Origin of the sequence: Algibacter sp. (assembly GCF_039977455.1) — a bacterium.
GTDB lineage: Bacteria > Bacteroidota > Bacteroidia > Flavobacteriales > Flavobacteriaceae > Algibacter_B.
This window is the reverse complement of record NZ_JBDWDG010000007.1, coordinates 57672-115342: the sequence shown is the minus strand read 5'-3', so window position 1 is coordinate 115342 and position 57671 is coordinate 57672. Positions and strand designations below refer to the sequence as shown.

The window sequence follows — 57671 nt, the reverse complement described above, 5'->3', positions numbered from 1 at the left end:
TTTCTCACACAAACACCTAATTCATTATATAATTACTAAAACATTTGGTAATATTCAATATTTTATCTAATATTATATCTATTCCCTAAGTCTTTTTTATTCATAGCATAAATAAAAAGACTTGTATGTTAAAATTGAATCCAAATTTTCATGATCAGCTAAACAATTTTTGTTTAAGTAATCCTCAACCCTGCTTTATATGAAGCAGCCAATTAAAATATTAATTGTTGAGGATGAAATGATAATTGGAGCAAACATATCATTACAACTTTCTACAATTGGTTACGAGGTAACCGGAATTTTTTCCAAGGGTGAAGAGGCTTTAGCGCTTTTACCCCAAAGCATACCAGATATTATTTTACTAGATATAAACTTAAAAGGTGAACTTTCAGGTATTGAAACAGCTCAAATAATTCAACAAAATTATAACATTCCTATTATTTATGTAACAGCTAATGCAGATGATGCACATTTTAACGAAGCAAAAACCACCAAACCTTATGCTTTTATTTCTAAACCTTTCAAAAAAATAGATTTGCAACGGGTTATTGAATTAACCGTTAAAAGAATCCAATCGGAAAAAGAGGAAGATGTAGCAACAGATAAAGAGAAAGCATCTTCATTTATTTTAAGCGACTGTATTTTTGTTCGGCATCAAGAAAAAATGGTGAGGGTTAATATAACAGACATATTTTATATTGAAGCCGAAAGAAACTATTGCCGCATTTACTGTAAAGGCAAGGAATATTTATTAGCAACAACCCTAAAAGACATGGATGAAAAACTACCCAACCAACATTTTATAAGGGTTCATAGGTCCTTTATTGTAAACCTATCAAACATTGATGAAATTGCCACTAGCCATATTGTTATTTCAAAAAAGGCAATTCCAATAAGTTCCGAATCAAAAAAACTGTTGCTTCAACGTATCCAAAAAGTATAACCTGTATCTTCTCTCCGTCATGAAAACCTTGTTATTTTTATTTATTATTTTAAATAATTTAGCATACAGTCAGGACGCTAAAATTAATCAACTTCAGCAAAAATTAAATTTAGAAAAGCAATCCTTAAAAAAGCTAGAGATCATTAATAAAATGGTTGATATCGCTTTTAACCAAGACATGGCTCAAGCTTTAAAATTCTCAAAATTAGGTGTAGAATTATCCGAAAAGGTAAACAACGAAAATTGGCTTCCAAAATTTTATGAAATGCAAGGTAGAATGCATGCTAACTTATTACAATTAGATTCTGCCACTATCTTTTTCAAAAAGGCGCTTAAAGGCTATGAAGCTGTCGGTTATAAAAGAGGAAAAGCCACTACTCTATTTAAATTGGCTTGGGTAGATAAAAAAATTGGCCATTTAGATGATGCTTTACAAAAAGACCTATCTGGGTTAAAAATAATGGAGTTGTTAAACGACAAAAAGGGCATTTGTGATGGTTTAACACGAGTTTCTGAAGACTTAACACGCCAACACCGATTAACAGAAGCTTTAGATTATGCCGAAAAAGCCATAAATATTGCAGAAAAAAATAATTTAACCTCAGAGAAATTCAATGTCAATTTTAATGCAGCAAATGTTGCCATGGCAAAAAACAATTATGCCCAATCCCTTGAATATTACAAAAAAGGTTTAAGCATTGCACAACAGCAAAACTTGGGCTTACCTACCCAAGCAGATGTTACTAATGGCATAGGAAATGCCTATAAAAGATTGGGGAAATACCAAGACGCTATAAAAAGTTATAACGCATGCTTGACCTTGGCACAAAAAGCAAACTACCCTAATGCGATTAACACAGTTATTGCAAATTTAGGAGAGGTTAATATGCTTTTGGGTCATTATGATGATGCTTTAGTATACCAATTACAAACTGTTAGATTACAAGAAAACAATAAAGACTATTCAAATTTAATAGAAAACTACAACCATGTAAGTACCATATATTATAAGTTAGGAAACTACAAATCTGCGCTAGATTATAAACAAAAAGCATTCACTCTAAAAGACAGTATAGCCTCTATGGAAAGTGATGCAAAAATGTCTGAGCTTTTAACCCAATACGAAACCAAAAAGAAAGAAGAAACCATTGCGTATCAAGAAAGTAAAATTTCTCAACAAAGGCTAATTCAATCTTTAAGTTTTGGTTTTGTTGCTCTTTTACTTGGCCTACTCGCTTTTGGGTTTATAAGTTACCGCAACCGTAGTAGAACTAATATATTATTAGCTGCTAAAAATGCTAAAATCGAACTATTGTTAAAAGAAGTGCATCATAGAGTAAAAAACAATTTAGAGGTGGTTTCTAGTTTATTATCCTTACAATCTGCTCAAATAAAAGACCTTAACACCAAAGAAGCTATGTTAGAAAGTCAAAACCGTGTTAATTCCATAGGTATTGTACACCAAAAATTATATCAAGGTAAAAAGTTAGGTGCTATTGAAATGAAAGATTACTTTTTAAATTTAAGCGAAAGTATTTTAAATAGTTTAGGTGCAGAAAAAAAAGTAACCCTAGACCTAGCTATGAATCAACTAGATTTAGATATAGATACAGCTATTCCGCTAGGTTTAATAATTAATGAGTTGCTAACCAATACTGTTAAATATGCCTTTCCTCAGAACGAACAGGGTACCATTACTATTAAATTAGAAAAGCCACACGATAATATACTACACTTGGAAGTTTCAGACAATGGTACTGGAAAATCTGGGATTACCCATGGTACAGGCTTTGGCTCTCTATTAGTTTCTTTGTTAACGCGACAATTAAATGGAATAATGAAAGAGGAAAACCAAAACGGTACAACCTTTATTTTCGATTTTCAACTGAATCATTCTTCATAGAAAAACTTATTTCATTAATATATTATTCATCAAACACTTACCCTCGATAAATAATCCCTATCCTTTGGACATTTTTACCCCCTATTCGTCCTATATCACTTTTAATCAACTAATTATATTTCTAAATTAGGTACAACTTATAATTAATGGGTTAGTCACATTTTTTTAAGCTACCAATCTAAACTACACCTACAATAACAATATTGAAATAAATCAATATCCATTATTGTAGGTTTTTTAAATAACACAAAAGATGAAAAAAGCAGGTATAATAGGCGGTTCTGGTTTTATAGGAAGCTACATCACCAATACATTTTTAAACCATGGCTATCAGGTGAAAGTTTCTACCACTGATATTTCGAGGAAAGACAAATATGAGCACTTAATGACTCTTAAAAATGCTGAAAATCTTTATATCAGTGAACTAGATGTTACCGATAAGAAAACTTTAAAAGATTTTGTAAGCGATTGTGATATTGTTGTTCATGGTGGAACCCCATTTATTTTGGATGTTCAAGACCCAAAAATACAATTGTTCGACCCCACAATTAAAGGCACCGAGAATTTTTTGCAGGTTATCAATAAAACACCAAGCATTGAAAAAGTAGTATTTATAGCTTCGGTAGCAGGTTGGAACACCAATTTTCCATTTCCACCTGGTGGAAAAAGTTTCACAGATGCTGTTGATGAAAATGACACTAGGTTTACTAGCACTGAAAGCCATCCGTATGCCCAAGCAAAATTTCTTGCCAACCAAACTGTTCAACAATTTATTGCCGATAATCCAAAAACACATTTCGAAATCAGTTCGGTTTCACCTGTGGCAGTCATGGGAAAATCACTATCAAAAAGAGAAGATTCTACCTCGAGTGGTTTACAATTCTTGATAAAAAACAACATGGCACCAAACGATTTTATGAAAGCGCTTTACAAAAACGATGTTCCTTTTGCTATAGTTGATGTAGAAGATGTTGCTAATGCCATATACAAACTAGCAACAACACATGGTTTACATGGTAAAGACTACCTATTAAGCAGTGAAACCTACAAAATATCTGATATGCAGGCCATGCTTAACCAATGTGAGCCTAAAGAAGAACCTAGCATTGTTTATAAAAACGATTTAGCCAAAACCGATTTAAACATGGAATTTAAACCCGTAAAACTCACTTTACAACAATACTCCAATTAATCTTTAATTGAAACCTATTAAAAATTTAACTTAAAAACCAAAGAAAATGAAAACAACAACTTTATTAACAGTACTAGCTTTTGTATGTATTACCAGCGTTTTTGCGCAAAAAAAAACAAATGGCACGGTTTATATTGATCACCCAGCAATTAAAACGGTTGAAGCCATGACCAAGGCTTTTGTAAGCGGAGATTCTACAAAAGTTGCAAGCTTTTTAACCGATGATTTTAAATCCTATAACGGTGTAAGCACAACTACAAAACAAAAGGGGCAAGACAAGGCTTCATTTGCTGGAGCCTCAAAAAGTTGGCTTAATGCACTAGATTATTATTCTATAACTACAACAAAGGGCGCTTACCCGGATGCTATTGAATATAAAAAAGACAATAAAGACGATGAGGTGTGGGTACAGACTTGGGAAGATATTAAAGGAGTACACAAAAAAACAGGCGTAAAAGTTAATATGCCAATCCACAGACTTTTTGTTGTAAACAAAAACAACAAAATAAAAACCATTATTAATTATAATAACGAAAGTATTTTTGATGAAGTTGGAGCTAGTTTTGTTAACAGAACAAACGGCACCATTTACAATCACCATGATAATATCAATACCGTTCGTAAGGCCATGTATGCATATGAGAATTTAGATCTAGACAAATGTCTAAGCTATTATAGCGATGATGCTAGATTTAGAAGTATTCACAACGATTTCGGAACATTTAATACGAAAGAAGAAATAAAACCAATGTGGCAGAAATTTTTAGATGAATTTGAAATAGTTAGTATAGACATGATTGGTTACCCTGATTATTTAGAATATGAAATGGGCAACGGCCGTGAAGTTATGTCATGGTGGAATTATCATTTAATCCGTAAGTCGGATAAAAAAGAACTTGCTATCCCTATGCATTTTAGCAATAGTTTTGATAAAGAAGGAAAAATAGTTGACGAAATAATTTATTATAGTGAAGTACTTTTAAATGCTAAATAACCAACTTAAATAAACCAAAAGGCAGCTTTTTAAAATAGCTGCCTTTATTTTTTATTCAATCTTTTAGGTTAAAAACTCTAATTATTCTTTAATAAATTGTCGAGATAAAGTTCCTTTATTAGTGCGTATAGTGGCAATATAAAGACCTGATTGAAATTGTGAAACAGATATTGAGTTTAAATTGCTTTTATGGACCACTCTTCCACTTATATCAGTCAATATAATCGATTTTACAATCACATCATTATTAAACTTGAAGTTTAAATTATTTTGAACCGGATTAGGAAATAAAGAAACATCTTCTTTAGAGATTTTATTCTCTGAAACGTTTAAATTACTAGATAATAAAACTTCTTTTAATTCTGATGATTGATTACCTACAACAGAAGTAATGTCAAATTTTGAATACCTAAACACCAAATTAGTATTAGTGGCATCATAATAATAAAACGATGTTTGCAGCATATTCCCCACGGGAAAACCGCCAACAGTTAATGTTACACTTTGATCAATTTTTAACCTAGTCACTTCTCCGCTAAATGCTCCTGTTCCAACATCATTTATTGATAAATTGCCATAAGCATCAACTACTGTTGTTAAGGTTCCAGAAAACGCACCAGATTCGCCACCGTAACTAAAAGTGCCAGAAACATTATCTCCTCCATTTCCCGTTTCCAAAGGAAATGTGCCTAATAAACCATTATCTGAATAATTTAAACTTAAACCCGAAGATTCTAATCCTGTTAAAGACAACTCGTTAGTTTCATTTTTAATATAAACTTTAGATTCACCTGGAGGATCTACAGAAGCATTAGTCATTAAAACTGAAGTTGTACCAGGAAAAGCCATTTCAGTAGTGCTACCAACTGCTACAGATTCAACACTATCTTGAGTTGTTGCTCCTGTAGGTGTTACAGTAAAATTCCAACTCGTGGAACCCGAAGAGGTTTGGTCAATGGTACCTGATACTATTGAATAATTGGAATCCAAAGCACTTTCATAATTTTCTATAGGTGTTTGCGAATAACTATAAAAAGTTATAAATGTGACTATTACAAGTAATTTTAGTTTCATAGTTAATATTTTATCAATAAAATTAGTAAAAACTACTTACCGCATGACGAGAAAATATGTCATTACAAAGATTAAAAATTACAATCACGCATAATTAACCTTTAATTACATAATTTTAAAAACCTCTAATCTAATATTTTGCATCCATATAAGGCTATGAATATTAAAACTAAGCGCATTGAATCTATAGATATTTTAAGAGGTCTAGTTATGATTATTATGGCTTTAGACCATGTTAGAGACTATTTTCATTATGGCTCTTTTTTTAGCGACCCAATGAACTTAGATACAACAACACCTTTTTTATTCTTTACACGATTTATTACACATTATTGCGCCCCTGTTTTTATTTTTCTGGCTGGCACTTCCGCATTTTTATATGGAAGTAAAAAAACTAAAAATCAGTTATTCAAGTTTTTATTAACACGAGGCATTTGGTTAGTTATTTTAGCCTTAATAGTAAATAATTTTTTATGGAAGTTTGATATTACCTATAGCTTTGTTATCCTGCAAGTTATTTGGGCTATTGGCCTATGCATGATGTTATTAGCCTTCACTATTTACTTGCCTTTTAAAGCTGTTCTAGCATTAGGAATTACACTAATAGCAGGGCATAATTTATTAGACGGCATCACTTTTCAAGACACTAGCTTTACATCTGTTTTATGGTATATTTTACACCAGCAACAGTTTTTAGTAATTAACAATACTCTAGTTGCCTTTGCATATCCTATTACCCCATGGTTCGGACTAATGACCTTAGGCTATTGCTTAGGAATACTATACAAACCTGACTATAAACCAAAACTTAGAAAAAAATATCTAGTAGGTATTGGACTCTCATCAATTGTTTTGTTTTTCCTTATTAGAGGTGTAAATGTTTATGGGGATTTAGTGCCATGGGTTGTACAAGATACACCAACTAAAACCGTATTAGCATTTTTTAAAGTAACAAAATACCCACCGTCCTTGGTATATCTTTTAATAACTATCGGACCTGCTTTAATATTTCTAAATGTAATAGAAAACACTAAAAATAAAATAACTGATTTCTTTTTGGTTTTTGGTCGTGTACCGCTATTTTACTATTTCATGCATATTTTGGTTATACACGTACTTGCAATAGTAGGTATATTACTTTTTGGAGGAAATTGGCAAGACATGATTTTAACAAAAGAGGTATTCCAGAATGCGAAACTAATAAATTATGGTTATTCGCTCTTCGTAGTTTATATGGTTTGGATTTTTGTTATTACTCTACTTTATTATCCTTCTAAAAATTATATGATATATAAGGCTAATAATAAACACAAATGGTGGTTGAGCTATTTATAATTTAAAAATTAAGGATGAATCGAAAACAAGAAGGGTTAAAAAGAGGAGTTGGCGTATTAGGGCTATCTGCAAACATAATTAACATTATTGTTGGATCTGGTATTTTTGTATTACCTGCCGTTGTGGCAAGTTATATGGGAGCTTCTAGCATAATAGCCTACTTATTTTGCGGTTTATTAATGGCTATGATTATGCTTTGTTTTGCAGAAGTTGGAAGTAAAGTCACAAATACAGGCGGACCTTATACATACATAGAAACAGCATTTGGTGATTATGCAGGATTTATTGCTGGCATTTTTGCCATTGGAAGCAACTTATTTGCCGATGCTGCTGTTTCAAATGCATTAGTAAATATTATAGGATCTGCTTACCCCATATTTGCAGAGGGTTGGCCACGTTTCTTGTTTTTATTTATTCTTTTTTATGGCATGGTGTTTATTAATGTTATTGGTTTAAAACAAGGTATTGGCCTAGTAAAATTTAATACCATGATTAAACTTATACCTCTACTTCTTCTAATCATAATTGGTTTTAAGGATGTTTCTTTTAGCAATTTATATATTGAAAACATGCCGAGTATGAAAACACTAGGCGAAACATCTCTTATTTTATTTTTTGCATTTCAAGGTTGTGAAACAGGTATTATTGTTGGTGGCGAGGTTATTAACCCTAAACAAACCATACCGAGAGGTATTTTAATCAGTTTATCTGTTGTTGTAATTCTTTATGTTTTAATACAAACCGTTTCTCAAGGTGTTTTAGGCGCCGACTTACCCAATTTTAAAGCAGCTCCTCTTGCAGAAACCGCTAAGGTAGTTATGGGCTCCTTTGGCTACACCCTTTTAATTATTGGAGCGGTGGTTTCTATGTTTGGTTATATGAGTGGCACAATCCTTAATAGCCCTAGAATAGTTTATGCTCTTTCTAGAGACAACGTTATTCCTTTAAAGGCTTTATCGAAAATCCATAAATCTTTCGCTACGCCTTATATAGCTATTATTGCTTATGCCACTATTGGTTTTATTTTAGCCATTTCGGGGAGTTTTGAACAATTAGCGGTCATTGCGAGCAGCTCCATGTTATTGCTTTATTTAGGAGTTGCTTTAACCGTAATTAAATTACGTAAATCTCAAAAAGACCTGGATGATGGATTTAAAATCCCTGGTGGTTTCCTCGTTCCTGTATTAGCCATAGGAATTATTATTTACTTTTTATCAAACCTTGGAAAAAACGAAATAATAGTCACCGCTCTATTTATAGTCCTATTATCTATAGTATTTTTATTAATAAAGTCTCAGCAAAAGCGAAAGGCCTAAATATCATTTTTTTATTTTACCACTAAAAACATTTACCTTCGAATTAAATGGGTTTCCGGAGGCGCGGCGTAACATAACAATTTGCCCGCAATGCCATAACGCATCTTCTATCGGGCCATTTATAATATTCCAAAACGGAATCTCGGAATTTTCAAGATTGTATGGTGTAGTTGTATCTCTCAAAACATCGGACACCAATTTTAAATTAATTAACGTTTGTTTTCGTTGGTCTTTAAAACTAAGCTCCGCTTTATTAGTATCTTTATTGTCCAACAAGATGCTATTTCTTATAAGTTTTGAAAGCTCATAAATATGCTTAATAGTTTCAGAAGAAGTTCTTCCAGAAACGCTAGCCTTATGCCTTAAATCATCGATTCGCAATCCTTCGGTTGCCCAAAAATAGCGAAACCCTAAACCATCAATTGTTCTAGCCGCTACTGTTCCTGCAGTATATTCTTCTGGATTATCTGAAATTTCATAAAATGGAAGTTCCTCATTAGTTTGCGCCATAAAAATAGTAGTAAAAAGTAGACTGAATGTTAAAAGTGGTATTCTCATAATCCTAAACTAAAAACTAAAGTATTAGTTTTTTATTGATGTTTTGTTCGAGATAGGATTTACACCATACTTATCAAATAAATACACTAAAGATGTCATTGTAGCCGCTCCTAGTTCTAGTTCCCGTTTATTTATGGCGTCAAAAGTATCGTTACTAGCATGATGATGATCAAAATAACGTTGAGAATCTGGACGTAATCCTGCAAGTACATTTGACTCTGTTTTTAAAGGGCCAACATCTGCACCACTACCTCCTTTTTCAAAGTAATGAATAAGGTAAGGTTTAAAAAGTTGTTGCCAGCTTAATACTTGATTAAAAGCCGCGTCGTTACAATCGAAACTAAAACCACGAGGTGTAAACCCTCCTGCATCACTCTCTAATGCAAAAATATGGTTCTCGTTTTTCTGTTTGGCAACCTCAGCATATTTATTACCCCCTCGCAATCCGTTTTCTTCATTCATAAATAACACGACACGAATACTGCGTTTTGGTGTTATTCCTGATTCTTTTAACAATCTTAAGACATCCATAGATTGCACTACACCTGCCCCATCATCATGAGAACCATCACCTAAATCCCAAGAATCTAAATGTCCGCCTACAACTATATATTCATTTGGAAATTCACTTCCTGTAATTTCACCAACTACATTATAGGATTGTACATCTTTAAGTTGTTTACAATTCTGTTTAAAATAAAACTGGGTGGATTTATCAAGCTTTAACATGGTACTTAATAACTCGGCATCATTTGTACTAATGGCTGCGGAAGGAATGCGTTTATCGACTGGTAAATCGTTATAAGTCATACTACCAGTATGCGGTAAATCGTCCATTCGTAAATTCATAGAACGAACAATTACACCAACAGCTCCATATTTTATGGCTTCTACAGCACCACGGTATCGTTGATTGACACAACCACCATAAGCATCGAAAGTTTGAATTAAATCAACTTGCATAGGACGATTATAAAATACTATTTTCCCCTCTACTTCTTCTGAACCTAAAGCTTTTAACTCTTCGAAATTTTGTACTTCCACAACTTCAGCCTTTAGCCCTAAAGCTGGTGTTGCTATAGAGCCTCCAAGGGCACAAATATTTACATTGGTAGTTTTTCCTGATTCGGTTTCAATAAATGCAAATTCCTTTCCTCCTCGCACCCATTTTGGAACCATTACAGGTTGTAACCAAACTTTATCTAATCCTAATTTCTCTAGTTCTTCTTTAGTATAAAGCACAGCGCGCTCTGCACCTAACGATCCTGATAACCGACTTCCAATTTGATTGGATAAATGGTTTAACCAATCGTAACTTTTTCCGTTTGTTAAAGATTGTGTATATATGTTTTTTAAAACCTCGGCGTCGGTTTGAGAAAAACTAATTGAAGTACTTATAAATATTAAAATTAGAAGTATTCTTTTCATGGTATTATTTTTTTGTATAAAGATACTATTTCTTAAAAATCAGGAATTAAACAAGAACATAAATTTGTGTTAATACCTTTATTAAAGCACCAAAAACCTTACTCTTTACTTAGCTCTTCCTTATACATTTCGATATTTGCTTTAACCTCATCGTCTAATTCAGGTTCTTTAATATCAGTGTATGTGCTTAAGGTATCGTACATGATTTTTGCAATAATATATCGTGCCGAAGATTTATCATCAGCCGGAATTGCATACCAAGGTGCGTGCGGCTTAGATGTTCTGTTAATAGCATCTTCATAACACGTTTGGTAGTTGTCCCATAATTTGCGTTCATCTAAATCGCTAGTTGAGAATTTCCAGTTTTTTTCTTGCTTATTAAGGCGGCGTAAAAGTCTATTTTTCTGTTCTTCCTTAGAAAGGTTTAAAAAGAATTTAAAAATTAGCGTGCCATTTTCTGCTATGTGTTTTTCGAAGTTATTTATTTGCTCGAAACGTTTGTCCCAAAAGGTATCGTTAATATCATCTATAGAATTTATTCCTGGTATATTTTCTCCCATAACATAACCTGGGTGAACTCTTGTAACTAGAACATTTTCGTAATGGGTTCTATTAAAAACTCCAAATTTTCCGCGAGCAGGAAGGGCTATATAATGACGCCACAAATAATCGTGTTTTAACTCTAAATGAGTTGGTACCTTAAAACTATGTACCACAACGCCTCTTGCATTAAAGTCTTTGAATACTTCGCGAATTAAACTATCTTTTCCTGCAGTATCCATACCTTGGATACAAACTAAAACAGCATATTTTCCATGGGCGTATAATGTGTCTTGAAGTTTACCTAGTTTTTTTCTAACTTTTCTAAGTTTTTTTTCGGCATCTTCAATTTCAACTTTTGTTACCGATTTATTTAAACTTATGGTTGATGTTACTTTGTATTGATCTACTTCCATGATTCCTGTTTTAAAAAATTATTTAGATGCAAATAGCTTCACATCTTGTTCACTTACTTCGCTTCCGCCAAGGATTATTAAACGCTCTATAACGTTTCGAAGCTCTCTAATATTACCCGTCCAATCGTACTCTTGAAGCAGTTTTACAGCCTTTTCTGAAAAACCTTTTTTGACAGTTCCCTGCTCACTAGCTATTTTACTAGAAAAATGATTTACTAATAACGGAATATCCTCTCGCCTATCGTTTAAAGCAGGAACCTTTATTAAAATTACGGCTAATCTATGGTATAAATCTTCACGAAATCGGCCTTCTTCAATTTCCTTTTTTAAATTCTTATTGGTTGCCGCCACTACGCGAACATCGACTTTAATATCTTTATCACTACCCACACGTTGCACTCTACTTTCCTGTAATGCTCGTAACACTTTAGCTTGAGCAGAAAGACTCATATCCCCTATTTCATCAAGAAAAATTGTACCTCCATTGGCAGCTTCAAATTTTCCTGCACGGTCTTTATTAGCACTTGTAAACGCTCCTTTTACATGACCAAATAATTCGCTTTCAATTAACTCGCTTGGAATAGCTGCACAATTAACCTCTATTAAATTCCCTTTTGATCGTGTGCTCTTTTCGTGTAACCAATGCGCCACCAATTCTTTTCCTGTTCCGTTAGGTCCTGTAATTAAAACACGAGCATCAGTTGGAGCAACTTTATCGATTATGTTTTTAATTTGAGAAATGGCATCACTTTCGCCAATCATCTCATATTTTTTACTAACCTTTTTCTTAAGAATTTTGTTTTCTACAACAAGCTCTTTCCTATCTAAAGCATTGCGTACCGTATTTAATAATCGATTTAAATCTGGCGGTTTTGATATATAATCAAAAGCTCCTAAACGCATTGTATTTACTGCTGTATCTAAATCGCCATGGCCAGAAATCATGACTATTGGAATTTCTGGTTTTATTTTTTTAACTGCTTCTAAAACCTCAACACCATCCATTTTTGGCATTTTGATATCGCATAATATTAAATCGAAGTCTTCGTTTTTTATTTTTTCAACCCCCAATAAACCATCTTCTGCTTCATCTACTTTGTAAGCTTCGTTTTCTTCTGAAAGAATTTTTACAAGCACGCGTCTAATTGCTGCTTCATCTTCAATTACTAAAATTTTTGACATACTTAAATTTTAAATTTTAATCCTGTTCTTAAATAAAATGCGTTTAACGAGTTAAATTTAAAAACTTCATCTCTATTTTTATTACGTAATACATTATTTAACCTAAATGTATATCCCGTATACATATAAGCTACTAAATGTTTTGTAAAGCAATATTCATACCCAAATCCTCCAATAGCTACAGATAATGAAATATGCTCTGCTTTCTCTCCATTTATTAGAGTGGTATCTTGAAGGTGTGCTAGGTATCCATCTAAGCCCACAAAAACCTGCATATTGTTTCGTTGGTTAAACGTGTATTTTAAATTAGACTTCGGCACACCCGCATTAAAACTCCAATTGTCATTTATTGGTCTAAAATAACTTATAAACGGTAAAGGAAAAGGGATTCCTGTTGTAGCGTTATATGTTAAACCTAAAATTAAGCGATACGGACGTTTTAAATTGTGGTCTTTTATTTTATCATTTATAAAAAACACACCGCCGTTAAAAAAATAATCCTCAGCACTTAATGGTTCTGATAAAGTTGAAGCAATACGGGGGTTAATTTTCACACCAAACCGCCAACTTTCATTCCATTTAAAAGTGTAACCTACGTTTAAGTCGATTACATGAATTTTATTTAAGCTAGAAACATCAAAATTATACCCATCTTCTAAATTAAGTAAAATACGATTATACTCTGCCCCTAGTATTAAATAATTGTTTTCCTTAACTTTAATGGGGAAATTTAAAAGTACTTTTAGTCTTGTGTATTGGTCTTCGGAATTACTTTGAGGAATGAAAGAATATTCTAAACGTGCTAAGTCTGTAAGCTGTGCATGACAAAATTGACAACAGGCAAAAACGCCTAAAATAAACACATATTTTACGACATTTTTAAATCTATTTTTGAATATAATTATCTTGATTTTGTATTATTCTTTTTTATTAAAAATATGAACATCTCTTTGTGGAAATGGTATAGTTATATTATGCGCTCTAAATAATCTGTCAATTTCAAATCTAATTTCACTTTGTGGAATACGCGCATTAAAGCTATCATTAATAGTAAAGGATATCTTAAACTCTAAAGCGCTATCCCCAAAATTCGTGAACAATACAGTTGGTTCAGGAAATTCAAGGACTTCTTTTTGTTTTTTGACCGCCTCTAACAGCAACTGCTTAACTAACTGTACATCGCTTCCATAAGCCACACCTACAACCACATTCTCTCGTGTTGAAATTCCATTTTGCGTCCAATTATACAAGCTATTCGTTAAATATAAATGATTTGGAATTATAAGTACTTTATTATCAATAGTTGTAGCCCTTGTGGTTCTTAATTTAATTTCTTCAACTCTACCTATTTTTCCTTCTAACTCAATTATATCGCCAACATGAACAGTTTGATCTACAAGTATAAATATACCCGAAATAATATCTTGAAATAAGGTTTGAAGCGCTAAACCAATACCTATCATTAAGGCTGCCGAGGCTGCAAAAACTGCCGTTACATTAACACCTAAGCTATTTAAAGTTATTAATAAAATAATGAGGTATACCAACCAACTAAAATACCCATAAACCACATTAAATTTCCCTTTATTTTCACTAGGTAAATTTCTAGTAATTATTTTTAAAACGACTTTAAGCAATAACGTTGTAATAAAGATTACCGTTATAACAACAATAACATCCTTAATTGAAACACTTATATCGTTACTAAAATCAAAATGTAGATTTAAAAATTCAGAAATATTCTCCCAAATTGAGCTTTCTGTAATGGTGTCTTCTATTTTATCTATGGTTTGACTCATTTTAATACTTAATCCATTTAATTAATTCCTTATAACTTGGTTTTTTCCCATACATTAAAATACCTACTCGATAAATTTTTGCAGCAAACCAAACGGTAAACATAAATGTGCCTATTAATATTATCAAAGATACTATTTGTTGCCAAACTGGAACTCCAAAAGGAATACGCATAAGCATGACTACCGGCGATGTGAATGGTATAAATGAAAAAACGGTAGACACTGTACCGTGAGGATCTTCAATAACAGTAAATATCCCAATATAAACAGCCAAAATTAGTGGCATTAATATAGGCAACATAAATTGTTGGGTGTCCGTTTCATTATCAACCGCTGCTCCAATAGCCGCATATAACGAACTATAAAGTAAATAACCGCCAATAAAAAACATAATAAAGGCCATAATTAAGTTAAGCAATGGTAAGTGAAAAAATGCCGAAACAATATTTTGAATTTGGTTATTAATTTCTGGACTTTCCATAGCTTGTTCCATAATTTGCTGCTGTGGCGTTTGCATTTGTGCCATGTCTATACCTAACACAAAAGACGCTACCGTCATTAATAATGCACCAAAAATAATCCAAATTACAAACTGTGTTATTCCTGCTAAGGAGGTTCCTATAATTTTCCCTAGCATAAGTTGTACTGGCTTAACTGAAGAAATAATGACCTCAATAATTCTGCTCGTTTTTTCTTCTATCACACTACGCATAATCATGTTGCCATAAATAATGATAAACATAAATAGTAAATAACCGGCTGCACCTCCAAAAATCAATTTCACAACACTATCTACTTTCGATGTTTTTTCACCTTTAAAGCTTTCTTGATTTATTTCAATTTGTACTTTTGAACCCTCTAGCTTTTCAACATCAATACCTTCTTTTATTCTATTTTGAAGGGTTAATTCGGTTTGAATTTTATTTTCAATTTCTGAAATTAATGTAATAGAAGGCGACTCTTCTGAATAAAACGTTACGTTTTTAGATTTTATTGGTCCTTCTGAATCCCTAGAAATATATAACAGCCCGTAGCCTTCTGATTCTTGCACCAAAGCCTTAGCCTCGTCTACCGACATGCCTTTTAAATTATTATAAGACGTGTGTTCGGTGCTTTTAAACACCTTACTAACTAAGCCTGAATCATCTAAAATAGATACTACCTTTACTTTATCGTTATTTAATTGCGTTAAATAACCAACAACAGCTATAAACGTAATAAATATTAACGGACTCAAAAACGTCATAATAATAAACGATTTGTTTTTAACCTTAGTTAAATATTCTCGTTTTATAATAAGTGGCAAATGGTTCATACAATTAACTATTATTTACAGCTTGAATAAATATATCGTTTACACTAGGGATAAGCTCTACAAAATGAGACACCTCGCCTTTTTGGGTTAAATAATTTAATAAATCATTTGGGTTTTCGTCATGATTTAATTTGATATTTAACTTTAATTCATCTTCCAAGGTTTTAAAATTAGCCTTTGAAACACTAAACTTTTCAGAAATTTCTTTTTCTAAATCTAGTTGATTGGTTGACCTAATTCCTACCTCGAAGGTATTGATCTTAAATTTCCGTTTTACATCAACCAATTTACCATCCAGTATTTTATTCGATTTATGAATTAATGCAATATCATCACACAGTTCTTCAACCGACTCCATTCTATGGGTGGAAAATATTACAGTTGCTCCGTTTTCACGCAATCTTAAAATTTCATCCTTAATTAAATTGGCATTTATAGGATCGAAGCCTGAAAATGGCTCATCGAAAATTAAAAGTTTAGGCTCATGCAATACCGTAACCACGAATTGTATTTTTTGAGCCATACCTTTTGATAGTTCTTGGATTTTTTTATTCCACCAATCGCCAATTTCTAATCGTTCAAACCAGTATTTTAAACGCTTTTTAGCTTCAGCCTTACTTAAACCTTTTAATTGTGCTAGGTAAATAGCTTGCTCACCTACTTTCATGGATTTATATAAACCGCGTTCTTCTGGCAAATAGCCAATATCCATTATATGTTTTTGAGAAAGTGGATCGCCATCTAAAATTACAGAACCAGAATCTGGCATTGTTATTTGGTTTACAATACGTATTAGCGTTGTTTTTCCTGCCCCATTAGGTCCTAAAAGCCCAAATATGCTTCCTTTAGGTATGGATACCGATACCTCGTTTAAAGCTTTAAAGTCACCAAAATACTTAGAAACATTATTGACTTCAAGTAAGTTATTCATGTTATTTATAATTGAATAATAAAAAGTAAATATATTAAATGTTGTATTAGAAGCTTGATGCTTTTAGTAATAATTATGATTATAATAGCTAAATGTTTGGGAATTGCATGAAACCCCTTGCTACTAAAATTTGATTAATTAAACTTACATTTTTTAAAAAGCTTAACAAGCTATAAACAAGGATATTACTAAAAAAACAAAACCCACCCTCAATAAAATTAAGGATGGGAAAAAAATTGCTATGAAAAAGAAAAATTACCACTAAAATAAATTAGTGATAATCAAATATAGTTTTTTTTTCAATACAAATACTAAACAATACTCAAAATAACTTATAAAATTCTAAGGATACACCAAGTTTTTATTATAAAATCTTAAAATTTTCAAACAAAAAAAATCCGCTTTTAAGCGGATTTTTTTTTATCATAGTATAACTTTTTTTTTAAGAAAACATATCTTTTACTTTCTCGAAAAATGATTTATCTGAGCTTTCTGGTTTTGGCGAAAAATGCTCATCATCTTGCATAGCCTCGAAAAAATCTTTTTGTTGTTTGTTCAACGTTTTTGGCGTCCATACATTAACATGTACTAATAAATCTCCTTTGCCATAACCGTTTATGCTAGGAATCCCTTTTCCGCGTAAGCGTAAAATTTTACCCGACTGCACACCAGCTTCAACTTTAATACGTACTTTTCCTGTTACGGTATCTATTTCCTTTGATGTTCCTAAAACAGCATCTGGGAAACTTACATACAAATCGTAATGTAAATTATCGCCTTCACGTTGTAATTTAGTATGTGCTTCTTCTTCAATAACAACAATTAAATCTCCAGAAACCCCATTTCCAGGTGCTTCATTACCCTTACCAGAAACTTTAAGTTGCATACCATCAACAACACCTGCAGGTATTTTAATTGATACGGTTTCTTCGGCAACTTTTAATCCTTGCGCATCTGCATCATTAGGTTTTTTATCAATAGTTTGTCCTGCACCGCCACAAACATTACATGGGGCAGAGGTTTGCATTCTTCCTAAAATAGTATTAGCAATTCGAGTTACTTGTCCAGTACCATGACATGTAGAACATGTTTTATACGTAGTACCTGGCGCTTGAACTTTACGTTTTACTTTAATTTTTTTATCAACTCCAGTTGCTATTTCTTCTAAAGTTAATTTTACGCGAATACGTAGGTTACTCCCTTTAACTCGACGTTGACCACCGCCACCGCCAAAGCCTGAGAAACCACCACCTCCGCCACCGAAGATATCACCAAACTGACTAAATATGTCATCCATATTCATGCCGCCGCCAAATCCGCCGCCACCGCCGCCATTCTCGAAGGCTTGGTGTCCGTATTGGTCGTAACGTGCTTTTTTGTTTTCGTCGCTTAATATTTCGTATGCTTCGGCTGCTTCTTTAAACTTAGCTTCCGCTCCTTTATCATCAGGGTTTTTATCAGGGTGAAATTCAATCGCTTTTTTCCTGTAAGCCTTTTTAATTTCGGCTGCAGTTGCCCCTTTATTTATACCTAATACTTCGTAAAAATCTCTTTTAGCCATTCCTATTCCTACCCTTCCAAAAAGGAAGGACATTTTTTAATTAATAATTCTTTTTATTGCCCTATAACTACTTTTGGAAAACGAATTACTTTTTCTCCTAGAAGGTATCCTTTTTCAACTATATCTATAATTTTACCCTTCATATCTTCAGAAGGTGCAGGTATTTGCGTTATAGCTTCATGGTTATCGGCATTAAAAACATCGCCTTTATTAACTTCCATAGGCTTTAAACCTTTTTGCTCTAGCGTTTTTACTAATTTTTGATAAATTAATAAAACACCTTTACGTAACTCTTCAGCTTCCTTATCGTCTTCAATATGTGTTAAGGCACGTTCAAAATCATCCAAAACGGGCAATAAGGTTTTCATAACACCTTCACTTGCAGTAGAAAATAATTCAATACGTTCTTTAGCAGTTCGTCTTTTATAATTTTCAAACTCTGCAAATAATCTTAAAAACTTATCTTTCTCTTGCTTTACTTCAGCTTCAAGTTTCTCTTCATTGCTAAGTTCTTCTTCAACTTGCTCTTCAACCTGTGCTTCTACCTCAACCGCTTGCTCCTGAGTAGATTCTACTTGTTCCTTTTCTATATCGTTATTTTCTTTATTACTCATTGTAAATTCAATTTTTTCAATCTTAAATTTAAGTTGACAAAAGTACTGCCATTATTATAAAAATGTCATAATGTCATTAAAATAATTATAATTTTTTTTTTGATTGGTATTGTCTAATTTTACAACATAAACAATTAAACCATTTTAAAATGAAAAAGAATATTGCAAAGATGTTATTTATAACTATATTAACTGTGTCTGCATTAAGTTGTAAAGACAAAGCAAAGGAAGCTACTACTACAGCAGCCGAAGCTGTTGAAAACGTTGTTAATGCTGAAAAATATACTGTTAATTCAGAAACATCGACCATTGAATGGGCAGGTTATAAACCTACAGGATCTCATAATGGGACCATTGCTATTGAAAATGGTATTTTAGATGTTACTAATGGTAAAATTGTTGGAGGTTCATTTATAATTAACATGGACTCTATTACTGTTTTAGATATTCCTGCTGACGACAAAGGAAATGCAAAACTTGTTGGACACTTAAAAAGTGCCGATTTCTTTGATGTTGAAAAACACGCTAATGCAGCTTTTACAATTACAGGTGTAGAAGAAGTGGAAGGTAAAACAATGCTTTCTGGTAACTTACTACTTAAAGAAACTAAAAACAATGTCACATTTCCTGTAACGGTTACTAATGCAAATGGAACTATTACCCTTGCAAGTGAAACCTTTACTATAGACCGTACAAAATGGAATATTGAATATAAATCAAAATCTATTTTTAAAAGCATTGGTGATAAATTTATTAATGATGATATGGAATTAAAAGTTACAGTTAAGGCAACAAGGTCTTAGTTAGAAACGAAACCTCATAACTTTAAAACCCACTTTGTTAAAACGGAGTGGGTTTTTCGTTTTAGAATCACAGCATAACGAAGTAGATTTTTTATTGACAAAACACTAAATTAATGTTAATTCATTTTCTTATTACTAACCGATTGGTTAGTTTTGTGAAGTAATTAGAAATAATGGCCAGAACCAAACAATATAACGAAGAGGAAGTCCTCGAAAAAGCAATGAACCTTTTTTGGAAAAATGGCTATGAAACGACATCCATGCACATGCTAGAGAAAGAAATGGGCATCAACAAGTTTTCTATTTATTCTAGTTTTGGTAATAAACACGGGTTGTTTTTGGAGAGCTTGAAACATTACAAATCTAGAGTAAATACCATATTACAAAAATTTAAAAAAGGAACTAAAGGTGTTGAAGATATTAAACAATTTTTCTACGACTCTGTAAGTTCTAATTTTAAAGACGACAACTTAAAAGGTTGTTTTGTTACAAACACGTATAATGAATTTTCTGAAACCGAAGATGAATTAATCAAAGAGCAGATGCATTCCTTTATGGACAATTTAAAATCTATCATTATTGCTAAATTAAAGATGGATACCACCAAAACTGAAGACACTGTTATAAAACAAGCTAACTATTTATTATTGGCAAAGCATGGTTTGGCAGCGGCTGCAAGGGTTAACACAACACAAGAAATTGAAGATTACATTGAAATGACCTTCAAAAACATATAAACATTTTTTTTACACAATAACTAACCGTTCGTTTAGTTAAAAAACATAAATACAATAAATAAGCAAAATTATGACAACTTTAAAAATTCACAACATTGAAACGGCTCCTGAAGGTAGCAAAACATTTTTAGAAAATTCTCAAAAGTCTTTTGGTATGATTCCGGGTTTACATGGCGTTTTGGCTGGGGCTCCAAAAATATTAGAAGCTTACCAAACTTTACATCAGTTATTTACTGAAACTTCTTTTAACGCAGATGAGTTAACTGTGGTATGGCAAACTATCAATGTTGAACACGCTTGTCATTACTGTGTTCCTGCTCATACAGGAATTGCAAAAATGATGAAAGTTGATGACACTATTACTGATGCATTGCGTAACGAAACACCACTTGAAAACCAAAAACTAGAGGCTTTAAGAACCATGACCCTTACCATTGTTAAAAATCGTGGACATGTATCACAAGAAGATTTAGATACATTTTATGCCGCTGGTTATGGTGAAGCCCAAGTTTTAGAAATCATATTAGGACTGTCTCAAAAAGTAATAAGTAACTATACAAACCATATTGCAAATACACCTGTTGATGCACCTTTTGAAAAATTTGCTTGGTCTAAAGATGAAGTAAACTCTTAATATTTTAAATCTGAATAATAAGAATAGACCTTCCGTTTTTCCGGGAGGTTTATTAATTTTAAGGTTATGAAAGAAAAACTAAAAATAGACATCGTTTCAGACGTTGTATGTCCTTGGTGTACCATTGGTTACAAACGTTTAGAAAAAGCAATTACAGAGCTAGGTCTTAATGATCAAGTAGAAATAGAATGGCAACCTTTTGAATTAAACCCGAATATGCCCGCTGAAGGTCAAAATGTAACAGAGCATATTGCCGAAAAATATGGTGCGACTTTAGAACAACAAAAAGAATCTCAACAACACATGACTGAAGTTGGTGAGGACCTCGGTTTTAAATTCGATTATTTTGATAATATGCGCATGGTTAATACTTTTGATGCTCATGTTTTATTAGAGTATGCCAAAGATTTCGGAAAGCAAACCGAATTAAAAATGACCCTCACTAAAGCTTTTTTTAGTGACCGTAAAGATGTTTCAGACAGGGCTATTTTAAAGGAAGCCTTAATACATGTTGGTTTAAATGCAGACGAAGCTTTAGCTAAATTAGATAATGAAGAAGCGCGTTACCAAATAAGACAAACGCAAAATTATTGGAAAAACTTGGGTGTAAACTCGGTACCAACAGTTGTTTTTAATCGAAAAAGTGCTGTTACAGGAGCGCAACCTGTTGATACTTTTAAGCAAGTACTAAACGAATTAATAGCAGAGCAACCTAATGTGTAACTTAAGGCTAAGTTATAAAAACCAATAAGCGTAGTAAAAAGTGTAGCACTACATAATACATAAGTTAGTATTTAAAAATTTATATAACAAAACCCATGACAAAAGTAAAACCAAAAGTACTGTTCTTTGATGTAAATGAAACACTTTTAGATCTTACTGCCATGAAAAAGCAGATTGGGCAAGCTTTGGGAGGAAAGGAAGAGTTGTTACCCTTATGGTTTACAACCATGTTACATTATTCGTTAGTGGTTTCGGCAAGTGGTAAACACCAATCTTTTGGGTATATTGGCGCTGCTGCTCTACAAATGGTAGCCGCGAATAATAACATTACAATTTCAGAAAATGATGCTCGAAAATTAGTTACGGAGTCTATAGAAAATTTACCTGCCCACCCCGAGGTAAAGGATGCTCTAATTAGCTTAAGACAATCTGGATACCAATTAGTTGCTTTTACAAATTCATCAACCATGGGCTTAAAAAAACAGTTTAAAAACGCTGGGCTAACGGATTATTTTGATGACATGCTAAGTGTTGAACCTACTGGAAAATTTAAACCATTCACAGATACTTATCTATGGGGTGCAAAAAAAATGGATGTAAAACCTGAGGATTGTATGCTTATTGCAGCTCATGGCTGGGATGTTGCCGGAGCGCTTTGGGCGGGTTGGCGTGCTGCTTTTGTTAACCGACCAGGACAACAAGCTTTTCCTTTGGCACCAGAAACTGAATTATTTGAAACAGATTTAAAAAAAATTGCAGATATTTTAGTAACCTATAAATAAAGACTAACTTTTTTTTGAACTACTAATTAGCTTTCTAAATTGAGTACTAACTCAGGATTTGGGCAATTATTTTTATAAAACTCTAAATCTTTTTTATTACAAACTCCAGGGTAATCACCTTTAAAATCTCCTAAATCCTTAATGATTTGAAAATGTAAATGTGGTGGATAATCACCATTTACAGTGGGATCGCCAAGGGTCGCTATGATTTCATTTTGTTTAAAAATTCTTCCAACTTTTAAATCAGTAATTGAAGCTAAACTTAAATGTCCGTAAAGGGTGTAGAATACCACGCCATTAAAATCATGTTTTAAAATTATAGTTGGCCCATAATCACCATAATTTCTATTGTTATTAAAACTATGCACGGTTCCATTTAAAGGCGCATAAATAGGGGTTTCTACTTCGCACCATAAATCCATACCTAAATGAATGTTGCGCTCCTCTTCCACTTCATTATTAAAATGAATACTGCGCTTATAAATATTTCTTTTTTCTAAATAGCCCCCATAAGCCACTTGCCCATAATTTTTAGAGATAACACGGTTAACATAATCTCCAAGCTTTTTGGCTGATGATACGTCAATGGTATTTAACTCAGCATTAGTTTCAGATAAATTTAATGGTATATATTTTGAAGCATCCATAACTCGTATGGGATGATCTCCTAATTTTTCAAGTATTGCTGTAAAATTCAATAGCGCATAATTTAAATATGTATTCAAAAGTAATAAAGAATTTCTTTAGGATTAAAATATTCTATATTATCCAATTAAATAATATTTTTGCATCCATGGAAAACAAAGAACAGGTTACAAAAAAATTACATCGTGCAGTAGGCGAAGCTATTAAACAGTTTTCAATGATTGAAGATGGCGATTCTATTATGGTTTGTCTTTCTGGAGGAAAAGACAGTTATACCTTGCTGCAAATGATACTACATTTTCAAAAAGTAGCACCAATATCCTTTAAAGTTATAGCGGTTAACTTAGACCAAAAGCAACCTGGTTTTCCAGAAACTATTTTACCCACCTACTTAAGTCAATTAGGTGTTACCTATAAAATAATTGAGAAAAACACCTATAAGGTGGTTATGGAAAAAACACCCGAAGGTAAAACAACTTGTAGCCTATGTTCTAGATTACGACGCGGCACATTATATGAAGCTGCCAAAGATTTAGGCTGTAATAAATTGGCTTTAGGACACCATAGAAACGATATTATAGAAACGTTTTTATTAAATTTCTTTTTTGCAGGAAAGCTTGAAACTATGCCACCAAAATTTAAAAATGATGCTGGCGATTTAGTCGTTTTACGCCCATTAGCCTTTTGTAAAGAAAGTGATATAGAAACGTATTCAAACTACATGAATTTCCCAATAATCCCTTGTAATCTATGTGGTTCGCAAGAAAATTTACAACGCAAAAAGGTAAAGCAAATGATTGCCGATTGGGAAACCGATTTTCCTGATAGAAGTTCTGTTATGATGAACGCCTTACAAAACGTATATCCGTCACATTTACTAGATAGAAACCTTTATAATTTTGATAGTCTTGAAGACACCTCGCTAAAAGATGACATCTTTGTTTAAGGTCCTTTTACGCAGTTACAACTTCGGCATATAAATCAAAATCTTCTGCTTCAATAATTTTTACTGTCGTGTACTCCCCTGTTTTTAAATAGGTTTTAGTCGCATCAATTAAAACTTCGTTATCAACATCTGGCGAGTCAAATTCAGTTCTACCAACAAAATAGTTTCCTTCTTTCCTATCGATAACCACTTTTAATTGCTGCCCAATTTTATTCTGATTTAACTCCCATGAAATTTGAGATTGAATTTCCATAATTTGATTCGCTCTGTCAATTTTCACATCTTCTGGAACATCATCATCCAAATTATAAGCATGTGTGTTTTCCTCATGTGAATAAGTAAAACACCCTAAACGTTCAAAACGCATATCTTGAACCCATTGTTTTAATTCTTGAAAATGAGCTTCTGTCTCACCAGGATAACCAACAATAAGTGTTGTTCTTATAGTCATTTCTGGAACCGCTTCTCTAAACTGAGAAATTAACTTTGTAGTTTTCTCTTTAGTTGTTCCACGACGCATACTTTTAAGAATATCATCAGAAATATGCTGTAACGGAATATCTAAATAATTACAAACTTTATCCTCACGCTTCATCACATCCAATACATCCAAAGGAAATCCTGTTGGAAAAGCATAATGCAAACGAATCCATTCAATACCTTCAACTTTCACTAAGGCCTCCAATAATTCGGCAAGGTTTCGTTTTTTGTATAAATCTAATCCGTAATAAGTTAAATCTTGAGCGATAAGAATCAATTCCTTTACGCCATTTGCTGCTAATTTTTCAGCTTCTATAACAATTTCTTCAATAGGTGTGCTTCTATGTTTCCCGCGCATAATAGGAATGGCACAAAAGGAACATGGCCGGTCGCAACCTTCAGCAATCTTTAAATAAGCATAATTTTTAGGCGTTGTAGTTAAACGCTCGCCAATAAGTTCATGTTTATAATCTGCACCTAAAGCTTTTAGGAGTCCTGGCAACTCGGTAGTTCCAAAATACTCGTCAACATTAGGTATTTCTTTAATTAAATCTGGTTTATAACGTTCACTTAAACAACCTGTAACAAAGACCTTATCTACATCTCCTTCGTCTTTTTTCTTAACATATTCCAGGATAGTGTTTACACTTTCTTCCTTGGCATTATTAATAAAACCACAGGTATTAATTACAACAATATTTCCTTCTTCTTCATGAGCTACATCCTTACCATTAGCTTTTAATTGCCCCATTAACACCTCGCTGTCGTAAACATTTTTACTACAACCTAAGGTTACTACATTAATTTTGTTCTTTTTAAGAGTTTTTGTGCGCATACGTTTTATAAATCAGGCTGCAAAGATACGTAATGATTTATGATTAACGATTTAATTTCTGCAACTTGAGTTTACTTAAATTAAGACAGAATTTCACTTAGGTAGGAATGTCATTTTTAACTGTAACTTCTAATGAAAAATATAGAAGTGCTATTTTAAATTAAACCTTTTATATATTTGAGTGTCCAAAATTTAAACCTAATCCTATGAATAAGCTAACTTATGTTATTCTAATTCTAGTAACTTCCTTTTTAAGTTGCTCCACTGATGATGCAATCACAAAGGAAGAATCCAATAATAACGCCACTTATTTTCCGCCTTTAAACTCTAATTCTTGGGAAACAACAGCTATATCCGATTTGGATTGGAATGAAAACCATGTACAGCCTTTATTAGATTTTCTTGAAGAAAAGAATACTAAAAGCTTTATTATATTACATCATGGAAAAATTGCACTAGAAGCATATTTTAACAACCATGACGATTCTAAATTATGGTATTGGGCAAGCGCTGGAAAAACTCTAACGACTACCGTTTCTGGCATTGCACAAGAGGAAGGGCTTATTAATTTAGATAACAAGGTTTCTGAATATTTAGGAACAGGTTGGACAAGTGCGACGCTAGATCAAGAAAATTTAATTACCTGTAAACATTTATTATCCATGACTTCTGGTTTGGATGATAGTTTGGGAGACGATGTGTCTCCTGAGAACTTACAATACCTAGCAAATGCAGGTTCCCGTTGGGCCTACCATAATGTATATGTAAAAATGCAAGATATAATTAGCACCACAAGCAATCAAAATTGGTCTGATTACTTCAACTCCAAACTAAGAGACAAAATTGGTATGACAGGGCAATGGATAAATTTAGGTAGCCTAAGTGTTTATTGGAGTAACACAAGAAGCATGGCACGTTTTGGACTTTTAATTGCAGCCCAAGGAACCTGGGAGGACGCGCAAATTATATCACCAGAATTTTTAACTGAAGCTGCTAATACATCACAAAACATTAATAAATCTTATGGCTATTTATGGTGGTTAAATGGCAAGGATAGTTATCATTTACCACAAAGTCAGTTAGAATTTAATGGAAAACTAATTCCGAATGCTCCAAACGATATGTATGCCGCTTTAGGTAAGAATGACCAGAAAATCTACATCATTCCTAGTAAAGATTTAGTCATTATAAGAATGGGTGAAGCTGCTGATGGTGATAATTTTGCATTATCTAGTTTTGATAATGATTTATGGGAGAAACTAAATGCTGTAATTGAGTAATTAGCCCTTAAATGGAATAAGGTTTATTATTAATTAACAACTTGTATTTAAAGGCTTCTAACCTTTGCACCTTAAAGTAACAAAAAATTAAGCTAAGGCTTCATGAGACTTACTTCACCCCAATAATTATCGTGATTTGAGAGAGTTAACAAGACATGACGTTTTATTATCATGAGATTACCGCCTTACAAGGGAATGATACAAACGATTACTTAAAAAAGGAATCGACAAACTCATATTTATTAAATACTTGTAAATCTTCAATACCCTCTCCAACACCAATATATTTTACAGGAATTTTAAATTGGTCTGAAATACCAATTACAACGCCGCCTTTTGCGGTTCCATCTAATTTTGTAACTGCTAAGGAGGTTACCTCGGTTGCTGCTGTAAACTGTTTTGCTTGCTCGAATGCATTTTGTCCTGTAGAACCATCTAAAACCAATAAAACGTCGTGTGGCGCATCGCTAACTACTTTTTGCATAACGCGCTTAACTTTAGTAAGCTCGTTCATAAGATTTATTTTATTATGTAAACGACCAGCGGTATCTATTATAATAACATCTGCTTCTTGATTTACACCAGACTCTAAGGCATCAAAAGCTACTGAGGCAGGATCGCTTCCCATATCTTGTCGTACCATAGGCACTTCTACTCTATCGGCCCAAACCTGAAGTTGATCTATGGCTGCTGCTCTAAAGGTATCTGCCGCACCTAAAACCACTTTTAATCCTTGCTTTTTAAATTGATATGCTAACTTACCAATAGTTGTTGTTTTACCAACACCATTAACCCCTACAACCATTAACACATAAGGTGTTTTGGTTCCGTTTGCTTGTTTTGGTAAATTAGGAATGGTGTACTCTGTTTCTTCGCCAGAATTTGTTTCACTTAATAGCGATGCTATTTCTTCACGCAAAATTATATTTAGCTCGTCGGTACCTAAGTATTTATCTTTAGACACGCGTGCTTCGATACGCTCTATTACTTTTAGAGTTGTATTTACACCTACATCGCTAGATACTAAGACCTCTTCAAGATTATCTAAAACATCATCATCTACTTTAGATTTTCCGGCTACAGCTTTACTTAACTTGCCTAAAAAGCTAGTTTTAGTTTTCTCTAATCCCTTATCTAGGGTTTCCTTTTTTTCTGAAGAAAATATTTTTTTAAAAAAGCTCATTTTTCTTGTTAATTGGTTAAATTTAACTACAAAGTACGTTAGGGATTGCAGCGACATCCTTTTGCTCTTTTTGCAAAAGATATAGCGGAAAGCCCGACCCTTGTGGTAACGCCCTAAAAATTAGAGTCAATTACCTTACCATAATTTAATACCTGTTATTATGGCATATAAATATAAAATAAAAAAGCCGCTTTCGTATAGAAAGCAGCTTATAATATCTTGAAACAAGGTATATTACTTTTTAGCTAAAAAGTCGTTTACTTGATCTGGATTCATAATAGATTCAACAAACATGTAAGCTCCTGTTTTTGGAGACTTAACCATTTTTATTGCTTTTGTTAATCTTTTAGATCCTGTTTGTAATGATGCTACTGATTTCTTTGCCATGACCTATATATTTTTAGGATAGTTTGAGATTTAATATAAAATCTCTAATTATTTAATTTCTTTATGAACTGTCATACGCTTAAGGATAGGATTAAATTTCTTAATCTCCATTCTATCTGGCGTATTCTTCTTGTTTTTTGTTGTAATGTATCTTGAAGTTCCTGGTTTTCCAGACTCTTTGTGCTCTGTGCACTCTAAGATTACTTGTATTCTGTTGCCTTTCTTTGCCATGTCTTTTTCTTATTAAATACAGCTATTATTTTAAAAATCCTTTAGATTTTGCATCTTTAATTGCTGCAGAAATTCCTATTTTGTTGATAGTTTTTAACGCAGACGTAGAAACCTTTAAAGTTATCCAGCTGTCTTCTTCTGGAATGTAAAAACGTTTCTTAACTAAATTCGCATGAAATTTGCGTTTAGTTTTGTTCATTGCATGAGACACATTGTTTCCAACCATGGCCTTCTTTCCTGTAAGTTCACAAACTCTTGACATTATATATAACTTTAAATTCTTTGTTGCTTAAAATCGAGGTGCAAATATATAAAATCTTTATAATCTGACAACCATATTTTTATCAATTTTTAAAAATTTCTTTTAACATCATTTCTAAAGCCTTATTTACGGCTTTATTTATGACCTTTATTCTCGAATTTCCGAAGTTAAATCCTTCGGAATAAACACCTGTTTTATTAGCAATAGCAATGAATACCGTTCCTACCTCGGCATCTGACTCCCCTTTAGTAGGGCCCGCATTTCCGGTAGTTGCAATGGCATAATCAGATTGAAATAATTGCTTTGCATTTTTAGCCATTTCCTCGGCAACTTGATAACTTACCACAGAATTTGAATCAATTTCTGCTTTTGAAACCTTTAAAATATTAATTTTCGATTCCGTTGCATAGGTAACAATACCACCTTTAAAAAATGCTGATGCTCCAGAATGTGTTGTAAATCGTTCGGCAACTGCTCCGCCTGTACAACTTTCTGCAATAGCTAATGATTTTCCTAGCTTAGTTAGTTGTTTGGCTATTACAACTTCTACCGAGCCATCTTCATCCTCTAACCCAGCATATTCCTTTTTGATTAAAGGTATAACTTTGTCTATTTGTTCTTGAACTTCTTGATTTAATTGTACTTCGCTATATCCTGAAGTGGATAATCGCAAACGCATTTTCCCTAAATTAGGTAAGTATGCTAATTTAATATGTTTTGGTAAGGCATCTTCCCAAGCTTCTATCTTAGCAGCCAATGCACTTTCCCCTAAACCATAAACAAGCAAGGTTTTATGTAATATAAAAGGACAATTGTATTTATCTTTTAATCGCGGTACAACCTCCTGTTCGATTAAGGCTTCCATTTCGTAAGGTACGCCTGGCAATGAAATAAATACTTTATTTTCTTTTTCTAGCCACATACCAGGAGCCGTACCTAGCTTATTCATTAACACCTTCGCTTTACTTGGCACAAAAGCTTGGTCTTTATTTACTTGAAGCAACTGCGTTCTTACATGTTGTTTCCAAATACTTTCTATGTTTTCTAAAACCGATTGATCTCTAACCAAAGTATCATTAAAATACTCTGCGATGGTTTTTTTAGTAATATCGTCTTTTGTTGGTCCTAGCCCACCTGTACATATTATAATATCTACTCTATTTTCGGCATCGGCTAAGGCTTGTAATATATGCGCCTTATCATCTTGAATGGAAGTAATTTGAAAGACAGAAACACCTATTTTATTAAGATGCTTTGCCATATAAGCAGAATTGGTATCGACAACTTGACCAATAAGAAGTTCATCACCTATAGTGATTATTTCTGCTCTCATTATAGTTTAAAATCAGATTTCATTTCGGCACTAGCCTTACTAACAGCAGTAAGTACAATCTCTAATTGAGCTGTAATATCTTCATCTGTTTTGGTAAACTTGCCCCAATCCTGTACTTCAATTAACTTATCTAACACACCAAGCTCAAACAAATCTATTGTAGGTTTCATTTTATGTGCTGCCTGATAAGCTTCTTGGTAATCTTTTGCTGCTACAGCATTTTTTAAACGCTCTGCATCAATAGGAACTTCTTCTAAAAAAGCTTCAGCCAAAGCCGCAATAAAACTTTCATCATTATCGGCTAATTCACGTACTCTAAATAATTTATAATGTAGTTCCATTTATTTTACAGTTATTGAAAACATTTCTTCCTTTTCTATAAACCCAGCCAACCTATCGTTAGCAAAAACTTTACCAACTCCAGCAGGTGTGCCTGTAAATATAACATCTCCAATCTTTAAAGTGAAATATTTTGACACATATTCTATTAATTCATCAATTTTCCAAAGCATATGGCTAGTATTTCCGTTTTGCACAATATCTTCATTCTTTTTTAACGAAAATTGAAAATCGTTAATATCCGCTAATTCATTTTTATCCAACCATTTTCCAATAACCGCTGCACCATCAAAAGCTTTTGCCTTTTCCCATGGTAAACCTTTAGCTTTTAATGTACTCTGCAAATCGCGAGCTGTAAAATCAATACCTAAACCAATTTCGTTATAATATTTGTGAGCAAACTTTTTATCAATATGCTTCCCTACTCTATTAATTTTAACTAAAACCTCAACCTCATAATGCACATCATCAGAAAAATCTGGAATAAAAAAAGGCTGTTTCTTAAGCAAAATAGCGGTGTCTGGCTTTAAAAAAATTACAGGGTCTGTTGGTTTTTCGTTTTGTAATTCTTTTATGTGTTCGGTATAATTTCTACCAATGCAAATTAGTTTCATGTATTATTAATTTAAGTTTGGGCCTTACCCGAAAAGGGTTGGGCTTTACTTGATGGTTTCTATCGTAAATAATGGAACTCATGAATATAAATATTTCACTTCTCGCTCCCTCCTAAGTTTGGGAGTTCAAACATGTCGTTCGCCCCCTAACGCGGTTTAGTTTACAATAGCTTGTTTTTCAATTTAAAGTTTCTTGCTCTTCTTTTTAATTTAATGCCCTGATTACAAAAGTAAGAAATTACTTTGTTTTTAGGTCTTGTAGTTCTTGTTAGCAAATATTTTTAATTTATTCCGATTACCACCCACCCTGTATCAATACCTTTAATCTATTTAGGATTTCCATTGATAGGTTTTCGAACATGCTACATAGTTACTTTTATAAATCACATCTCGTAAATAAGTCAGGATATAACAAGCTTTTTTGTAATCGTAATCCCGTAAACTAATTTTTTGACACTAACAAAAAGCTTATTGTTCATTAAAAATGATACACAGAACTTCTGTCTTCCATCTTTTATTACCCCAATTTATTATTAAAACTTCTCAATTTAATAGCGGTCAACACCTTTTTAGTGTACAACGGAAAATCAGCATTTAGCAACCAACCAAAATACCCTGGTTCTTTTTCTAAAACTTCGGTAACCAACTTCCCTTTATGTTTCCCGAAAGAAAAACACTCTAAACCTTCTTTATTAAAGGCAATAAAACCAGCAAAATCCGCAAACTTTTTTCGAGAACTAAACTCTGCTAAAAACTTGGTATCATTTTCTAAATCGTCGTATTTATCTAATTGCGCTTTTAAAACTTCGTATGTAGCCTTTGTATCTGCCTCAGCGCTATGGGCATTTTCTAAACTTTCATCGCAATAAAACTTGTAAGCAGCACTTAGCGTGCGTTGTTCCATTTTATGAAAAATAGTTTGCACATCGACTGCCAAGGTGCTTTTCATATCAAAATCTATTCCTACACGCAGCATTTCTTCTGCCAATAACGGAATATCAAAACGGTTAGAATTAAATCCTCCTAAATCGGAATCTTTAATCATATTATAAATATCCTTAGCTAAAACTTTAAACGTAGGTTCGTTTGCAACTCTTTCGTTTGAAACACCATGAATAGCAACAACCTCGTCAGGTATTACCATTTCAGGGTTTACCAACCAAGTTTTACTTTCTTCTGTGCCATTAGGAAATACCTTTAGGATAGAAATTTCAACAATACGGTCTTTCGTTATATTTATTCCTGTAGTTTCTAAATCGAAAAAACAGATGGGTCTTTTTAGGTTTAATTGCATTACTTTATGGTATGTTTCTTGCAAATATACTGAACTCATTTAAACTAATTTTTGTTTAAATTTACTGCACGCATAAAATCGAAATTAAATCCCTACTTTTTAATTTTACTAGTTTCTTTAACTTCCTTTTTAAGCTTTTCTCAAGCTGCAAATACTGAAAATGTTACGCTTATAGAAAAACAACATGGAAAACGTCTAGAGCTTTACGCAAAAAATACCGACACCATTCCTTACGTTGTCTTCTTACGTGTTACTACTAATGATTATAGGAGAAGTAGCAACCGACCGGTACTAAAACCGGTGAATGCTAATAGCGAAGCGCATTTATTAACCCTTATTAAATTAGCTGACACTAAGGGACATTACGACCATCAATTTATTGTCAATGAATTTAGCACAAATTTGCAGTTTAGAAAGGACAAGAACGATATACAAATAAATTTTGATACCGCTTTAAAATCCGCAAACATTACTTTATTTGAATCTGACGCCTGCGAAATTTGCAAGGATATAAAATTATTATTTGACAATAATAAAGTAGCCTACCTTGTAAAACATATAAAAAACGACCAAGACTTACTTTTAAAGGCTTTAAAAAACAATAGAAAACATACAACAAGATGTATTTGTTTTAAAAATTGAAGATGATGTTTACAGAGGTATAAGCAACAAAAAAGAACTTTTAGAAGCTCTAAAAAATCATATTAAGTAAAATACTACTATATCTCTCTATTCACATCCCAAGCCTCAAGATAGTCTGTTACAGCTTTAACAAACATGCCTCCTAATGCGCCATTTACCACACGATGATCGTAAGAGTGCGACAAATACATTTTGTAACGAATACCAATAAAATCGCCTTCTGGTGTTTCAATAACCGCAGGTACTTTTCTAATTGCTCCTAATGCTAAAATTCCAACTTGTGGCTGGTTAATTATCGGGGTTCCCATAATACTTCCAAAAGTACCAACATTAGTAACGGTGTATGTACCGCCCTGAGTATCATCTGGTTTTAGTTTACCAATTCTAGCGCGATTTGCTAAATCGTTAACTTGCTTTGTCATGCCCACCAAATTAAGTTGATCGGCATTTTTAATTACGGGTACAATTAAATTTCCATCAGGTAAAGCCGCCGCCATACCTAAATTAATATTTTTCTTTTTAATGATTTTATCGTCTTGAAAAGAAATATTCATCATTGGAAAATCCCTTAACGCTTTGGCAATAGCCTCCATAAAAATAGGTGTAAAGGTTAAATTTTCACCTTCACGTTTCATAAAACCACCTTTAACCTTTTTTCTCCAATTCCAAATATTAGTTACATCAGCTTCAATAAAGCTTTGTACATGAGCAGAGGTTTGAATAGACTCCACCATATGATGCGCAATAAGTTTGCCCATTCTAGACATTTGTATAATTTCATCGTCGCCACTAGAAATTACAACCGGTTGTTTTGTTTTAGGCGCTTCAGCTTTAGGTTGCTCTACTGATTTTGACGTATCTGCAGTATGCGTTTCTTGTTTAGCAGCAAAATTTTGCTGTCCTGTTCCTTTATTTTTTATGTAATCTAAAATATCATTTTTAGTAACACGCGCATCTTTTCCTGTTCCTAATATACCATCTAATTCCGCTTGCGAAATGCCTTCAGCCTTAGCTATATTTTTAACCAATGGTGAATAAAAACGGTCGCCACTTGAAACTACGGCTGGTGCTACAGCTTCTTTTGCATTGGTCACAGCCTGTTCTAATTGTGCTACAGCAGCTCTTTCAGTTACTTCTAGTTCTTCAGCGTTATCTTGTTCATTGAGGTTTTCGGTAGCATGCTCTTCGCCTTCTGTTTCTATTATCGCTAATACCTCACCGACCTGAACAATATCATCTACATTAAAAAAACGCTCCACTAAAACACCATCAACTTCACTAGGCACTTCACTATCTACTTTATCCGTAGCTATTTCCAATACTGGATCGTCCATATCGATAGTATCACCAACTTCTTTTAACCAAGATGTTATTGTTGCCTCTGCAACACTCTCTCCCATTTTTGGTAACTTAAGCTCAAACTTTGCCATATCAATAACGTAATGCTTGTTTTTAATTTTTATTTTACAAAATTATCAAAATAAATAACAAATCGCCTTATTATACATAATAAAACTAGTTAAAAGTAATAACTTCCCCTCTACTCATTCCATCATCACTTCCTATAATAAAGTTAGAATCTTTAGGAAGTATTTTAAAGGTAACCGATTTATCTAATCTATTGGTCTCGATAAAACTAATAATTGTTTTAAAGCTTAAAACATTAGCATCGAAAATAACTTCAGACTCTTTAATAATATTTTTAAGGTCGGTTCTTAAAAGAACATCTTTTTCTAAAACAGCTTCTAAGCCTTCATTTATCTGATTGGATATAAAAACATATTTATAAACCCTTTTAATTTTTTTAATATGCTGCTTCCTAAATATATAAACAAAATAAATACCTCCCCATACAAATAAGTCGAATAAAATATTTTTCTTAAAATGCTTTTTGTAAAAAATTTGCATGGCCCCATAAAATCTACGGGCATAGTTTTTATCTTTTAGTGTGCTTTCACCCTTAAAATGAAGAATGGTAGTACCTCCATAATAATAATTAACATACCCTTTTTTTAAAGCTTTATACGAGATATCTATATCTTCGCCATACATAAAGTAGTCTTCATCGAACCCTTCAATTTCATGATATACAGCACGCTTTAAAAACATAAAAGCGCCTACCAATATTTCGACTTCGCTAATATCATTTTCGTGTAAATTGCTAGCATAATACTCTTCTGATTTACCTAGCATTTTTTTAAAGGATGCCATAACGTAAGGAATTTTACGTTTACTTTCTGGTAAAAATAGCCCGCGTCCATTAATTAACTTACACCCAACAATACCAAGATTTTTTTTAGTTTCCGAAAATGCCAATACCTTTAAAAAAGTATCCTCGGCAACAACGGTGTCTGGGTTTAAAATACATAAATACTCTCCTTTTGCTACAGCAACGCCTATGTTATTACCTTTCGAAAAACCGGTATTTTCTTTATTTTCTATAAGCGTTACACTAGGAAACTTGGTTTTAACCATTTGGCAACTATTATCTGTAGAATTATTATCTACAACAATAATTTCGGCATCTATATTTGAAATTGCAGCCTCAACACTTTTGAGACATAACTCCAAAAAGCATTTAACATTATAATTTAATATAACTATTGAGAGTTTCAAATTAAGTTTAATTTATAGTTTAATTGAAGATTCAAACGGAATACGATTTACAATGCTCCGTCCCAAGGTAACTTCATCGGCATATTCCAATTCGTCTCCAACTGATATTCCTCTGGCTATAGTTGATGTTGTTATACCGAAATCCTTAATTTGCTTAAAAATATAAAAATTAGTTGTATCTCCCTCCATGGTGGAACTTAAAGCAAAAATAAGTTCTCTTATCTTACCTGCTTTTACTTTGTTTACTAAAGATACTATATTTAAGTCGTGCGGACCAATACCATCCATTGGAGAAATTTTACCTCCTAAAACATGATATACGCCCCTAAAAGAACTCGTATTTTCAATGGCCATAACATCCCTTATATCTTCAACAACACATATAGTGTCTTTACTACGTTTTGGATTCGAACATATTTCACATAGTTCAACATCACTAATATTATGGCACGATTTACAGAATTTAACATCCCTCCTCATGGTTTGCAAAGCCTCGGACAGAGCTAAAGTTTGATCTTTAGGCTGCCTTAACATGTGCAAAACTAAACGCAATGCCGTACGTTTACCAATACCTGGTAATTGCGACATTTCGTTTACCGCGCGCTCTAAAAGCTTCGAAGAAAATTCCATAAAGGCGAAATTACTATTTAGCCATGAAATTCGCTAATTTTAAACACCACTTTTATATTATTGTTATTTATACTTTAAATCGCTATAACTTTGAGCAATATAATTTCGATAAAAAAACTAAAACCCATTATTCACTTTATATTTGTACATTCAAAATTTTAAAATTCTTTTTTCACTATGACGGCTACTCAAATCATGCTACTTATTGCAGCTTATTTTGTTGTTTTAATCTTTATCTCCTATTTTACAGGCAAGGAAGATAGCAACGAAGCTTTTTTTAAAGCCAATAAGTCGGCTCCATGGTATTTAGTAGCGTTTGGAATGATTGGCGCTTCACTTTCGGGCGTTACTTTTATTTCGGTTCCTGGCATGATAGAAGGACAACAATTTGCTTATATGCAAGGTGTTCTTGGTTTTTTTGTTGGCTATTTATTTATTCTTTTAGTTCTACTACCAATTTATTACAAACTTAATGTCACTTCTATATATCAATATTTAGAACAGCGCTTTGGCGTAATAAGCTATAAAACAGGTGCTTTTTTCTTTCTATTATCACGAGTTACGGGAGCCTCATTTAGACTTTTTTTAGTGGCTTTAGCCATGCAGTATATTGTTTTTGAAGATATTGGGGTTCCGTTTTGGGCTACCGTAGTTATCTCCATTCTTTTAATATGGATTTACACGAATAGAGGAGGCATAAAAACTATTGTCTGGACAGATACGCTACAAACTCTAGCTATGTTAACCTCGGTAGGTGTTGCTATTTTTTTAATTACTGATAAATTAGATTGGACGTATATTGAATTTTTAAATTCTCCTGAGTTTTCTGCCAAAGGAAAAATTTTCTTTTTTGATGACCCTAACTCCACTACTTATTTCTGGAAATACTTTATTGGCGGTATTTTTATAGCTATTGCTATGACTGGTTTAGATCAAGATATGATGCAAAAAAACTTAACCTGTAAAACCCCAAAAGAAGCTAAGAAAAACATGCTTACAATGGCTACGCTTCTTATATTTGTAAACTTTTTCTTTCTATCTCTAGGTGCGTTATTATTTATTTATGCCGATAAATTTGGTCTACAAGTACCAACGATTGATGGTAAAGTAAGAACCGATTTATTGTTTCCTGAAATAGCCATGAAACAAAACTTGGGTATGGCTTTAAGCATAACGTTTATTATAGGCTTAATAGCCGCAGCTTACTCTAGTGCCGATAGTGCATTAACCTCATTGACCACTTCTTTTTCTGTTGATTTTTTAAACATTGAAAAACTACCAGCAAAGGCCCAAAAACCACTTCGAAAAAAAGTACATGTTGGTGTTTCTATATTGCTAATAATTGTGGTTATCATATTTAATAGTCTAGAAGGAAATGTGGTAAGTAACCTATTTAAATTTGCCACTTTTACTTATGGTCCTTTATTAGGTTTATTTGCATTTGGCATTATTACCAAATACCAAATTAAGGACAAATATGTATGGATTATTGGGTTCGCTTCCATAATTATAACATTTGCAATAACCACTTTACCCGAAAGTGTAATAGGTAATTATAAATTTCACTGGGAAATTTTACCTATAAATGGTTTAATAACCTTTTTAGGATTAATATTGATTCGTAGAAAGTAATACTAAGGTACAAGCCACTTCAAAAGCTATATTATTCTGTTTTAAAATAGTATACAACTCAGGGTTTTCTGTGCCTGGGTTAAAAATTACACGAACTGGTTTTAATGACACAATATAGTTGTAATACTCTTTTTGTCTTGTTGGATTTAAATATAAAACTACCGAATGCAGATCGTTATAAAGCAACAACTCCGTACTTATTTCAACTCCAGCCACCTCACCTTTTCGTAAACCTAAAGCAACCACTTCTATTTGGTTTGAAACCAATCGTTTTATAGCCAAATAGGAATATCTATTTGGATTTAACGATGCACCAAGCACCAATGTTTTTTTATTCATACGCTTTAAAACTGTTAAAAGACTGTTAAATTTCGTAAATTCCCGTAACAGAACTTGATTTATGACGTCTTCAAAGAAACATCAATCAAAAATCAAACCATTCACATGAAACCACTACTCTATTTGTGTGCTATTTTATTTTCAATTTCCATAGCACATGCCAAAACAGCAGACCCTAAAATCGATAAAACCGGAACGGTATTAGGTACTGTTTTAGACGCCGCCTTAAAACAACCCTTACCGTATGTAAATATTATTATTAAAGATACAAAAAACACCAATATTACAGGAGGGATTAGCTTAGACGATGGAACATTTACAATAAACCAAGTACCAGAAGGCGATATCATTGTTAGCATACAATATATTGGTTATAAAACTGTGAATAAAAATATTACTATTGGTAAAAACAATTACACGGTTAATTTGGGTACTATTTTACTTGAGGAAGCGGCCGAAGGTTTAGACGCTGTAACCGTAGTAGCCGAGGTATCAACCATACAACAAAAGGTAGACCGAAAAGTAATAACTGTTGGAAAGGATTTAACCACTTCGGGAACAAGCGCAAGCGATATAATGAATAATATTCCTTCTGTTAGTATAGATCAACAGTCTGGAAACATAAGCTTACGAGGCAACGAAAATGTGCGTGTTATGGTTGATGGTAAATTAAGCAACGTGCCCATTGCACAGCTTTTAAAACAAATTCCATCTACATCTATTAAAGAAATTGAATTAATAACAAATCCTTCAGCCAAATATAATCCGGAAGGCATGAGTGGTATAATTAATATTAAACTTCATAAAAACACAAAAATTGGATTTAACGGTAACCTTAATGTAGGTTTAACACATGAGGTATTTGCAAAATTCAATAGTTCTATAGATATGAATTATAGGCATGGCAAATTCAATTTTTATGGAAATTACGGTAACAATATTGGTAAAAACGACAATTTTGGATCGATTTCGCGTTTGGATGACAATTCCTTGCAAAACTTTAAATTTCAGAACAACGGTAAATCTCATTTATACAAAGTTGGTGTTGATTTTTATATGAATGACAAAAACACAATTTCTTTTTTCACCAACCAAAACATCTATAACGGCAATAATACCGGAAGTGCCATAATAAGTTATACATCGCTTACACAAGGTCAATTATTTAACAACACTTCTAGCAATAATTCTGGTCAATATAATCTAGCCTATAAGCATGAATTTACAGATGAAAATGAAACCCTAGATATTGAAATTGATTATAACGATTTTGAAAATGACGAACTTGCCAACTTCGATTTCTTTAATTTTAATTTCCCCACTAATTACGTTGATAATGTTGACACACAGCGCCAACAAACCACAGTAAACATTGATTATGTTAAACCTATAACCGACAAAACCAAAATTGAAGCAGGCCTTGAAGCCCGTCTATTTAACACCAATATCGATTACATGTCTACAGGACAATCGTTTTCTAGCGAAGGCGATATTATCCCCACTCCAAGTACTGGTTTTGATTATAATAGAGACATATACTCGGCATACCTTACCTATGGAAAAACCCTAGAAAAGTGGAATTACCAAGTTGGATTAAGAGCAGAGCAGGTTATTGTAACCGCCGATGCTTTAAAAACTTTTAACAACTCTAGCACAGAATTTATTCCTTTTGAAAATGATTATTTTCAAATATACCCTTCCGCATTTCTAACCTATAATCCAACTGAAAAGAATTCTTACCAATTAAGTTTTAGTCGTCGTGTAGACCGCCCAGGCTTGCAACAAGTAAACCCCATTAGAGAATGGAGTACACCCCGTATATCGTCTTTTGGAAACACTAAATTACAACCCCAATTTACAAACTCTGTGGAAACAAATTACACTAGACAATTAGAAAAAGGGAGTATTACTGCAGGTGTTTTTTACAGAATTATTGAAGACAATATTAATAGATATGTTTTTATCGATAGGACGAATATAACATCTGGGAACTCTAATTTGTCTTATGACAACTTTGATAATACTACGGCATATGGTATTGAGTTATCCACAAATTACCGACCAACTAAATGGTGGAGCTTAAATGGAAGTTTTGATTTATACTCTCAAAAGCAACAAGGCATTATAGAAATTTTAGATACGGATGATATTCAAAATGCAAGTGTCGATGATATTTTAAGGCAAGACAACGAAGTTGAAACGGTTATATGGAATTTAAGAGCCTTTAATAATTTTAAAGTATCTAAAAAATTAAGTTTTTCTTTATTTGCTATGTATAGAGGCGAAGAAGAAAGTATTCAGTTTACAAGAAAACCAATGTATATGGTAAATACAGGGATGCGATATAACTTTTTAGAAGATAACAGAGCAACATTTAGTTTTAATTACAACGATATATTTAACACGATGAAATTCGAATTTGAAGGCAGTACTCCATTTCCAAACATTGGTGGTTTTAATTGGGAAAGCAATACTTGGAATATAGCGCTTTCATATAGGTTTGGAGGAAACAACTATAGTGCTTTAAAAAGAAAACAACGAGAAAACAACACCAAATCTGGTGGCGGAGGCTTTATGTAACCATTCTATTTAATAATCTGCAATTTATTTGATTGTTAGAGTTTTTATGTGATTATTAAATAAACACCTTAAACATTTTGATTAGGGGGCTTAATCTTTTTGTAGTTAATTTTTAAATGCAAAAAAAATTGTTAAAATTTGACTATCAACACAATAACACACAATACTTTTACGTTTAACGTGTAATATGCAATCTAAACCCTTTTAGCGAAAACGTAATTATTTAGAGTTAGTCATCTACAAAAACAAATTCGTAATTTAAGATTCATATAATTAAAACTCGAAACTTGTTTCGAGTTTTTTTTAAATAAAACAATAAAACCAAACAATTAAAAAGGTTTGTAATGTTTAAAAAAATGTAACGTCTAACGTTACATAATTCTTCATTTTTAGTGTTAAATGGAGTTGGTTAATAGCTAGAAAAACCCGAAACTATATGTTTCGGGTTTTTTGATTTTATCTTAGTTTACAAACAGGCTTTAGCTTAAAAAAAAATTACATAATAAAGCCTACTCCCTTTTGATAACCTGCTGTAAGACAGGCACTCAATTGTTTATTTTAAGCCCATTTTATAATGGCACTTGCCCATGTAAACCCACTGCCAAAGGCTGCTAATACCACATTATCACCTTCTTTAATTTTCCCTTCTTCCCAGGCTTCGGTAAGTGCTATAATAACCGAGGCGGCCGTTGTGTTGCCGTATTTCATGATGTTATTAAACACTTGGTCGTCTCGTAAACCAAACTTCTTTTGAATAAACTGCGCAATACGTAGGTTGGCTTGATGCGGAATTAACATATCGATATTTTCCTTTTGCATACCGTTTTTTGTTAAACCTTCTACAATAACTTCGCTAAAACGAACCACAGCATGTTTAAAAACAAAGGTACCATCCATATACGGAAAATAGGATAAATCGTCGTCGCCCGCTTCTATAATTTCTGGCACCCAATGTGCAATACTTGGGCCTTCTACTATTAGTTTATCGGCGTATTTACCTTCGCTATGCAAATGAGTCGATAGGATACCTTTGGTGTTATCTTCTTCGCGAGACAATACACAAGCTCCTGCCCCATCGCCAAAAATAACGGTTACACCACGCCCTCTTGTTGTTTTATCTAATCCGTTGCTATGGTATTCGGCACCTATAACCAATATGTTTTTATACATGCCGGTTTTAATAAACTGGTCGGCTACAGATATAGCATATACAAAACCAGAGCATTGGTTCCGTACATCTAGAGCACCAACGGTAGGCATATCCAACATATCTTGAATTTGCACGCCACAGCCAGGAAAATAATAATCTGGACTTAGGGTTGCAAAGACTATAAAATCGATATCATCTTTGGTTAAGCCCGAGCGCTCAATAGCTATTCTTGCTGCCTTTGCTCCCATAACTGCCGATGTATCCTCCGATCCTTCTGGAATCCATCTGCGTTCTTGTATACCAGTGCGCTCTTGAATCCAGGCATCGTTAGTATCCATCATTTTAGATAAATCGTGGTTTGTTACCACATTATCTGGTACGTATTTACCTAATCCTGTTATTTTTGAGTTGTACATATATTATTGTCTTTTTTCCATTTCCGCGTAAGCGAAAATCTTCTAAATGGAGTAACCAAAGTACAAAATAATACTATCAAATTCCAAATGAAATAAAATCTCAAAAAAAGTAAATTCCAAAAATCATATTATTTAGAATTTACACTTTGCCTGATTTTACTTTTTTCAAGTAAAAGTAGTGTCAGTTTGTCATATTTAGTCAATTGGCATTTTTGTTGACTATAACAATCCAAGTAAGTTAAAACTAAAATTAATCAGATTCCCTTCTTGAGGGAATGACAAATAAATTATATTATGACAAAAGGAAACATTAATGTATCGGTAGAAAACATCTTCCCACTCATTAAAAAATTCTTGTATAGCGACCACGAAATATTTTTACGTGAGTTAGTTAGTAACGCAACAGATGCTACTTTAAAACTAAAACATTTAACCAATATTGGCGATGCTAAAGTTGAGTATGGTAATCCTGTTATTGAAGTTAAAATTGATAAGGAAGGTAAAAAACTTCATATTATCGATCAAGGTTTAGGTATGACAGCTGATGAAGTTGAAAAATACATTAACCAAGTCGCTTTTTCTGGAGCTGAAGAATTTTTAGACAAGTATAAAGATTCGGCTAAAGATTCTGGAATTATTGGACATTTTGGTCTTGGTTTCTACTCTGCGTTTATGGTTGCAGAAAAGGTTGAAATTATTACAAAATCGTATAAAGATGAGCCTGCTGCGCATTGGACTTGCGACGGATCGCCAGAGTTTACCTTAGAAGCTTCTGATAAAACTGAAAGGGGTACCGAAATTATACTTCATATTGCTGAAGATTCTACTGAGTTTTTAGAAGAGTCTCGTATTTCTGAGTTATTAAACAAGTATAACAAGTTTATGCCAGTTTCAATTAAATTTGGAACAAAGCAAATTAACGACCCAGAGCATACTCCAGAAACAACAAAAGATAAAGACGGTAAGGAAACTACTGAACCGCACAGACAAATTACGGTTGATAACATAATAAACAACCCAAATCCAGCTTGGACAAAACAACCAGCAGAATTAAAGGATGAAGATTATAGCGGATTCTATAGAGAATTGTATCCAATGCAAATGGAAGAGCCGTTATTTAACATTCATTTAAATGTTGATTATCCGTTTAACTTAACTGGTATTTTATACTTCCCAAAAATGTCTAACGACATGCAAATCCAGAAGGATAAAATTCAACTGTATCAAAACCAAGTATTTGTTACCGACAATGTTGAAGGTATTGTTCCAGAGTTTTTAACTATGCTTCGTGGTGTTATTGACTCACCAGATATTCCATTAAACGTATCGCGTTCATATTTACAAGCCGATGGTGCTGTAAAAAAGATTTCGTCTTACATAACTAGAAAAGTTGCCGATAAATTAAAATCGTTATTTAATAATAACCGTGAAGATTTTGAAGCTAAATGGAATGATATTAAAATTGTAATTGAATACGGAATGCTTTCCGAAGAGAAATTCTTCGAAAAATCTGAAGCCTTCACCTTATACCCAACGGTAGATGGAACCTATTACACTTACGATGAGTTATTCAACAAAATTAAAGCAAACCAAACCGATAAGGATGGTAAGTTAGTAATCCTTTATGCTTCAGATAAAGATGCACAACACAGCTACATCGAGTCTGCAAAAGCTAAAGATTACGAAGTTTTATTATTGGATTCTCCAATTGTATCGCATTTAATCCAAAAGTTAGAAAGCACTAAAGAAAACATTACGTTTGCTCGTGTTGATGGCGATCATGTTAATAATTTAATTAAGAAAGAAGAAACAACAATTTCTAAATTAGATGAAGACCAAACTAAAGCTTTAGATGCGTTATTGAAAGAAGTTATTCCTTCTGATAAATTTCAAGTGCAACTAGAAGCTATGGATAGTACAGAAACACCTTTTACTATTACGCAACCAGAATTTATGCGTAGAATGAAAGAAATGCAAGCTACAGGCGGTGGAGGTATGACAATGTTTGGTAACATGCCAGAAATGTACAATGTTATTGTAAATACAAACTCTAAATTAGTGAGCGATATTTTGGCTACAGAAGCTAAAGAGGATAAAGATCGTTTAATTACTCAAAGTTTAGATTTAGCACGTTTATCTCAAGGCTTATTAAAAGGCGAAGAGTTAACAAACTTTATTAAACGTAGTTACGAAATGATTAAATAGTCTGTTTTGTTATTCGCTCGAAGCGAGGACATTTCATAAAATATAACTATAACTTATTTCGCAATCGCGGATGTAATAAAAGCCACCTTGTAAAAACAGGGTGGTTTTTGTTTTAAATAAAACCTTGGCTCATTTTCCTTTGTTAACTTAGCTACTTTGACCAACCAGTTCACCCCTTAATTAGCTCACATTAAAAGATCTACAAAAAAACCAATTATTTTATACAAGCAAATAATATAACATTTATCTTTAGACTATAAAACACCAAATAGAGTATATAAATACAATGTTAACCTGTAACCAAATCTCAGGACAAGACCGCTTAAACAAATAATTAGAATTCTCTATTTATAAAATAATATTAGAAACATGAGTAAGAAAACTTTCGGAACGCTTGCTGGAGTTTTTACACCAACTACCTTAACAATACTTGGTGTAATCATATACATTCGCCAACCATGGGTGGTTGGTAATGCTGGTATTGTTGGTGCTTTGTCCATTTTACTAATTTCGGTTGCCATTACATATACAACAGCATTAAGTTTATCTTCAATTACTACCAATGTTCGCATTGGATCTAGTGGTGCTTTTAGCATCACCTCAAAATCTTTGGGGTTAGAAATTGGAGGCGCGCTATAGGAATTCCTTTTTATATAGCCCAAGCATTGGCTGTTGCCATGTATGTCTTTGGGTTTAGGGAAGGATTAGTCCCCACCTTGCCTTATTTAAATCCTTTAATTCTAGATATTATTATTTTTAATAATTCACAACAGATGAAACACAAGCATTTACTCAAAGAGCTATTCCAACCAAGCCTTAAAATCCTTAACCCGCTCTCTGGCCACAATAACCTCCTGCTCGTTATAGGAGTTTAGTTCTATTTGCAATCGCGAATTGGTATAACTTACCATATCTTTTATGGCATTAATATTTATAAAGAATTTACGATTAATACGAAAAAATGTTTTAGGTTCTAGCTCGTTTTCTAAATGCTCTAAGGTATTATCTAAAAGGTAGTTTCTGCCTTCGTTGGTGTGTAAATAGGTCCCTTTATTTTCGCTATAAAAGCATTCTATATCGTCTATATTTATAAGTTTTAGGTGCTGCCCCACTTTTACCGAAAATCGTTTTTTGTACTCGCGATCGAGTGGATTCACTAATAATTTTTTAATATCGTTAAAATCGAGAGTTACGGCTTGCTTTTTTGGTGTACGCTCTTTGTATTTATTTACTGCATATGTTAAATCGTCGGCGTCAATAGGTTTTAGCAAATAGTCGATACTGTTTAGTTTAAAGGCTTGTAGAGCGTACTCATCGTATGCGGTGGTAAAAATTATGGCAGATTTTATTTCGATAGCTTCGAAAATCTCGAAGGATAAGCCATCGCTTAATTGAATGTCTAAAAATATTAAATCGGGATGCTGATTATTTTGAAACCAATTAACAGCCTCTTCGACTGAATGTAGCATAACTTGAGTTTGTAAATTTAAACTCTTAAGCATACGTTGTAAGCGTCTTGCTGATGGTTTTTCGTCTTCTATTATTATTACATGCATGGATTCGTTTCTTTTAAAATCCTTCTATCATCGCCTTGCCTTCTAGAAGAAAATCGTATTGTTATTTAGTTACTAACCCGCGTTAGGGATTAAGGCATTTGTTTAAGCTCTTTTTGTGTTGTTGCACTTATACAAAAAGTGACTGCCTAACGCCCGCCCCTTGTGGTAACTTCCAAATTAGTTTATTTCCTTTGTTTGTTTTCGTTTTCCATATATTGGTTAATCTTTTTTTCTTCCCACGATTTGCTAAACAAAAGGTTTTTACCAAATACGCCCATAGCATGAAAAACAATTCCTATACCCCAAAAAAACGCTGTTGAAAAGGTACTAAATTGCCAGAACTCTGTACTATTTGAGTTTATAGCTACCACGGTTATTAAGAAAATATTTACCAGTGTGTACCAGAACGCATGCCAATAGAAGCCTTTAAGCACTTTTACTCGTTTTTTGGCACGTAAATAGGCTTGCTCTTTGTCGTAATTGTCTATCGTGTATGGTTCTATATTAGATTTTTGCATGACGTTATTTTTTCTGTTATTGTTACTCCCATTTGTTTTCTTCTTTTCGCATAAGCTCTTCTATTTTGCGTGATTCCCATTTTGAGCCTAAGGCATCTTTAAACACAAATACGCGAAGGGCATGAATAGCTACCCCAATACCCCAAATGACAATGGAATACCAAAACCATTTATAATCCCAATAGGTTTTATAATTTATAAAAATTGTAAAAGGTGTAAATAAAATATAGGCCACAAGGTGCTGGTAAAATCCCTTTATGTTTTGGATGTGCTGGCGTGCCTGCTCTTGCTTTTTGTTGGTTTCGTATTCCGATCTGTTTTCCATTACTACATTTTTTTTTAATCCCAATCGTTTTTATCCTTTCGCATGTACTCTTCCATTTTACGCTTTTCCCAGTTACGACCAAATGCACCGTCGTTTACAAATACTCTAAAAGCTTGAATGGCTAAACCTATACCCCAACCAAACATGGGGAACCAAAACCATTGAAACTCCCAATAAATTCGATAATTAATAAAAATTAAAAACGGAATGACTAAGCAGTAAGATATTAGGCTGTAATAAAAGCCCTTTAATTCATCAACGTGATTTAATGCACGCATGTAACTGTCGTCTAATTTTGAGGCGGAGGGTTTGTTTCTCATAACTGATATTTGTTTAGTAAGCATAGGTATTGACACAGCAAAACGGTTTGCTTCTTTATTTATATTTACTTGTTTGTTTGTTAATAAGCCGTAGCGTTGCATGATATTACTTAACCCAACGCCACTACTCTTTTTTACTATTTGCTTGGGCTGCAGATTATTTTCGACAACCAAATTACCTTGGTATTCGTAAATTCTTATGTGCAATGGTTTACTAGAAGTTACCGTGTTGTGTTTTACAGCATTTTCTAAAAGTAGTTGTAACGATAATGGCACAACCTTACTTTCTGGATTTGATGCGGTTTCGGGCATGGTAAAAACAATACTGTCTTCAAACCGCATTTTAAGCAACGACATGTAGGTTTTGGCAAACTTTAATTCCTCGTTTACGGTTACCAACTCTTTATTTTTTTGCTCTAAAACATAACGATATACTTTGGATAATGATGTTGTAAATTTTTGAGCATTAACAGGGTTCTCTTCAATTAAACTAGTTAATACATTTAAACTATTGAACAAAAAATGCGGATCTAACTGATTTTTTAAAGCATCGAACTTAGCACTTGCTGTTCCCGCAATAACTTTTTGTTCTTTTATTTTATTTTGCTGATACTTGTTATAAAAATAAATAACATGAAAAATAATGACAATCGTTAAAGTTATCCATAAACCAAATTGATAAAACCTAAAATGTTCGTTTCCTAGAAATTCTGAAAACGAAATACCATCGTAAATTATAGCTGTTGATGCTCTTAAAACAAACAGGCCTATTAAGGTTATAATGGTAGACCCAAGGATTCCAACAATAACACGTTTTAACGTATCGTCTTTGTTCCAATTGCGACGCTCCATATAATCGAAAAAAAACAGATTAGAATAACCTAACACAAAGGAATACAACTGATAAAAACTAAAATTGATAAAAAACTCACTAAAATTCTGGAATGTAAAACCACCAGATAATAAATTACCTATAGCAAAGATTATGCACCCAATAACAAAGGCGATGATGATATTTTTATTTGATTTGATCATGATGGTATATAACTAGTACGTTTTACTTCTCTTAAGCGTTCAATAACATTTTTGCTCTATCCGTTTCCCAATTTGAATGCAATGCTGTTTCTGGTTTAAAGTTAGCAAAAAGTTCTATGGCGCGATTTAAATCTTTACAAAATGGCGTGGTATCTTGACTATAATATTTCTTATACCTAAACTATACACGATATTAATTTGAGTCACGTATTATGGTGGCAACCAATTATCTGATTCTACTTTTGCAATATGATCAAACAAATTTGAGCCTTCGGTTAATTGGTTTTGTTCCTATAAACCAAAAACTATTTACATACCTATTTCATAATTTGTTTGTGCAAAAACTAATTCTGAAATTAATAGGGTTGCGATAATAAATAATTGATTCATGATTGATTGCTTAAATTTGATGAAACAAATATCCAACACAACTATATGTTAAAAAAAAACAACTTACCGAATTGTAATTTTTTAATACTGAATTGTAACATGCACTAATATATAACCAAAAAAAATAGGCTGTTTGATTTATTATCAAACAGCCTATTTATAATTTAAATAGTCTCACATCAAAATCTATTAACCTCCATCATACTTAAAAAATATAGGCACTGCGTAAGCTACCTTTACTGGTTTACCACGTTGTTTCCCAGGTTGCATTTTTGGTAATTTCCCTATAATACGTTCGGCTTCTTTTTGCAAAATTTGATCTGGACCTCTAGATCGAATACCAGTAATATAACCCGTTTTGTCTATTACAAAAATTACGGATACTCGGCCTTGAATACCTAAATCTAAAGCAGCTTGAGGATATTCAAAATTACTAGTAACATGGGCTAAAATCTTTTTTTGAAAACAATCCTTAGTTGCTTGTTTAGACAAACCTTCGCAACCAGGAAATACCGGTACATCTTCTATAACAGCGAAGGCAACCTGTACATCTTCTTCTATTTCATCAACAACCACATCCCCAACATCTACAATACGTTCTTCAATAGCATCGGATTGATCAACTTCTGTACTCTCTATGATTGTTTCTTCAATTTCAACCGCATCATCAACAATCTCAACCGATTCGCTAATGGCAGCAGGCGGTGGCGGCGGCGGCGGCGGCGGTGTATTCATGGTAACAATTGGAATTTCTTCTTCAATTTCACCTTCCATCTCTACAATTTCGATATCCACTTCTTCTTTATCATAAGTTCTATATTCTAAAGCTTGCCATGATAAAAACAACATTAAATTTAGTCCAATAGCAAAATAAATGCTGCTATTTCGTCCTATTTCTAGGTTAGGATTTTTTTTAACTTCCATAACATTTAATATTAACAGATGGCTTTTTACTTCATTAAGCCATACTAATTTCAACACGATAAAATTATTGCATCTTCAATTAATCAACTATGATATTTGTCATATCCTAAAATAGATTACGCTTTTAATTTAATTTGATAATCATTCCCAATTTTAAAGTTTAATTCCCTTCAAAATATCAGAAAAAATGGTATTTTCATGTCACTTGCATAAACGTTTCTAGGCAGGGTGTGTTATCTTTGTAATACAGCATTTGAATAAAATCGCATATAAAATGAAACTAAAATATTTTTCAATAGCCCTATTACTTCTTCTTTTTAATTGTAATGAAACAAAGGAGGTTAGTTCGCTGCACCATGAAAATTGGTCGAAACGAAAGGCAAACATAAAGGCAACAGATTCTCTAATATTTGGAAAATCTTATTTATCAATATATTCACAAATTTATAGTGTGTCTGAGCATGTCACCCATAATTTAACGGTTATGGTTAGCCTAAGAAACACAAGCGATTTAGACACTATTTACCTTTTAAAAGCAAATTACTACGATTCTCATGGCAAACCTGTAAAAACGTATTTTAAAGATCCTATTTATTTAGGGCCCATGGAAACTACCGAAATTATAATTGGAGAAAAAGATGTTACGGGAGGTACAGGATCAAATTTTATATTTGAATGGCAAACGCCTAAAAACTGTCCAGAACCTCTGTTTGAAGGTATTATGAATTCTACCAAGGGACAACAAGGCTTATCATTTACAACACAGGCAAAACGTATACAATAATTATGAGTGAAGTTTTAACTACTGTATTTTTTATTTTTGCAGTTATCGACCCTATTGGTAGCATCCCGGTATACCTAGAAGCCACCAAGGATTTCGATTTAAAACACAAAAAGAAAATTGCTATTCGAGCATCAATAATCGCTTTTTTTATTCTGTTATTTTTTATTGTTATTGGACAATTAATATTAGAGGGTATGGCCGTTTCATTAGATGCTTTTCAAATTTCTGGTGGGGTTATTCTATTTCTTTTTGCATTAACCATGATATTTGGGGATGGAAAACCGGAGGAAGAAAAAAGCCAGATTACCGATTATAAACACGTTACCATTTTCCCAATTGCCATTCCTTCAATAGCTTCTCCAGGTGCAATTATGGCAGTGGTTTTACTAACGGATAATCATATAAAAACTTTCCAACAACAAACCACAACAACACTACTTGTTCTATTTGTTACAGGCATTACCTGCTTAATCTTACTAACAGCCAACCATTTACAAAAACGCATTGGTAGTTATGGTATTACTGTAATTAGTAAAATTATGGGATTAATTTTGGCATCTTATGCTGTGCAAAGCATACTAAGCGGTATTAGCGATTATTTTGGCTATGTTTAAAACGCTTTAAAACCGCTACCGGTTTTGTGAACGTGTTATGCAAAAGCAACTTTCAAAATATTTAATTACCAAACTGTAAAAATAGGTATGACGAATTAAAATTGTAATCTAATACAATATAAAAAATCGAATAGCATAATGAGATATAGGTAGAAATGACGCCTTTTCTCTATTAAGGCTGATAAAAATATTATATTGGAAACATAGTAAACAAAAAAAAAGCTTTCAATAAATTGAAAGCTTTTTGTGACCTCGACTGGATTCAAACCAGTAACCTCTTGAGCCGTAATCAAGTGCGCTATTCAGTTGCGCCACGAGGCCTTTTTTGTGGGTGCAAATATACATTTTTTTATAAAAAACTACCAAATTTTTTCTTTCAATTTAAATAAAATTTAAAAACCGCTTTTTACACCCCTTACAACAATTACAAAAACGAGCATATAATCCCCTAATAATGCACCACTTAACTTTACAAGAAAGGTGAAGAAGAAAAATCTAATTCTTACTCTACTTCTAGCTACTTTTATTTTTTAGTTGTAATTATGTAATAAAACAAGGTATTTAGAGCAATCAAAATCAAGAAAATGCTACGCAACAACATCTTAAAACTATTAATACTAATAAAAAAACAGCTCTTTTTTGAATATTAGGTATACTAGAAAATAAGTTTTGGCAAACGCTAATAAACTTAAGTTTATAAATACATGTATACTGATAAAAATCATATTTAATAAAAACAACTGTTGATATATTTACATCTGTTTAAAATAACAAAACATTTTTTATATGATATCTCAAAACATAGCCTTATACAGCTGGAGTATCGGTGTTATAATGATCGCTATTTTCGGGCTAGTTTGCCTAATCTTAGTTGGAATTTTGATAAACTTTATGATGGGAGGCAAAAAAAAAGATAATGATACCCCTAAGGAGAACTAAAAACATATTCATTTTACTTTATTAAGGAGTACATTAAAAATGCACTCCTTTTTTTATGCCCGTTTTTTTTTATCTTTTAGTCTATCAAAACATAATTTAATTAGTTTTTTACGATTCTATTTAATAATAATTTTCAAAAAACAATTTAATTTAAAAGCATGCTAAATCGTGTTGCTTTTTATAGTAAAACAGCGCCATTTTAAAGATCTGTGTTGTATTTTTATGCTCAAAATTTTAGGCTATGGAGGATATGCTCTTTTACGATAGATTACAGTTTGCATTTACTATCACATTTCATTATATATTTCCGCAATTAACCATGGGATTATCTTTATTGATAGTCTTTCTTAAAGGTAAATATTTACTATCAAAAATTGAAAAATTTAATAATGCTGCAAAATTTTTAATGAAAATTTTTGCTGTTAATTTTACAATGGGAGTAGTAACAGGTATTCCTATGGAATTTCAATTTGGCACCAATTGGGCAAAGTTTTCAGAATTGACAGGCAGTATCATTGGTCAAACTTTAGCCATGGAGGGCATGTTTTCATTCTTTTTAGAATCTTCTTTTTTAGCACTCTTTATTTTCGGTGAAAAACTCATGGGACAAAAACTACATTTCCTAACTGGCTTTTTAGTCTTTTTAGGCTCTTGGGCAAGTGGTTGGTTTATTTTGGCTACAAACGCTTGGATGCAACACCCTGTAGGCTATGAAATATTAGAAAACGGAAAATTTGTTCTTAATAATTTTGGCGATCTTTTTACTAACCCTTGGCTTTTACCAGCTTTTTTGCATAACCAATTAGCGTCTGTAGTAACATCTTCTTTTGTTATTGCTAGTATAGGTGCATTTTACGTGTTAAGAAATAAGCAAACCGAATACGGGAAACTATTTTTAAAAACAGGTATAATTTTTGGTTTGGTATCTAGTGTATTAGTTGCTTTCCCTACAGGAGATTGGAATGCTAAAAACGTTGCAGAATATCAACCAGCAGCTTTTGCTGCTATGGAAGGCATTTTTGAAACCGAAGAAGCGGGAGCTGAAATTGTGCTTATTGGGCAACCAAATATGGTAGATAAAAAACTAGATAATAAAATTGCTGTACCAAACATACTAAGTTTTTTAACCCATCAAGATTGGAATAAACAAATTCCAGGAATGGATCAATTTATTGAAAAAGAATTACCAAGTAATATTCCTGCCCTTTACTATTCATATCATATAATGGTAGGCTTAGGCACCATTTTTATAGGTGTTATGGCATTAGCGCTTTTCTTTTTATGGCAAAAAAAATTATACGATTTAAAACCCTTGTTATGGACCATAATGTTTTTAGTTCCATTTCCCTATATAGCAAACCTAACAGGTTGGTACACTGCAGAATTAGGAAGACAGCCTTACCTAGTTTATGGGGTATTAAAAACTAGCGAAGGTATTTCTCCAACAGTATCATCAGGTAACACATTATTTACTTTACTTGGCTTTGTTGCTTTATATATGCTATTAGGTTTATTATTTTTAGTATTAGTAGGCAAAACTATTAACGAAGGCCCAACACCTAAAACACATTAATTATGGAAATATTTTGGTACATAGCAATAGGAATTGTTTTAACTGTTTTTTTTATTTTAGACGGCTATGATTTTGGAGCAGGAATCATTCATTTATTTTTTGCTAAAAAGGAAGAAGATAAAAAGGTTATTACAAAATCTGCGGGTTTATTTTGGGATTCCAATGAGGTTTGGTTAGTTGCTGCTGGTGGGATGCTCTTTATGGCATTCCCCACATTTTACGCCTCCGTTTTTAGTGGTTTTTATTTACCCTTAATTATCGTTTTATGGTTAATTATTTTTAGAGCCATTGGTTTAGAATTTAGAGGGCAATTCAAATATCAAATGTGGAAAGACATTTGGGATAAATCCTTTGGAGTTTCCAGCCTATTATTAGCCCTATTTTTTGGTATCGCTTTAGGTAATATCGTGAGAGGAGTAAATTTAGGCAGTGTAGAAAACGGAGTCTCTGCCCATGAAGGTCATTATTTTTTCTTACCCTTATGGGATAGCAGTTTTAGCCCATTAACTGAGCATCCTGGAGTTATTGATTGGTTTACAATTATTATAGGGTTAATAGCAGTGGTAACATTAGCCATTCATGGAGCTAATTGGGTGGTTTTAAAAACAAATTCATCAATAAATTTAAAGCTAAAAAACGTCATTTTTAAATTGAATATTGTACTTACTATCCTTACAGCCTTCTCTTTATATGTGTGGCAAATGGTTAATCCTAATTCTTTAGATAATTTTATTCATAGGCCCTACTTAATTGTTTTTCCTATTATTTATTTAACTGGATTAATAGGATTATTTTTTATAAAAAAAATTAAAAAAGATAGTCATGCTTTTGTATTATCATCTTTATTAATAATAGGTGGAATAACATCGTCTTTAGCGTCTTTATTTCCGGTAATATTACCCTCTATCAATGGAACTCATGAGCATTTAACCATTTACAATACAGCTGCATCTGAATATAGTTTGTCGGTTGCAATGATTTGGGGAATCATTGGTTTTACCCTTCTTTTTGTTTACATGATAATTCAAAAAAGATTAATGAGCGGGAAGGTGGATAAAATGGATTATGGACATTAGTAAAACTTACTATAATGACAGGGACTTTAATTTCATTAATTAGTATTTGTTTTGGAATATTAGGGGCTAATAGTTTAGGTTTTATTTTAAAAAAGTATTCCTTTGGTCCTATAGGCAACACTATAATAGGGGTTTTTGGCAGTGTTTTTTTAATTAAATCGTTTGGAAGATTAGGTTTTGACCCTTGGTCCATAATGCACAATGAAAATTTCCACTTTGGATTATTTATTACCAATTGTGTAGTCTCATTTCTAGGAGGTCTTTTAGGACTTTTAATCCTAAAACTAATAGTACTTAAAATAAACAACTCAAAAGGTTAATTTCCTTTTATGCGTGTCCATAAATCGGATAACAATTGTTTAGCATCCCTATTATTTTTAGGCATTTCTATAAATTTAACATCACCAAACTTGTCTACATCTATCCTATACTTAAAAACAAAATTATCCGATTTCGGCTCTAAACCTAACAATCCAAATCGCAAATCATTAAAATAAAGTGAATCATTATTTTTAGTAATTGTATACCAACCTTCCGAAATGGCAATCATTCGGTTCACTTTTTCATTTTTAACCAAATCGCCTAACAAATAATGATCCTTAGGGTAGCTTTCAAAGCTAATTGGTTGTGAATCAAAAAACGAATAATGTCCTAATAAATAAGCGCTTTCGGTTTCTACATTGGCACTCCAGAGAATGGTGTTTAAGGGTGAAGGCCTAGTATCCATATCTAAATATGCTATATCTTGTATTGCTAAATCAGATTCAAATTTAATGTATGCAACCCACTTTAAAAGTAGGGTTATCGCTAAATAAGATGTGCTAATTATTAACCCCATTTTATTATAAAAACGACGTTTTGCTGTGGTGCGTTTTTGTCGCATAGCCAATATTAGAAACACCAAAAAAGGGATGGTGTACAAAGGATCGATAACAAATATGGTTTTAAAAGCTAATCGCATGTCTAAAGGCCAAAACAATTGAGTGCCCCAAGTGGTATGTGCATCTAAAATTGGGTGTGTTACAAATGACCAAAAGAATAACCACGACCAGTCCTTAAATTTTTTATAGGTTTCGTATCGTGATACCAGCCATCCAAAAAGAGGGGCAAAAAGCACAGAAAACACAATAGAATGAGTAAACCCACGATGTATGGCAAGTGCTGAAACGGTATCTGTAAAGTGAGAAGCAAATACATCAAAATCAGGAATAGTTCCTGCAATAGCACCATAAAGCATCGCTTTGTTGCCCACTTTTTTACCCAAAACAGCTTCTCCTACAGCTGCTCCTAATACTATTTGTGTTAGTGAATCCATATGGTTGGTAAAAATAAGTTAAGCAAAGTAGAACACACAACAATCTTTAATATTATCATCTTTTTTGATGGGTAACTAATGTTACTTAGACTAGAGTTCATCCCTTGTACATTTGTATGACAATTAAATTATTGATGAAAAAATATATTTATATCCCCATAGTACTTTTAGTTTTAGGTTTTAGTATGAAGGCCCAAGAAGTATTGCCAATTACGAAATCGGAGATACTCTCAAGAGTTTCGGAAAACAATATAAACATTAAAATTTCTGAAGAAAAATTTAAGCAAGCTAGAGCAGATTACCGTCAAACTAACGCTGTGTTTTTACCAAATATTTCAGCAAGTCATACAGGAATTGCAACTACGAACCCTTTAATGGCCTTTGGTTCTAAATTGAACCAGGAAATTTTAACCCAAAATGATTTTAGTCCTGCATTATTAAATGCCCCTTCGCAAATTGAAAATTATGCAACAAAGTTTGAATTTCAACAACCATTAGTAAACTTAGATGGTATTTACCAACGTAAGGCCGCTAAATCTAAAATGGATGCCATGTCTTTAAAATCAACACGGACACAAGATTATTTGGCTTTTGAAGTAAAGAAAGCTTATATGCAATTACAATTGGCTTATAAAGCGGTTGCTGTTTTAGAAAAAGCATTAGAAGCTACAAATGCAAATAAAAAATTAGCAGATAATAGATTTAGGCAAGGCTATTTACAACACGCAGATGTTTTGAATATTGAAGTACGCGTTACTGAAGTTCAAAACCAGCTGCAAACCGCTAAAAGTAATGTGCAAAACGCATCCAACTACTTGTCTTTTTTAATGAATGATGAAACCTATGTAATTTACACACCAACTGATGAATTAATGGTTACAACTTTTAAGGTGGAAGACATAAAGGTTTCAGAAAATCGTTCAGATATTAAAGCTATGCAATTAGCATCTATTGCCTATAAAGCTATAAATAAAGCCGATAAAATGGCGTTTTTACCAAGATTAAATGCTTTTGGTAGTTATGAGTTATATGATAATCAAGTTTTTCAAGGCGATGCTAATGGGTATTTGTTTGGAGCACAATTAAGTTGGGATATATTTCAAGGCTCTAAACGTTTTGGAAAAGCGCAAAAAAGTAAAGCAGAATTTGAAAAATCAAAACTAGAATTCCAACAATATGTATCACAAAGTAATTTAGAATTAAACAAAGCCAAACGTGCTTTTTTAGATGCCGCAAATAAGTTAAAACTAAACACTTTAGCTTTAAAACAATCGGAAGAATCTTTACGAATTAGAACCAATAGATTTAAAGAAGGCCTAGAAAAAACTTCCGATTTATTAATGGCTGAAACACAATATGCGCAAAAGCAATTGGAATACTTTCAAACCATTTTTGAATACAATTATGCACAAGCATACTTACAATTTTTAACTAAAGAATAAAAGAGAAATAAGAGCATTAGAACCAAGAAAGAGCTTTGATT

General features: G+C 32.7%; 56 protein-coding genes and 1 tRNA gene. 24 read left to right on the top strand and 33 right to left on the bottom strand.

The window, feature by feature from the left end; translation table 11 throughout:
- Positions 1-199 precede the first annotated feature (199 nt).
- The 4 genes from ABJM36_RS01735 to ABJM36_RS01720 all read left to right on the top strand — a co-directional run bounded on the left by ABJM36_RS01735 (position 200) and on the right by ABJM36_RS01720 (position 5032).
- Positions 200-943, top strand: a complete 744-nt coding sequence (locus tag ABJM36_RS01735) for a LytTR family transcriptional regulator DNA-binding domain-containing protein (RefSeq protein ID WP_348448521.1) — start codon at positions 200-202, stop codon at positions 941-943.
- A 19-nt stretch (positions 944-962) separates the two neighbouring features.
- Complete coding sequence (locus ABJM36_RS01730) at positions 963-2846, top strand: tetratricopeptide repeat protein (RefSeq protein ID WP_348448519.1); 1884 nt, start codon at positions 963-965, stop codon at positions 2844-2846.
- Positions 2847-3099: 253 nt separating this feature from the next.
- Positions 3100-4038 (top strand): NAD-dependent epimerase/dehydratase family protein, encoded by a 939-nt coding sequence (locus ABJM36_RS01725; protein ID WP_348448517.1) that lies wholly within the window; start codon positions 3100-3102, stop codon positions 4036-4038.
- Positions 4039-4084: 46 nt separating this feature from the next.
- Positions 4085-5032, top strand: coding sequence for a nuclear transport factor 2 family protein (locus ABJM36_RS01720; protein ID WP_348448515.1), 948 nt, complete (start codon positions 4085-4087; stop codon positions 5030-5032).
- 81 nt (positions 5033-5113) lie between these two features.
- On the opposite strand, the gene ABJM36_RS01715 is transcribed toward ABJM36_RS01720, so the two are convergent.
- The gene (locus tag ABJM36_RS01715) at positions 5114-6106 is read right to left on the bottom strand and encodes a T9SS type A sorting domain-containing protein (protein WP_348448513.1); all 993 of its coding nucleotides are present in this window, start codon (positions 6104-6106) and stop codon (positions 5114-5116) included.
- A 156-nt stretch (positions 6107-6262) separates the two neighbouring features.
- Here ABJM36_RS01715 and ABJM36_RS01710 point away from each other — a divergent pair, with 156 nt between their 5' ends.
- Both ABJM36_RS01710 and ABJM36_RS01705 read left to right on the top strand, forming a co-directional pair.
- Positions 6263-7441: a heparan-alpha-glucosaminide N-acetyltransferase domain-containing protein gene (locus ABJM36_RS01710; protein WP_348448511.1), complete on the top strand. Its 1179-nt coding sequence runs from the start codon at positions 6263-6265 to the stop codon at positions 7439-7441.
- Between the two features lie 14 nt (positions 7442-7455).
- The gene (locus tag ABJM36_RS01705; RefSeq protein WP_348448509.1) at positions 7456-8757 is read left to right on the top strand and encodes an APC family permease; all 1302 of its coding nucleotides are present in this window, start codon (positions 7456-7458) and stop codon (positions 8755-8757) included.
- A gap of 3 nt (positions 8758-8760) precedes the next feature.
- Here ABJM36_RS01705 and ABJM36_RS01700 read toward each other — a convergent pair whose 3' ends face one another.
- The 10 genes from ABJM36_RS01700 to ABJM36_RS01655 all read right to left on the bottom strand — a co-directional run bounded on the left by ABJM36_RS01700 (position 8761) and on the right by ABJM36_RS01655 (position 19101).
- Positions 8761-9267 carry a hypothetical protein gene (locus ABJM36_RS01700; protein ID WP_348448507.1) on the bottom strand — a complete coding sequence of 169 codons (507 nt, stop codon included), beginning with the start codon at positions 9265-9267 and terminating at the stop codon, positions 8761-8763.
- Positions 9268-9339: 72 nt separating this feature from the next.
- Positions 9340-10743, bottom strand: coding sequence for a M20/M25/M40 family metallo-hydrolase (locus ABJM36_RS01695; protein WP_348448505.1), 1404 nt, complete (start codon positions 10741-10743; stop codon positions 9340-9342).
- Positions 10744-10841: 98 nt separating this feature from the next.
- The gene (locus tag ABJM36_RS01690) at positions 10842-11699 is read right to left on the bottom strand and encodes a PPK2 family polyphosphate kinase (protein WP_348448503.1); all 858 of its coding nucleotides are present in this window, start codon (positions 11697-11699) and stop codon (positions 10842-10844) included.
- 18 nt (positions 11700-11717) lie between these two features.
- Positions 11718-12881: a sigma-54 dependent transcriptional regulator gene (locus ABJM36_RS01685; protein WP_348448501.1), complete on the bottom strand. Its 1164-nt coding sequence runs from the start codon at positions 12879-12881 to the stop codon at positions 11718-11720.
- Between the two features lie 2 nt (positions 12882-12883).
- Positions 12884-13744, bottom strand: a complete 861-nt coding sequence (locus ABJM36_RS01680) for a DUF6268 family outer membrane beta-barrel protein (RefSeq protein ID WP_348448499.1) — start codon at positions 13742-13744, stop codon at positions 12884-12886.
- Between the two features lie 54 nt (positions 13745-13798).
- The gene (locus ABJM36_RS01675) at positions 13799-14680 is read right to left on the bottom strand and encodes a mechanosensitive ion channel domain-containing protein (RefSeq protein ID WP_348448497.1); all 882 of its coding nucleotides are present in this window, start codon (positions 14678-14680) and stop codon (positions 13799-13801) included.
- A gap of 1 nt (position 14681) precedes the next feature.
- Positions 14682-15995 (bottom strand): ABC transporter permease, encoded by a 1314-nt coding sequence (locus ABJM36_RS01670; RefSeq protein WP_348448495.1) that lies wholly within the window; start codon positions 15993-15995, stop codon positions 14682-14684.
- 4 nt (positions 15996-15999) lie between these two features.
- Positions 16000-16926: an ABC transporter ATP-binding protein gene (locus ABJM36_RS01665; RefSeq protein WP_348448493.1), complete on the bottom strand. Its 927-nt coding sequence runs from the start codon at positions 16924-16926 to the stop codon at positions 16000-16002.
- A 442-nt stretch (positions 16927-17368) separates the two neighbouring features.
- Entirely contained in the window at positions 17369-18487 is a 1119-nt protein-coding gene (gene dnaJ / locus ABJM36_RS01660; RefSeq protein WP_348448609.1) for a molecular chaperone DnaJ, read from the bottom strand.
- A 53-nt stretch (positions 18488-18540) separates the two neighbouring features.
- Positions 18541-19101, bottom strand: a complete 561-nt coding sequence (locus ABJM36_RS01655) for a nucleotide exchange factor GrpE (RefSeq protein WP_348448491.1) — start codon at positions 19099-19101, stop codon at positions 18541-18543.
- Positions 19102-19250: 149 nt separating this feature from the next.
- Between ABJM36_RS01655 and ABJM36_RS01650 the strand changes: the two genes are divergently transcribed.
- The 5 genes from ABJM36_RS01650 (at position 19251) to ABJM36_RS01630 (ending at position 22780) form a co-directional block, all read left to right on the top strand.
- The gene (locus ABJM36_RS01650) at positions 19251-19904 is read left to right on the top strand and encodes a YceI family protein (RefSeq protein WP_348448489.1); all 654 of its coding nucleotides are present in this window, start codon (positions 19251-19253) and stop codon (positions 19902-19904) included.
- Between the two features lie 173 nt (positions 19905-20077).
- A complete protein-coding gene (locus tag ABJM36_RS01645; RefSeq protein WP_348448487.1) occupies positions 20078-20641 on the top strand; it encodes a TetR/AcrR family transcriptional regulator in 564 nt (187 codons plus the stop codon).
- Positions 20642-20711: 70 nt separating this feature from the next.
- Positions 20712-21275 carry a carboxymuconolactone decarboxylase family protein gene (locus ABJM36_RS01640; RefSeq protein WP_348448485.1) on the top strand — a complete coding sequence of 188 codons (564 nt, stop codon included), beginning with the start codon at positions 20712-20714 and terminating at the stop codon, positions 21273-21275.
- A gap of 66 nt (positions 21276-21341) precedes the next feature.
- Complete coding sequence (locus ABJM36_RS01635) at positions 21342-21998, top strand: DsbA family oxidoreductase (RefSeq protein WP_348448483.1); 657 nt, start codon at positions 21342-21344, stop codon at positions 21996-21998.
- Between the two features lie 95 nt (positions 21999-22093).
- Entirely contained in the window at positions 22094-22780 is a 687-nt protein-coding gene (locus ABJM36_RS01630; RefSeq protein ID WP_348448481.1) for a haloacid dehalogenase type II, read from the top strand.
- Between the two features lie 26 nt (positions 22781-22806).
- On the opposite strand, the gene ABJM36_RS01625 is transcribed toward ABJM36_RS01630, so the two are convergent.
- Positions 22807-23478, bottom strand: a complete 672-nt coding sequence (locus tag ABJM36_RS01625) for a peptidoglycan DD-metalloendopeptidase family protein (RefSeq protein WP_348448479.1) — start codon at positions 23476-23478, stop codon at positions 22807-22809.
- Between the two features lie 95 nt (positions 23479-23573).
- Here ABJM36_RS01625 and ttcA point away from each other — a divergent pair, with 95 nt between their 5' ends.
- Entirely contained in the window at positions 23574-24371 is a 798-nt protein-coding gene (gene ttcA, locus ABJM36_RS01620; RefSeq protein ID WP_348448477.1) for a tRNA 2-thiocytidine(32) synthetase TtcA, read from the top strand.
- A 7-nt stretch (positions 24372-24378) separates the two neighbouring features.
- On the opposite strand, the gene rimO is transcribed toward ttcA, so the two are convergent.
- Positions 24379-25686: a 30S ribosomal protein S12 methylthiotransferase RimO gene (gene rimO / locus ABJM36_RS01615; protein WP_348448475.1), complete on the bottom strand. Its 1308-nt coding sequence runs from the start codon at positions 25684-25686 to the stop codon at positions 24379-24381.
- A gap of 206 nt (positions 25687-25892) precedes the next feature.
- On the opposite strand from rimO, the gene ABJM36_RS01610 reads away from it, so the two are divergent.
- Positions 25893-26966, top strand: coding sequence for a serine hydrolase (locus ABJM36_RS01610; RefSeq protein ID WP_348448473.1), 1074 nt, complete (start codon positions 25893-25895; stop codon positions 26964-26966).
- Between the two features lie 208 nt (positions 26967-27174).
- On the opposite strand, the gene ftsY is transcribed toward ABJM36_RS01610, so the two are convergent.
- The 8 genes from ftsY to ABJM36_RS01570 form a co-directional block, all read right to left on the bottom strand.
- Positions 27175-28149, bottom strand: coding sequence for a signal recognition particle-docking protein FtsY (ftsY, locus tag ABJM36_RS01605; protein ID WP_348448471.1), 975 nt, complete (start codon positions 28147-28149; stop codon positions 27175-27177).
- 234 nt (positions 28150-28383) lie between these two features.
- Complete coding sequence (locus ABJM36_RS01600; RefSeq protein WP_144116496.1) at positions 28384-28536, bottom strand: DUF4295 domain-containing protein; 153 nt, start codon at positions 28534-28536, stop codon at positions 28384-28386.
- A gap of 48 nt (positions 28537-28584) precedes the next feature.
- A complete protein-coding gene (gene rpmG / locus ABJM36_RS01595) occupies positions 28585-28767 on the bottom strand; it encodes a 50S ribosomal protein L33 (protein WP_072764828.1) in 183 nt (60 codons plus the stop codon).
- 25 nt (positions 28768-28792) lie between these two features.
- A complete protein-coding gene (rpmB, locus tag ABJM36_RS01590) occupies positions 28793-29029 on the bottom strand; it encodes a 50S ribosomal protein L28 (RefSeq protein ID WP_092852938.1) in 237 nt (78 codons plus the stop codon).
- Between the two features lie 82 nt (positions 29030-29111).
- Positions 29112-30362, bottom strand: a complete 1251-nt coding sequence (locus tag ABJM36_RS01585) for a competence/damage-inducible protein A (protein WP_348448468.1) — start codon at positions 30360-30362, stop codon at positions 29112-29114.
- Positions 30362-30703: an Hpt domain-containing protein gene (locus ABJM36_RS01580; RefSeq protein ID WP_348448466.1), complete on the bottom strand. Its 342-nt coding sequence runs from the start codon at positions 30701-30703 to the stop codon at positions 30362-30364. Before ABJM36_RS01580 ends, ABJM36_RS01585 begins: the two co-directional genes overlap by 1 nt.
- Positions 30704-31315 carry a fumarylacetoacetate hydrolase family protein gene (locus tag ABJM36_RS01575; RefSeq protein ID WP_348448464.1) on the bottom strand — a complete coding sequence of 204 codons (612 nt, stop codon included), beginning with the start codon at positions 31313-31315 and terminating at the stop codon, positions 30704-30706.
- A 517-nt stretch (positions 31316-31832) separates the two neighbouring features.
- The gene (locus ABJM36_RS01570) at positions 31833-32609 is read right to left on the bottom strand and encodes an exonuclease domain-containing protein (protein ID WP_348448607.1); all 777 of its coding nucleotides are present in this window, start codon (positions 32607-32609) and stop codon (positions 31833-31835) included.
- A gap of 51 nt (positions 32610-32660) precedes the next feature.
- On the opposite strand from ABJM36_RS01570, the gene ABJM36_RS01565 reads away from it, so the two are divergent.
- Complete coding sequence (locus ABJM36_RS01565; RefSeq protein ID WP_348448462.1) at positions 32661-33251, top strand: hypothetical protein; 591 nt, start codon at positions 32661-32663, stop codon at positions 33249-33251.
- A gap of 77 nt (positions 33252-33328) precedes the next feature.
- On the opposite strand, the gene ABJM36_RS01560 is transcribed toward ABJM36_RS01565, so the two are convergent.
- From ABJM36_RS01560 to recR, 3 genes are all read right to left on the bottom strand, one after another.
- Entirely contained in the window at positions 33329-34681 is a 1353-nt protein-coding gene (locus tag ABJM36_RS01560) for a dihydrolipoamide acetyltransferase family protein (RefSeq protein ID WP_348448460.1), read from the bottom strand.
- An 85-nt stretch (positions 34682-34766) separates the two neighbouring features.
- Positions 34767-35867 (bottom strand): glycosyltransferase family 2 protein, encoded by a 1101-nt coding sequence (locus ABJM36_RS01555; RefSeq protein ID WP_348448458.1) that lies wholly within the window; start codon positions 35865-35867, stop codon positions 34767-34769.
- A 12-nt stretch (positions 35868-35879) separates the two neighbouring features.
- Positions 35880-36497 carry a recombination mediator RecR gene (gene recR, locus ABJM36_RS01550; RefSeq protein WP_348448456.1) on the bottom strand — a complete coding sequence of 206 codons (618 nt, stop codon included), beginning with the start codon at positions 36495-36497 and terminating at the stop codon, positions 35880-35882.
- Between the two features lie 177 nt (positions 36498-36674).
- On the opposite strand from recR, the gene ABJM36_RS01545 reads away from it, so the two are divergent.
- Entirely contained in the window at positions 36675-38129 is a 1455-nt protein-coding gene (locus ABJM36_RS01545) for a sodium:solute symporter (RefSeq protein ID WP_348448454.1), read from the top strand.
- Here the strand turns inward: ABJM36_RS01545 and ABJM36_RS01540 are convergent.
- Entirely contained in the window at positions 38106-38468 is a 363-nt protein-coding gene (locus tag ABJM36_RS01540) for a CoA-binding protein (protein WP_348448452.1), read from the bottom strand. The two genes, ABJM36_RS01545 and ABJM36_RS01540, sit on opposite strands and share 24 nt — an antisense overlap.
- Positions 38469-38573: 105 nt before the next feature.
- Between ABJM36_RS01540 and ABJM36_RS01535 the strand changes: the two genes are divergently transcribed.
- Entirely contained in the window at positions 38574-41048 is a 2475-nt protein-coding gene (locus tag ABJM36_RS01535) for an outer membrane beta-barrel family protein (protein WP_348448450.1), read from the top strand.
- A 558-nt stretch (positions 41049-41606) separates the two neighbouring features.
- Here the strand turns inward: ABJM36_RS01535 and ABJM36_RS01530 are convergent.
- Positions 41607-42614, bottom strand: a complete 1008-nt coding sequence (locus ABJM36_RS01530; RefSeq protein ID WP_348448448.1) for a beta-ketoacyl-ACP synthase III — start codon at positions 42612-42614, stop codon at positions 41607-41609.
- Between the two features lie 294 nt (positions 42615-42908).
- On the opposite strand from ABJM36_RS01530, the gene htpG reads away from it, so the two are divergent.
- On the top strand, positions 42909-44819 hold the full coding sequence (gene htpG / locus ABJM36_RS01525; protein ID WP_348448446.1) for a molecular chaperone HtpG: 1911 nt from the start codon (positions 42909-42911) through the stop codon (positions 44817-44819).
- A gap of 369 nt (positions 44820-45188) precedes the next feature.
- Positions 45189-45458: a hypothetical protein gene (locus ABJM36_RS01520; RefSeq protein ID WP_348448444.1), complete on the top strand. Its 270-nt coding sequence runs from the start codon at positions 45189-45191 to the stop codon at positions 45456-45458.
- 161 nt (positions 45459-45619) lie between these two features.
- Here the strand turns inward: ABJM36_RS01520 and ABJM36_RS01515 are convergent, their stop codons facing one another.
- From ABJM36_RS01515 to ABJM36_RS01495, 5 genes are all read right to left on the bottom strand, one after another.
- Positions 45620-46375, bottom strand: coding sequence for a LytTR family DNA-binding domain-containing protein (locus ABJM36_RS01515; protein ID WP_348448442.1), 756 nt, complete (start codon positions 46373-46375; stop codon positions 45620-45622).
- A 182-nt stretch (positions 46376-46557) separates the two neighbouring features.
- On the bottom strand, positions 46558-46893 hold the full coding sequence (locus ABJM36_RS01510; protein ID WP_348448440.1) for a 2TM domain-containing protein: 336 nt from the start codon (positions 46891-46893) through the stop codon (positions 46558-46560).
- 22 nt (positions 46894-46915) lie between these two features.
- Positions 46916-47218 carry a 2TM domain-containing protein gene (locus ABJM36_RS01505; protein ID WP_348448438.1) on the bottom strand — a complete coding sequence of 101 codons (303 nt, stop codon included), beginning with the start codon at positions 47216-47218 and terminating at the stop codon, positions 46916-46918.
- A 14-nt stretch (positions 47219-47232) separates the two neighbouring features.
- Entirely contained in the window at positions 47233-48573 is a 1341-nt protein-coding gene (locus ABJM36_RS01500; protein WP_348448436.1) for a histidine kinase, read from the bottom strand.
- A gap of 579 nt (positions 48574-49152) precedes the next feature.
- A complete protein-coding gene (locus ABJM36_RS01495) occupies positions 49153-49887 on the bottom strand; it encodes an energy transducer TonB (protein WP_348448434.1) in 735 nt (244 codons plus the stop codon).
- Between the two features lie 274 nt (positions 49888-50161).
- Between ABJM36_RS01495 and ABJM36_RS01490 the strand changes: the two genes are divergently transcribed.
- Positions 50162-50671, top strand: coding sequence for a DUF3124 domain-containing protein (locus ABJM36_RS01490; RefSeq protein WP_348448432.1), 510 nt, complete (start codon positions 50162-50164; stop codon positions 50669-50671).
- A gap of 2 nt (positions 50672-50673) precedes the next feature.
- On the top strand, positions 50674-51285 hold the full coding sequence (locus ABJM36_RS01485) for a MarC family protein (protein ID WP_348448430.1): 612 nt from the start codon (positions 50674-50676) through the stop codon (positions 51283-51285).
- 247 nt (positions 51286-51532) lie between these two features.
- Here the strand turns inward: ABJM36_RS01485 and ABJM36_RS01480 are convergent.
- Positions 51533-51606: transfer RNA gene (locus ABJM36_RS01480), tRNA-Arg, on the bottom strand.
- Positions 51607-52465: 859 nt separating this feature from the next.
- On the opposite strand from ABJM36_RS01480, the gene ABJM36_RS01475 reads away from it, so the two are divergent.
- From ABJM36_RS01475 to ABJM36_RS01465, 3 genes are read left to right on the top strand one after another with little or no spacing between them, the layout of a single operon-like run.
- Positions 52466-53797, top strand: a complete 1332-nt coding sequence (locus ABJM36_RS01475; RefSeq protein WP_348448428.1) for a cytochrome ubiquinol oxidase subunit I — start codon at positions 52466-52468, stop codon at positions 53795-53797.
- Positions 53798-53799: 2 nt separating this feature from the next.
- Entirely contained in the window at positions 53800-54873 is a 1074-nt protein-coding gene (gene cydB, locus ABJM36_RS01470) for a cytochrome d ubiquinol oxidase subunit II (RefSeq protein WP_348448426.1), read from the top strand.
- A 14-nt stretch (positions 54874-54887) separates the two neighbouring features.
- Entirely contained in the window at positions 54888-55193 is a 306-nt protein-coding gene (locus ABJM36_RS01465; protein ID WP_348448424.1) for a hypothetical protein, read from the top strand.
- Here ABJM36_RS01465 and ABJM36_RS01460 read toward each other — a convergent pair.
- A complete protein-coding gene (locus tag ABJM36_RS01460; protein ID WP_348448422.1) occupies positions 55190-56188 on the bottom strand; it encodes a metal-dependent hydrolase in 999 nt (332 codons plus the stop codon). The genes ABJM36_RS01465 and ABJM36_RS01460 overlap by 4 nt on opposite strands.
- 134 nt (positions 56189-56322) lie before the next feature.
- Between ABJM36_RS01460 and ABJM36_RS01455 the strand changes: the two genes are divergently transcribed.
- Entirely contained in the window at positions 56323-57630 is a 1308-nt protein-coding gene (locus ABJM36_RS01455; protein ID WP_348448420.1) for a TolC family protein, read from the top strand.
- Positions 57631-57671: the final 41 nt, after the last annotated feature.

What these genes read in the sequence shown, in the direction of transcription:
- ABJM36_RS01700 (WP_348448507.1), bottom strand. Translation starts at nt 9,267, where the DNA reads ATGGCGCAAACTAATGAGGAACTTCCATTTTATGAAATTTCAGATAAT.
- ABJM36_RS01580 (WP_348448466.1), bottom strand. Translation starts at nt 30,703, where the DNA reads ATGGAACTACATTATAAATTATTTAGAGTACGTGAATTAGCCGATAAT.
- ABJM36_RS01560 (WP_348448460.1), bottom strand. Translation starts at nt 34,681, where the DNA reads ATGGCAAAGTTTGAGCTTAAGTTACCAAAAATGGGAGAGAGTGTTGCA.
- ABJM36_RS01690 (WP_348448503.1), bottom strand. Translation starts at nt 11,699, where the DNA reads ATGGAAGTAGATCAATACAAAGTAACATCAACCATAAGTTTAAATAAA.
- ABJM36_RS01655 (WP_348448491.1), bottom strand. Translation starts at nt 19,101, where the DNA reads ATGAGTAATAAAGAAAATAACGATATAGAAAAGGAACAAGTAGAATCT.
- ftsY (WP_348448471.1), bottom strand. Translation starts at nt 28,149, where the DNA reads ATGAGCTTTTTTAAAAAAATATTTTCTTCAGAAAAAAAGGAAACCCTA.
- ABJM36_RS01675 (WP_348448497.1), bottom strand. Translation starts at nt 14,680, where the DNA reads ATGAGTCAAACCATAGATAAAATAGAAGACACCATTACAGAAAGCTCA.
- ABJM36_RS01650 (WP_348448489.1), top strand. Translation starts at nt 19,251, where the DNA reads ATGAAAAAGAATATTGCAAAGATGTTATTTATAACTATATTAACTGTG.
- ttcA (WP_348448477.1), top strand. Translation starts at nt 23,574, where the DNA reads ATGGAAAACAAAGAACAGGTTACAAAAAAATTACATCGTGCAGTAGGC.
- ABJM36_RS01735 (WP_348448521.1), top strand. Translation starts at nt 200, where the DNA reads ATGAAGCAGCCAATTAAAATATTAATTGTTGAGGATGAAATGATAATT.
- ABJM36_RS01520 (WP_348448444.1), top strand. Translation starts at nt 45,189, where the DNA reads ATGAGTAAGAAAACTTTCGGAACGCTTGCTGGAGTTTTTACACCAACT.
- ABJM36_RS01535 (WP_348448450.1), top strand. Translation starts at nt 38,574, where the DNA reads ATGAAACCACTACTCTATTTGTGTGCTATTTTATTTTCAATTTCCATA.
- ABJM36_RS01490 (WP_348448432.1), top strand. Translation starts at nt 50,162, where the DNA reads ATGAAACTAAAATATTTTTCAATAGCCCTATTACTTCTTCTTTTTAAT.
- ABJM36_RS01705 (WP_348448509.1), top strand. Translation starts at nt 7,456, where the DNA reads ATGAATCGAAAACAAGAAGGGTTAAAAAGAGGAGTTGGCGTATTAGGG.
- ABJM36_RS01665 (WP_348448493.1), bottom strand. Translation starts at nt 16,926, where the DNA reads ATGAATAACTTACTTGAAGTCAATAATGTTTCTAAGTATTTTGGTGAC.
- ABJM36_RS01545 (WP_348448454.1), top strand. Translation starts at nt 36,675, where the DNA reads ATGACGGCTACTCAAATCATGCTACTTATTGCAGCTTATTTTGTTGTT.
- ABJM36_RS01465 (WP_348448424.1), top strand. Translation starts at nt 54,888, where the DNA reads ATGACAGGGACTTTAATTTCATTAATTAGTATTTGTTTTGGAATATTA.
- rpmB (WP_092852938.1), bottom strand. Translation starts at nt 29,029, where the DNA reads ATGTCAAGAGTTTGTGAACTTACAGGAAAGAAGGCCATGGTTGGAAAC.
- ABJM36_RS01645 (WP_348448487.1), top strand. Translation starts at nt 20,078, where the DNA reads ATGGCCAGAACCAAACAATATAACGAAGAGGAAGTCCTCGAAAAAGCA.
- cydB (WP_348448426.1), top strand. Translation starts at nt 53,800, where the DNA reads ATGGAAATATTTTGGTACATAGCAATAGGAATTGTTTTAACTGTTTTT.
- ABJM36_RS01475 (WP_348448428.1), top strand. Translation starts at nt 52,466, where the DNA reads ATGGAGGATATGCTCTTTTACGATAGATTACAGTTTGCATTTACTATC.
- ABJM36_RS01720 (WP_348448515.1), top strand. Translation starts at nt 4,085, where the DNA reads ATGAAAACAACAACTTTATTAACAGTACTAGCTTTTGTATGTATTACC.
- ABJM36_RS01510 (WP_348448440.1), bottom strand. Translation starts at nt 46,893, where the DNA reads ATGCAAAAATCTAATATAGAACCATACACGATAGACAATTACGACAAA.
- ABJM36_RS01685 (WP_348448501.1), bottom strand. Translation starts at nt 12,881, where the DNA reads ATGTCAAAAATTTTAGTAATTGAAGATGAAGCAGCAATTAGACGCGTG.
- ABJM36_RS01695 (WP_348448505.1), bottom strand. Translation starts at nt 10,743, where the DNA reads ATGAAAAGAATACTTCTAATTTTAATATTTATAAGTACTTCAATTAGT.
- ABJM36_RS01610 (WP_348448473.1), top strand. Translation starts at nt 25,893, where the DNA reads ATGAATAAGCTAACTTATGTTATTCTAATTCTAGTAACTTCCTTTTTA.
- ABJM36_RS01715 (WP_348448513.1), bottom strand. Translation starts at nt 6,106, where the DNA reads ATGAAACTAAAATTACTTGTAATAGTCACATTTATAACTTTTTATAGT.
- recR (WP_348448456.1), bottom strand. Translation starts at nt 36,497, where the DNA reads ATGGAATTTTCTTCGAAGCTTTTAGAGCGCGCGGTAAACGAAATGTCG.
- ABJM36_RS01455 (WP_348448420.1), top strand. Translation starts at nt 56,323, where the DNA reads ATGAAAAAATATATTTATATCCCCATAGTACTTTTAGTTTTAGGTTTT.
- ABJM36_RS01495 (WP_348448434.1), bottom strand. Translation starts at nt 49,887, where the DNA reads ATGGAAGTTAAAAAAAATCCTAACCTAGAAATAGGACGAAATAGCAGC.
- ABJM36_RS01570 (WP_348448607.1), bottom strand. Translation starts at nt 32,609, where the DNA reads ATGCAATTAAACCTAAAAAGACCCATCTGTTTTTTCGATTTAGAAACT.
- dnaJ (WP_348448609.1), bottom strand. Translation starts at nt 18,487, where the DNA reads ATGGCTAAAAGAGATTTTTACGAAGTATTAGGTATAAATAAAGGGGCA.
- ABJM36_RS01505 (WP_348448438.1), bottom strand. Translation starts at nt 47,218, where the DNA reads ATGGAAAACAGATCGGAATACGAAACCAACAAAAAGCAAGAGCAGGCA.
- ABJM36_RS01710 (WP_348448511.1), top strand. Translation starts at nt 6,263, where the DNA reads ATGAATATTAAAACTAAGCGCATTGAATCTATAGATATTTTAAGAGGT.
- ABJM36_RS01670 (WP_348448495.1), bottom strand. Translation starts at nt 15,995, where the DNA reads ATGAACCATTTGCCACTTATTATAAAACGAGAATATTTAACTAAGGTT.
- rimO (WP_348448475.1), bottom strand. Translation starts at nt 25,686, where the DNA reads ATGCGCACAAAAACTCTTAAAAAGAACAAAATTAATGTAGTAACCTTA.
- ABJM36_RS01540 (WP_348448452.1), bottom strand. Translation starts at nt 38,468, where the DNA reads ATGAATAAAAAAACATTGGTGCTTGGTGCATCGTTAAATCCAAATAGA.
- ABJM36_RS01640 (WP_348448485.1), top strand. Translation starts at nt 20,712, where the DNA reads ATGACAACTTTAAAAATTCACAACATTGAAACGGCTCCTGAAGGTAGC.
- ABJM36_RS01515 (WP_348448442.1), bottom strand. Translation starts at nt 46,375, where the DNA reads ATGCATGTAATAATAATAGAAGACGAAAAACCATCAGCAAGACGCTTA.
- rpmG (WP_072764828.1), bottom strand. Translation starts at nt 28,767, where the DNA reads ATGGCAAAGAAAGGCAACAGAATACAAGTAATCTTAGAGTGCACAGAG.
- ABJM36_RS01600 (WP_144116496.1), bottom strand. Translation starts at nt 28,536, where the DNA reads ATGGCAAAGAAATCAGTAGCATCATTACAAACAGGATCTAAAAGATTA.
- htpG (WP_348448446.1), top strand. Translation starts at nt 42,909, where the DNA reads ATGACAAAAGGAAACATTAATGTATCGGTAGAAAACATCTTCCCACTC.
- ABJM36_RS01585 (WP_348448468.1), bottom strand. Translation starts at nt 30,362, where the DNA reads ATGAGAGCAGAAATAATCACTATAGGTGATGAACTTCTTATTGGTCAA.
- ABJM36_RS01485 (WP_348448430.1), top strand. Translation starts at nt 50,674, where the DNA reads ATGAGTGAAGTTTTAACTACTGTATTTTTTATTTTTGCAGTTATCGAC.
- ABJM36_RS01460 (WP_348448422.1), bottom strand. Translation starts at nt 56,188, where the DNA reads ATGGATTCACTAACACAAATAGTATTAGGAGCAGCTGTAGGAGAAGCT.
- ABJM36_RS01725 (WP_348448517.1), top strand. Translation starts at nt 3,100, where the DNA reads ATGAAAAAAGCAGGTATAATAGGCGGTTCTGGTTTTATAGGAAGCTAC.
- ABJM36_RS01635 (WP_348448483.1), top strand. Translation starts at nt 21,342, where the DNA reads ATGAAAGAAAAACTAAAAATAGACATCGTTTCAGACGTTGTATGTCCT.
- ABJM36_RS01730 (WP_348448519.1), top strand. Translation starts at nt 963, where the DNA reads ATGAAAACCTTGTTATTTTTATTTATTATTTTAAATAATTTAGCATAC.
- ABJM36_RS01575 (WP_348448464.1), bottom strand. Translation starts at nt 31,315, where the DNA reads ATGAAACTAATTTGCATTGGTAGAAATTATACCGAACACATAAAAGAA.
- ABJM36_RS01500 (WP_348448436.1), bottom strand. Translation starts at nt 48,573, where the DNA reads ATGATCAAATCAAATAAAAATATCATCATCGCCTTTGTTATTGGGTGC.
- ABJM36_RS01530 (WP_348448448.1), bottom strand. Translation starts at nt 42,614, where the DNA reads ATGTACAACTCAAAAATAACAGGATTAGGTAAATACGTACCAGATAAT.
- ABJM36_RS01630 (WP_348448481.1), top strand. Translation starts at nt 22,094, where the DNA reads ATGACAAAAGTAAAACCAAAAGTACTGTTCTTTGATGTAAATGAAACA.